Source organism: Polynucleobacter sp. UK-Gri1-W3 (genome assembly GCF_018881595.1).
Lineage (GTDB): Bacteria > Pseudomonadota > Gammaproteobacteria > Burkholderiales > Burkholderiaceae > Polynucleobacter.
Genome location: NZ_JACVQA010000007.1, coordinates 1 through 57,671, shown reverse-complemented (window position 1 = coordinate 57,671; position 57,671 = coordinate 1). Strand labels below are relative to the sequence as shown.

The window sequence follows — 57,671 nt, the reverse complement described above, 5'->3', positions numbered from 1 at the left end:
TTTAAATGATTCTGTATTTATGCGAGGAACTTATTAGCCGCCGCATCCACCTAGAGTCACTTTGATTTCCTTAACTGCCATCAACCACTTTCCATCCGCCTTTACTAATGCATAGACATTTGAGGTTTGGGCCATCTTAATTCGAGTGGTCACCATTGGCTCCGTGCCGGCAGGAATAAAAAATTGAGCGGCTAGTGGGCTTGGATTTTTCTCAACCAAGATTGCTAACTGAGCCCCCTTTAAGTTGGTGGTGATACCGACAGGAACTACTGCGCCGTTTTCCGCAATATCAGGCGCATTAATAACAACTGCACCTGACTTATCTGGAGTGCTGGTTCCCAAAGCCTTAAATACATCTTCAAGACTCTTACCCTCAAACGCTGCCTTATTCCACTCTTCCGCTTGTGCGGAGGTGATTAAGCCTGCAGAGGCCATAAGGCCAAATACCGTCGAATATTGCAATAAGTCGCGACGCTGCTGATTCATATCCATCCTTTTGAAAACCCTCATTCTGGGTCATTAAAAATTGCCACAAACCTCTACTTTAAAGGGGATTGCTCAATCTGTAGCAAACCAGAATCGCCAATAGTTTGATTTACTCCAAGATAGGTGAAAATGGGGGTAATTATTCACCTTAAGGCAACCTCAATAGATGTTTGATTTAGAGGCTCTATTCCTCTCGCTAAAGCTAGCCATTTGGACGCTGGTCCTGATACTCCCTTTTGGAGTCTTGGTGGCACATTCCCTTCAAAGCATGGGTAAAGGTCGGTCCTGGATTGAGGCTGTCTTGGCCTTGCCTCTAGTGCTCCCCCCCACCGTTCTGGGTTACTACCTTCTGGTTGGCCTAGGTGGAAAAAGCTTCTTTGGCATCCCATTGGTGTTTTCGTTTGCCGGAATTCTGATCGCCTCTCTTATTGTGAATTTGCCCTTTGCGATTCAACCCATCCAAAGAGCCTTTGAGGCGATTAATCCTGAAATCCTTGAGGCAGCCCAAGTAAGTGGTCTCTCTAAGTGGCAAATCTTTCGCTTAATTGAGCTACCGCTCGCTTGGCGTGGAATTACCAGTGCTGCTGTACTGACTTTTGCGCATACCTTGGGTGAGTTTGGAGTCATCCTGATGGTTGGTGGCGCCATTCCAGGTGAAACCAAAACAGTATCAATTTCGATCTACGACAAGGTGCAAAGTTTTGATAGCTCTGGAGCTGGCGCCCTATCGCTCTTCCTGCTAGGCACATCATTGGTTGCAATTGCACTGTCCTATGGCATATTTGGGCGCAATCCGGCGCACTCTAAAAAGTGGAGAGGCTAATGCTCAAAGTCAGACTCTCCCAAGTATCTCCAAATCCATTACAACTCAATATTGAATGTATTCCTGGGGAGTTGCATGCCTTGGTGGGCCCCTCTGGGAGCGGTAAGACAACTACTTTGCGTACTATTGCCGGCTTAAATAATGCCGAGATTGGAAAAATTGAGTGTGATGGCCAATTGTGGTTCGAAGCGAATGAAGTAAGTGGCATCACCACCGCTTTGGGGTCGGCAGAACGCTCATGCGGATTCCTATTTCAACAATATGCACTCTTTCCGCACTTAACTGCCCTTGAGAATGTATGCATACCGCTATACAACTCAGAACCATTAGTTACGGAGCGTAAGACTAAAGCACAGCAATGGTTAAATCGCATGGGCATTGGAGAGTTAGCCAACCGTATGCCAAACCAACTTTCCGGCGGACAACAACAACGAGTTGCCCTTGCCAGAGCGTTGGCGCGATCACCAAAAATACTATTGCTTGATGAGCCCTTCTCTGCAATTGATGCACCTACTCGCCAAAGCCTTTATAAGACCTTGGCTGATCTTCGCAAAGATTTAAATATACCCATCCTGTTGGTTACTCATGATTTACGAGAGGCGGATTTATTGGCTGATCGTATCACCGTAATAGATCAAGGCGTAGGACTTCAGACTGCTCCTCCACAAGTATTATTCGATAGGCCGAGAAACTCACGGGTTGCAGAACTGGTCGGCATTAGCAATAAGTTTGAAGGCGTCTTTACTGCAGGAAAGTTAAGCTGGGATGGCAGTCAACGCATCTTTGATGTAGCTGATAAAGGCAAGATCCCACCAAATACTCCTGTTGCTTGGGTTATTCCAGCGCAAGGGTTAAGCCTGCACCTCAGCTCCAGCACAGGCACTATCGCAGTGACTGTTGAACAAATAAGCGCCTTAGGTCAGATAGCTGTAATTCAGCTGCGTACGCTTGATGGTGGGCATGCGATTACTTGGGAGGCCTCGGTTGCAGAGGTTAAACGACTTTGCTTGGATGTGGGCAAAAATACAAATCTTGAAATTGATGGCAGCAAGATTCACATCATGCCATTGCGCCCAATCAATGATCCTCGTCGCTTTACAAAATAAGAAATCAATTACTTTCTAGCAACGAGTCCCAATATCGCAGACATACCGGTATGTCTTGGACCCTCAGAGAGTTCTTTCTCGTAAATAACGAGCTCAAGCACTTCAAAGTCTTTGACAAGATCTCTGATCAACTCTTCTGTATAGAGATGTTCAACGAGCGATGGCCCACCAGTTTTATATTGAAGTTGTTTGGGTGTGTAGCCCTGCAGAATAAAGAGGCCGCCCGACTTTAATGTTTTATAAGTCTGTTCAAAGATTCTGGCGCGCATTGCTGGATCAGCAAACTGAATAAAGATGCCAATGACAGCGTCATATGTATTTGCTTGCCAAGCATAGCTATCTGTATCCGAGAAAGAGTAATCAACCTCTACTTGATTGTCTTTGGCAAACTGCTTTGCCTTGGCCAGAGCGATATCCGAAGCATCAAATCCAACGACTTGCATGCCTTGCTTAGCCAGCCACACGCCATTGCGCCCCTCACCATCAGCAATACACAGGACCTTGTCTTTGGGTTTTAAGTATTGATGCGTCTTTTCAACGAGATATTCATTTGGCTCTTTGCCAAAGATGAACTCTTCCTTGTCGAAGCGTTCGTTCCAGAACTGGGTGGCATCCGCGAAACTCATTGACCTATCCTGATGAACTTGATTATTTTTTGAGTCCACCAACAAGATCATTCTTTAAGTCGTTGATGTTTTCAAGTCCAACTGCAATACGCACCAAGCCATCGGTAATGCCAGCAGCTTTACGAGCTTCAGGCGTCACGCGGCAATGTGTTGTTGTTGCAGGATGCGTAATCGTTGTGCGGGTATCGCCCAGGTTTGCTGTAATCGAACAAAGCTTAGTCTGATTAATGAGCTTGAACGCAGCCCTCTTGCCACCCTTTAAGGTGAAAGAGACAATCGCACCGCCTGCTTTTTGCTGACGCATTGCCAACGTATGTTGGGGATGTGATTTCAGGCCTGGATGATAAACGCGCTCCACTCCTGATTGCTTTTCTAACCACTGGGCTAAGTCAAGTGCATTTTGACTCTGCTGCTTCATGCGAAGCTCTAGAGTCTCTAAGCCTTTTAAGAATACCCAAGCATTAAATGCAGAGAGTGTTGGTCCTGCGGTACGTACATATGGGAATACTTTGCCCATGATGAAATCATTGCTACCAACAATTGCTCCACCAACCATTCTGCCCTGTCCATCTAAGTACTTAGTGGCCGAATGAATAACAACATCAGCACCAAGCGCCAATGGTTTTTGTAGTGCCGGTGTGCAGAAACAGTTATCAACTGCAAATAAGGCACCTGCCTTCTTTGCAATCTTTGAAATCGCTTTGATATCTGCAATCTCAGTTAAAGGATTCGAAGGTGTCTCTAAATAGAACAGCTTAGTATTTGGCTGAACAGCAGCCTTCCATGACTTGGTATCTGCCAAATCTGCATACGTTGTTGTGATTCCAAAACGTCCCAAGATATTAGTGAACAACTGAATCGTTGCCCCAAATACCGAACGCGAACAAATAACGTGATCGCCTGCTTGTAAATGCGCCATTGCCATTGTGAGAATCGCAGACATTCCAGAAGCAGTTGCGATACAAGCCTCACCGCCCTCTAAGGCAGCCAAGCGATCTTGGAACATGCTTACAGTAGGATTGGTAAAGCGTGAATAGATAAAGCCTTGATCAGCATGAGCAAAGCCATCTGCAGCCAGCTCTGCACTATCAAAGCAGAAGCTGGAAGTTAAGAACATCGCCTCTGAATGCTCTTGATACTCAGCTGTGCGACGAGTGCCGGCGCGGACAGCCAAGGTCTCAAGCGCTAGCTTAGAAAAATCCGGTTTTTTGCGAGTAGTTTTGCTCTTCATCCTGCTATTTTGACACCGAAATGTGAATTTGCCTCGGGTGAGGCAAATTCCTGTCGCTTTTTAGTCTTCGGTAGCCAAATGCAGGTGGAGCTGTGAACGAGCGAAGTCGCTCGAATCCTTTTGGCGATCTGCTTTAGCGGCTGAGGTATTTCTGGCAGCCTCCAGGGCATCGAGATATGACTCGGTGATATCACCGGTGATATAGAAGCCATCAAAGCAAGAAGCCTCAAAGTTCTTAATGTCAGGGTTTACGTCTCTGACTGCCTGCTTCATATCTTCAATACTTTGATAGATCAACTGATCGGCACCAATCATCTTGTTGATTTCTTCATCGGTACGACCATAGGCAACCAATTCACTACGCGTTGGCATGTCTATACCGTAGACATTCGGGAAGCGAACTGGCGGCGCAGCAGAAGCAAAAATCACTTTCTTAGCACCAGATTCGCGTGCCATCTGCACGATCTCAAAAGAGGTGGTGCCACGAACAATAGAGTCATCCACAATCAATACGGTCTTGTCTTTAAACTCAATACGCATGGCATTGAGTTTTTGGCGCACAGACTTCTTACGCACAGCCTGCCCTGGCATTATGAAGGTGCGACCGATGTAACGATTCTTAAAGAAACCTTCGCGGTAATCAACGCCTAACTTCTTTGCCACCTGCATTGCTGCCGGACGGCTTGAGTCTGGAATTGGCATTACTACATCGATCTCAGAAACATCAGTCTCCTTGCGGATCTTTTCAGCCAAATAATCGCCCATCCGCATACGAACGTTGTAGACAGTGACACCATCAATTGTGGAATCTGGTCTTGCCATGTAAACATATTCAAAAATACAAGGCGTTAATACTGCATTAGGCACACATTGACGTGAATAGAAATTACCATCCAAGTCAATATAGATTACCTCACCTGGGTTCACATCGCGCACGAATGTAAATCCGAGACCTTCAAGCGCTACAGACTCAGACGCAATCATCCATTCAGGGCCTTGAGGCGTATCGATACGTCCAATACAAAGAGGACGGATGCCGTACTGGTCACGGAAGGCCAATAAGCCATAACCTGCAATCAAAGAAACTACCGCATAAGAACCTTTAACCCGATTGGTTACGCCAGTAACAGCATTAAACATCGCACCCTCATCAAGAGCTGCGCTATTGGTTTCTTTTTGAAGCTCGTCAGCCAAAACGTTGAGTAATACTTCAGTGTCTGAGCTGGTATTAATATGGCGACGATCACGATAGGCCATTTCAACACGCAGACTTGGTGCGTTGGTCAGGTTACCGTTATGCGCCAAGATAATGCCGTAAGGTGCGCTGACATAAAACGGTTGCGCCTCTTCTTCGCTGCTTGCAGAGCCTGCAGTTGGATAGCGCACTTGGCCAATACCAGCGCTACCAACCAAGCTACGCATATTGCGAGTTCTAAAGACGTCTCTAACTAGGCCATTGGCTTTATGCATCGTGAACGAATTACCATTCATCGTTGCAATGCCTGCCGCATCCTGACCACGATGTTGCAAAAGCAACAAAGCATCATAGAGAAGTTGATTTACTGGTGAGTGAGAAACAGTTCCGACGACGCCGCACATATTTCTAGATTCCTATTGTTATTTTAGGAGTAATGGTAGGGGTAACCTTAGGCATAGCATCACCCAATTGCTTAGCCCAGTCGCTTGGCAACCAGCCTTTAATTAAACCGGTTGCCATATCAATTGCTGGTCTGGTAATAGCATTTTTCCAGGCCATACTTTCTGGGATAGGGGTGAGTGCAGCTAAGGTAGCAAGGACCACAACAATCAAGCCACCACGAATCACACCGAATACCAAACCCAAGAAACGGTCAGTCAAACTAAGACCAACTGACAAAATAATTTTTTGCACCACCCCACCAAATAAACCGCAGATGACGAGGGTTAAAACAAACAAAATGATGAAGCTCAAACCTAGACTGAGTAACTCATCCAGATGAAATGTCGACAACCACTCGACTGAAAGGTAATTGCTGTAGTGATAAGCAACCCATGCTGCTGCGAACCAAGAGGCCAAAGCAAGCACTTCCTTAAACAAGCCGCGCGAGATACCGACTAAAGCAGAAACCAAGAGCACAACTAGGGTGAAGTAATCCACCGATGTTAGCTTGAGGGTGGATAAAAACTCCATTACTGCTTACCGGTTTCGACGAGTCTTGGTGAAAGACCCATCGCCTTAATTTTCTTTTCCGCCGCTTCTGCGGTGTCTTTATCGGTGTATGGACCTGCACGTAATACATACAACTTTGCACCATCAGCACCAGTCTTATTTAAGACGTAGTTTGGAATCTTTTGATCTTTGAGCTTTGCAATCCAACCTTTAGCTCTGTCTTCAGAAGCAAAAGCACCTATCTGAATAACGTACTTACCTGATCCATTTGAGGCTGCAGGTTTGCTTACATCATCCGCTTTAGGTTTTGTCTCGGTCTTGGTACTTGCAGTAGCAACCACCTCTTCGCCCGCCGCCAATCCCAATGTTCCGGATTTATTTACTGCAGGTACTGTTGGCTTAGTTTCCGCCTTAGCGTCTGCTTTTGCCTCTGGCTTTACTTCGGGAGTAGCTGCAATCTTAGGAACTTCTTTTGCTGGCTCTGCAACAACTTCAGCCTTAGGTTTCTCATCAGGTTTTGCTTCAGTTCCTGGAATTGGCAAGCTCGTCACAATGTTGACGGCAATATCGTTAGGCGATAACTTTGGTTTGTTATCCAAAATACGGGGTAAGCCAACAACTGCAATCAACACCAAAACGGCTGCACCGATAAGGCGGTGACGCGCTCGTTGTTGTTCTGGATCTTCTGTGAGGGCAAGTTCTTCGGCTTCTGCTGCGCGCTGAAAACTTCGCGGGGCCGCTCTTTTGGCAGTGCGACCACCCCTTGAACCTAATTCAAGGTCATCAGACTGGGTTTTTCGCTTAAAAAAGCTTGGTAAACGAATCATGGATCAGTGGGCCTGGTTGTTTCGGTAAGTCATTACGCCTGCAACGGTAAAGAAGGATCCGAAGATAACAATTCTATCACCCTCACCCGCTAAAGATAGCGCTTTTTGATACGCTAAAGCGGGTTCTGAGAAGCATTCAATACCCCCATCCGTCCCATTTTTAGGCTTTACGCCCATAGCTTCAAGCTTCTCGGCCAAGACCTTAGCGCTGGCAGCCCTGGGAGTCGGTAAATCTGTGCAAAACCAGAAATCCACAATGTTTAAGAGGGGTTTAATCACCCCCTCGATGTCCTTGTCGGCCATAGCTCCAAAAATGGCATAGGTATAAGGGTGATAACCCATCTTATCGAGCCCTTGAGCCAAAGTAGCAGCGGCATGGGGATTGTGGGCAACATCCAGAACAACAGTAGGCTGACCAGGCAAGACCTGGAAACGGCCTGGCAACTCCACCAAAGCAAAGCCATTGCGAATATCTTGAGCGCTGACTGGTAGACGCTGGTGCAAAGCCATTAAGGCAGCAATAACAGCAGACGCATTCAGAATCTGATTAGCACCGCGCAGTGCTGGATATCCAAGCCCACTAAAGCGTTTTTTGCGCCCTGCCCAACCCCATTGCTGCTTATCACCTTGAAAGTTGTAATCACGCCCTTGCAACCAGAGATCGCAGCCGAGTTTTTCAGCATGCTCAATCAGTGATTGTGGTGGCACAGGATCACCGCAAACGGCAATATGTCCTGGACGGAAAATACCCGCCTTCTCTAAGCCAATCGCCTCGCGTGTCCCACCCAAAAACTCTGCATGATCGATATCGATGCTAGTCACGATGGCACAGTCTGCGTCCACGATGTTGACAGCATCTAATCGACCACCCATACCAACCTCTAGTACAACTGCATCTAGATTCGATTTAGAAAACAAATGCATGATGGCTAAGGTGGTGAACTCAAAGTAGGTTAAGGTCGGTGCATCCACCAAACTTACACGAGCATTTTCTACGGCAGCGAAATGTTCTAACAGGATGTTGTCATTTACATCCTGGCCATTGATACGAGCGCGCTCATTAAACTTAAGAAGGTGTGGAGAGGTGTGACAACCAACGCGGTAACCAGACGCTAAGAGAATACTCTCCAGAAAAGCGCAGGTAGATCCCTTACCGTTCGTACCAGCAACAGTAATCACTGGACAATCAAAATGTAGATCTAATGCCGCCTTCACGCGATTGATGCGCTCAAGCCCCATATCGATACCGACAGGGTGAGCAGTTTCGAGGTGGCTAAGCCAAGCCTCTAGGCTGGTAAATAATGAGGGGGATTGGTGGGCTGAGCTCAAGCGCTTAAACGACTGCGCTACCCGCTATTGCAGGCTCAGGAAGCTTCTGTAACAAAGCAAGTAGATGGGCAATTTCACTACGCATCTGACGACGATCCACAATCATGTCAATGCCGCCCTTTTGCATCAAGAACTCAGATCTTTGGAATCCCTCTGGCAATTTCTCGCGAACAGTTTGCTCAATCACGCGAGGACCTGCAAAACCAATTAAGGCTTTTGGCTCAGCCATCACTACATCACCCATAAATGCAAAGCTAGCAGAAATACCGCCCATTGTTGGGTCAGTGAGAACGCTGATGTATGGCAAACCTTTTTTAGCCAACAAGGTCAACATCGAGTTGGTTTTGGCCATCTGAAAAAGGGATAGCAAACTTTCTTGCATACGAGCACCGCCAGTAGCTGTGACGCAGATGAAAGCGCACTTCTTATGAATTGCTTCCTGAACACCGCGGGCAAAACGCTCGCCCACTACAGAGCCCATAGAGCCACCCATATATTGGAATTCAAAACAAGCGGCCACTACAGGAATGGCTTCAATTTTGCCAACCATCACAATCAAGGCTTCAGACTCACCAGAAGCATCGTTCGCTTCTTTAATGCGATCTGTATATTTTTTAGAGTCTTTAAATTTGAGAGGATCTATTGGATAGATATCGGCACCGATTTCGTAGCGACCTTTTTCATCTAACAAGCTGTCTAAGCGCAGACGTGCTCCGATACGCATGTGATGACTGCATTTTGGACATACAGATAAATTTGCTTCAATGTCAGTGCTGTATAGAACAGTTTCACAACTGGGGCACTTGACCCACAATCCCTCAGGTACTGACTTGCGATTTGCAGGATCAGTGTGTTGAATTTGGGGTGGGAGTAATTTATCTATCCAGCTCATTAGTTTCTAACTATCCAATGCGTCGCGAATCTCACGAATGAAGGTTTCCAGTGATTGTACTGCCTGCCCAGGGGGTGCATCTTCTAAAAGACGAATAATTCGGCTACCAATCACAACGGCATCAGCACTCACCGATACCGCCTTGGCGCTAGCTGCATCGCTGATTCCAAAGCCAACAGCGATAGGAATGTCGGTCTCTTCACGAATTTTCGGGATGATGCTGGCCACATCCTGAGTATTGAGATTAGAAGAACCAGTAACCCCTCTCATAGAGACGTAATATAGATAACCAGAAGCAATTTTGGCTGCTTCTTTAATGCGCTCATGTGATGAAGTCGGCGCTAACAAGAAAATCGGGTCAATACCAGCAGCGCGCATACGAGCTGCAAAGTCGACACACTCTTCTGGTGGGTAATCGACCACGAGAACACCATCAACGCCAGCAACCTTCGCTTCCGCTGCAAAATGCTCCGCCCCCATTTGTTCAACTGGGTTTGCATAGCCCATCAGAACAACCGGTGTATTGACGTCGCTCTTACGAAACTCTTTCACCATCTCTAAACAACCGCGCAAAGTGACGCCTTGAGTCAATGCGCGCTCCGATGATCTCTGGATCACTGGACCATCAGCCATTGGATCTGAAAATGGCACGCCTAATTCAATCACGCTTGAGCCGCCACGCACTAAAGCATGCATCAATTCAACGGTTTGCTTAGGATCTGGATCTCCAGCAGTAATAAAAGGAATCAATCCTTTTTTGCCTGTTGCTTTTAGCTCCTTAAAGAGCGTAGTTATTTTCGACATATCTAATTCTTAACCTTCTGATCCTGTTGCCTGTGCAACGGTATGCATATCTTTATCACCACGACCCGAGAGGTTTACCAAGATCGTCTTGTCTTTTGGCAAAGTCTTGGCCAACTTACAGGCATAGGCAATCGCATGCGAGGACTCTAGGGCTGGAATGATGCCTTCAATCTGACAGCAATCATGAAATGCTTGAAGCGCCTCTTCATCCGTAATCGCCACATAATCTGCACGACCAGAATCTTTCAACCAAGCATGCTCAGGCCCAACTCCTGGGTAGTCCATGCCAGCAGAAACCGAATGTGTCTCAGAAATTTGGCCATTCTTGTCTTGCAATAAATAAGTACGGTTGCCATGCAACACGCCGGGCGTACCAACGCAAAGTGCTGCCGAATGCAAACCACTTCCCAAACCATGTCCTGCAGCCTCAACACCAACGAGCTTCACTTCTGGAAAATCAATATACGGATAAAAAATACCCATGGCATTTGAACCACCGCCAACGCAAGCTAAAACATAGTCTGGTTGACGACCAGTCATCTCTGGCATCTGTACCTTGCACTCTTCACCAATCACGCTTTGGAAATCTCTCACCATCATTGGGTAAGGATGAGGGCCGGCAACAGTACCAATGATGTAGAAAGTGTTGTCTACGTTAGTAACCCAATCGCGCATTGCTTCGTTCAGCGCATCTTTTAAAGTCTTAGTGCCAGACTCGACTGGAACTACTTTGGCACCAAGTAATTTCATGCGAAATACATTTTGTGCCTGACGAGCCACATCAACAGATCCTTGATATACCGTGCAATCCAAGCCAAAACGGGCACAGATAGTTGCTGTAGCAACACCATGTTGACCAGCGCCTGTTTCAGCAATGATGCGGGGCTTGCCCATGCGTTTAGCCAACATTGCTTGGCCAATGACGTTATTAATTTTGTGTGCGCCAGTGTGATTTAAATCTTCACGCTTGAGGTAGATCTGCGCACCACCTAGCATTTCGCTCCAACGCTTAGCGTGATACACCGGCGAAGGTCTGCCTACAAAGTGTTTCAGCTCGTAATGAAACTCTTCAATGAATTCTGGATCGAATTGATATTTTGCATATGCTTCTTTGAGTTCATCTAAGGCAAACATCAATGTCTCAGAAACAAACACGCCACCGTATGGACCGAAGTGTCCTCGTGCATCTGGCTTGTCGTACATAGCTACCTCTTTTGATTTATTTACAGCAAATTATTGGGATGATGCTTTGGCATCTGCTGCGCGCACTGCTTTTACAAACTCAGTCATGAGCGCAGGGTCTTTAACACCCCTGCTGCTTTCTACGCCACTACTGACGTCAACCGCGCAAGGATGCAGACGAGCGATCGCCTCGCCCACGTTGTGCGTGTTCAATCCACCACTCAAAACGACCCGAGGCGCGTTTTCGCTTACCCATGTCTGTGGAATCCCTTGCCAATCAAAAGGAACGCCCCCACCACCGTATCCCTCGACGAGGGCATCCAGCAGAAAAGCGTTTGCATCCCCATATTGTAGGGAAAAATCATCGAAAGCGAAGTCATCACCTACACGGGCAGCTTTCATCCAAGGCTCCCCTGCAGCGAGCTCTGCACAACGCTCCGGGGTCTCATCACCATGAAATTGCCATAAAGTGATTGAAGCGGCAGCTCGAATAGCGGCAAATTCCTCATCTGTAGGGTTAACGACCAGCCCAACGGCATCTACCCCTGCTGGAAGCCTGGAAATGAGCTGGGCAGCGATATTAGGGCTTACAGCACGCACGCTTGGTGGGTAAAAGACAAAGCCAACCGCGTCCACCCCTGCAGAAACAGCAAAATCCACATCTGCTGCAGTCTTTAAACCACAGATTTTGACCCTAGTTCGGCCAGAAGAGTATGTTAATAAGCCCATAAATGAATGATAAGGCCTGGGGCCTATTATTTCTTTTGCTCTTTCTGTTGTTCTTGGCTTTCTTCTTGCTTTTGCTTCCCGATGACCCGGGCTGGCAGCCAGGAGTTTTCCAGCCAAGGTTGTGGGATAGCAAATTCATCTGGGTAAGTAATCTTGGCTAAATACAAGCCATCAGCCATAAAGGTGGGCGCAGCAATTTTCCTATTCTTGGCTGACAAGACTTCCGCCATCCATTCTGGCTTTTGTCTACCTTGGCCGATCTGCAAAAAGCAACCGACCACATTGCGAATCATGTGATGCAAAAAAGCATTGCCTCGAATCCGAAAATACAGCCATGGTTGCTCAGAAATAATCTCAATGGAGTAAATGGTTTTTACAGGGGTTTTGCTCTGACACTCAGATGATCTGAATGAACTGAAATCATGTTTGCCAATTAAATACTCGGCTGATTTTTTCATGGACTCAACATCAAGCCATTGATTTGGCGGCAGCATTAAATAACCTGCACGTGAATGCGACATCGGGGAGCGACAAGGGCCTGCTTGTAAGGCGTAAATATATTCACGCTCATATGCAGAAAAACGCGCACTGAACTCATCTGAAACTGTCTTTGCCCAATTAATGACAATCGAGGTAGGCAGGAATGTATTTACCCCCCTTACCCATGAAAAATCTTCGCGCTCTACATTAGTATCAAAGTGCACTACCTGCCCTAACGCATGAACTCCAGTATCGGTTCTGCCAGCTGTAATGGTATGGATGGGGCATTGCGCGATAGATTGCTCGCCAACAAAAGCAGAAATCGCTTTTTCTAATTCATCTTGTACTGTGTTGTGATTGACCTGGGTTTGCCAGCCGGAATAAGGACTACCATCGTACTGAAGACCAAGAGCTATGCGCATGATCTAGGTATTGCGATGCGAAATCTCTGCCAGCAAGCCCTGCGCTTCAATGGTAATTGCTGGATCAACAGAATTACTTACACGCAATACTTCTTCAATTGACTTTTTAGCTGCAGAAAAATCTTCAATCGTGATGTAAGCGCGCGCTAAATTCAATTTCACTCGCAAGGTATCTGCCAGGGGGTTTGATACCGGAGCAGTTGTGGTTGCGAGAACTTCTTTTACAGGCTTTGTAAGATCGAGGTCAATTCCTTCGAATAATGCCTTGGCACGTGCCGGCATTTCAAAAGGAGATCCAGGTGCAGTCTTTTCATCTTTGGGAGCTTGATGGGTATCCGCGTGAAAGCTTGGCATCTCTGAGCGTCGAGCATTGCGAGCCAATCCCCAGAGCAATACACCAGTCAAAGCAATCAAGGTGAGAGCAAGGATCGCTGGCCCAAAGCCACCTAGGCCAAAGTTGTTATCTACCGCTTTTTTCTCTTTGGATTTATCTAAAAGCTTTTGTAGATCAGCAATATTCTTTTCTAACTCAGCAACGCGAGCTTTTGTTTGCTCCAGCATTTTTTCTTGAGCCACCAACTCTTCTGTATAGCGTCGCTCTTGATCATTGCCTTCAGCGCTCGAACCAATCTTTAGGAGATCCTTAGGCGAAGCTTCGGTAGATTTAGCGTTGGCGGATTTAGAGGGTCCTGTAGCTCCATCCTTATCACCATGATCTTGGCGCCATTGTTCATTCGCATCTGCAACAAACTGATTTGCTTCTGCAGGGCTAATGGAGCGTAGGAGCGCCTGACTTGGTTTTGTTAATTCAGCGCCAGCAGCCAGACGATTAATACTGCCGCTTGCAAACGCATCAGGATTAGCTTTATATAAAGCCATCATGGTTTGATCTAAGGTCGCCCCCTCTAGCTGCGGAGCAATAATGGCGGCAATCTCAGATAAGCTTTGACCAGGCTTTACAGTGATTTTTTGCACATCGCCCAATAGCAATGTAAATGTCTTAGTAAGACTTCCACTCGACCAATGAAGATTCACCAGAATATCTATAAATGGATCATCGGTCATTGGGACAGAATTCACCGTCTCGACCAACACCATGAGTTGCTCTTGGCGATTGCGATAAACCATCGCTTGAGGATTGAGATCGAGAATCTTTTGAGAAATACCTAAGCGCTCGTAAGCTGCTTTATTTGGGATTGCCACATTAAGACTGGATAAATCACTACGCTCATCGGCACCGACTCGAATCGGGATCTCAACGCGTAGAGGTTCTCCGGGACGGGACTGCAGCTGAGGAGCGCCTAAAGTAATCGCTCCAGCGATAGTTGACCAGCCAAGCAAAACAACGCTCAGGAGCTTTAATAAGCTTAGCTGGCTAATGCGAGACATAAAAGTTGAATTACTTCTCAAGCAAGATGCGCAGCATGCGGCGCAATGGCTCAGCAGCACCCCACAAGAGTTGGTCGCCAACTGTGAAAGCACCTAAATATTCTGGGCCCATCGCCATCTTATGCAAGCGGCCAATCGGCACAGTCAATGTGCCACTTACCGCAGCGGGAGATAAATCACGCTCAGTAGTCTCACGATCATTTGGAACCACTTTGACCCACTGATTATCTGCGGCCAAAATCGCCTCGATCTCTTTAAGGGGAATGTCTTTTTTCAACTTAACAGTTAAGCCTTGTGAATGGCAGCGCATCGCACCTACGCGCACACATAAACCATCTACCGGAATGCTGCCAGGAGTACGAAATGCCGGACGACCCAAGATCTTGTTGAACTCAGCTCCACCCTTCCACTCCTCTTTAGTCTGACCGTTCTCAACCGGCACATCAATCCAAGGAATCAAGCTGCCTGCTAACGCTGTGTTGCGGAAATTCTTTTTCGGAAAATCGGCAGAGCGCAATGTCTCAGTCACTTTGCGATCAATATCCAAAATCCATGATGAAGGATCAGCTAATTCAGTTGCCACGCTGTCATGCAATGCACCCATTTGCAAAAGCAACTCGCGCATATTCTGTGCACCAGCACCTGAAGCCGCCTGGTAAGTCATCGCACTGATCCACTCAACCATATCAGCCTTTACTAAGCCACCCATAGCCATCATCATCAAGCTCACAGTGCAATTACTGCCAATCCAGTTCTTGCCACCTGCAGCCAAAGCTTTGTCGATCACCGGACGATTAACCGGATCGAGAATCAATACTGCGTCATCTTTCATGCGCAATGCACTGGCGGCATCAATCCAATGGCCATTCCACCCAGCTGCACGCAGCTTAGGAAAAATATCATTCGTGTAATCGCCACCTTGGCAAGTGAGAATAATGTCGCAGCGTGAGAGCGCCTTAATATCATTGGCGTCCTGCAAAATGCTTTCACTCTTAGTTACTTTTTGACCGTTCAAGAGCGGGACTTCTCCACCTGCTTGACTAGTACTAAAGAAAATGGGCTCGATAAAGTCGAAGTCTTTCTCTGCCAACATTCTCTCCATGAGAACGCTGCCAACCATACCGCGCCAGCCAACTAAACCAACCAAAGGTGTCTTTGAATTTGCCATGATCTTTAACTATCTAGTAAATGTGATTGTTTTGCTTTTGTTTGCTTCTGTTTAATTTCTTTGATTCTTTTTAATTTCTTACACAAGTGCTGCAACTACTGCATCACCCATTTCAACCGTTGATACTTTTTTCGTACCTTCGGTATAGATATCGGCCGTACGCAATCCTTGCGCCAGTACCTTCTGTACCGCCTTTTCAATACGATCCGCTTGCGCAGGCATACCCAATGAATAACGCAGCATCATTGCGGCCGACAAAATCGTTGCCAATGGATTAGCAATACCTTTGCCAGCAATATCGGGAGCTGAGCCATGACTTGGCTCGTACAGACCTTTATTGTTCTTATCTAATGATGCGGATGGCAACATACCAATAGAGCCTGTCAACATTGCAGCTTCATCAGACAAGATGTCACCAAACAAGTTGCCTGTGACCACTACGTCAAACGCCTTAGGCGCTTTAACCAACTGCATTGCAGCGTTATCCACATACATGTGAGACAACTCGACATCCGGATACTCTTTAGAAACTCGAATCATCACTTCACGCCAGAGCTGTGAAGTCTCCAGAACGTTTGCCTTATCAACGCTACAGACTTTTTTACCGCGCTTACGTGCAGCCTCAAAAGCAACGTGACCAATGCGCTCTACTTCAGGCTCGCTGTAGTGCATAGTGTCAAAACCTTCACGCGCACCTTTGAATAATGGCAACTCGGAAGTACGAATACCGCGTGGCTGACCAAAATAGATGTCACCATTGAGTTCACGAACAATCAGAATATCCAAGCCACCAATAATTTCTGGCTTAAGGCTGGATGCAGCAGTAAGTTCTGGATAGCAAATAGCAGGCCTAAAGTTAGCAAACAACTCAAGATGCTTACGTAAACCTAAGATGGCTTGTTCAGGACGCAGTTCACGTGCGAGCGTGTCGTATTTCCAATCGCCTACTGCACCAAACAAAATAGCATCTGCTTTTTTAGCGAGCTTTAAGGTGGCTGGTGGCAAAGGATGTCTAGCGACGTCATAAGCAGCTCCGCCTACGGGCGCTTCTTCTAAGTCGAACTGAGGTCCAAGCGCTTTGAGCACTCGAACGGCTTGAGCAACGATTTCCGGGCCGATACCATCGCCCGGTAGGACTGCAATTTTCATGAAAGGCCTTTAAATCAACGAAATTACGGCAATTGTGTAGCAAGCCAAGGCATTTTGAGAATGCGCTCGGCTTCATAAGCCTTGATTTTATCTGCATGTTGCAGAGTTAAGCCAATATCGTCTAAGCCGTTGAGCAGGCAATACTTCCTAAAGGGAGCCACTTCAAAGCTGTAACCGTTGCCATCAGGGGTAACTACCTGCTGAGCATCTAAATCAATTGTTAACTGATAACCGTTAAAAGCTTGGGTTTCATTAAAAAGATGGTCAACCTGCAATTCAGTCAAAACGATCGGCAAAACACCGTTTTTGAAGCAGTTGTTGTAGAAGATGTCGGCAAAGCTAGGTGCAATCACCGCTCTAAAGCCAAATTGATCCAAGGCCCAAGGAGCATGCTCACGAGAACTGCCGCAGCCAAAGTTTTTGCGTGCCAACAAAATCCCAGCGCCTTTATAGCGTGGCTGATTAAGAACAAAGTCTGGGTTAATAGGACGCTTGCTGCAGTCCTGTCCAGGTTCACCATGATCTAAATAGCGCCACTCATCAAAGAGATTCTGACCAAAACCGGTCTTCTTGATGGATTTAAGAAACTGCTTCGGAATAATGGCATCGGTATCCACGTTCTCACGATTAAGCGGAGCAACTAAACCTTTGTATACCGTAAATTTTTCCATGATTCGACTTTTACTCTATTTGCTCTAATTATTTACTTCACAGGGGTAACAACTACATCCTTACCCTTGGTTTGAGATTGATTATTTTGTTGTGTATTACTTGATCCACCCATGGAGGTTCCCATGTTCTGCAAGTCTTTACCAACACCTTCCATGGTGCTACTACAAGCAGAAATAATCATTCCGATAGCGCCAATAATTGCTAACCTTGAAATTAAAGAGAGTGAAGATAATTTCATGAATCTATTTCCTTATGAAATCTTGCGAACATCAACAAAGTGGCCTTCGATCGCTGCTGCAGCGGCCATAGCAGGACTAACCAAATGGGTCCGCCCACCATTGCCTTGACGACCTTCGAAATTACGATTCGACGTTGAAGCGCAGCGCTCACCCGGCTCAAGGCGATCAGCATTCATCGCTAAGCACATGGAGCAACCAGGCTCACGCCATTCAAAGCCTGCAGCCTTAAAAATACGATCTAAACCTTCACGTTCCGCTTGGGCTTTTACCAAACCAGAACCAGGCACCACTAAAGCTAACTTCACATTAGCGGCAACTTTTTTACCTAAACGATCTACCACCTTAGCAGCAGCGCGCATATCTTCAATGCGGCTGTTAGTACAAGAGCCGATAAATACTTTATCTATTGCAATGCTGCTCAAAGGCGTATTTGGTACGAGGTTCATGTACTCCAAAGCGCGCTCCATTGCTGAGCGCTTGTTTGGATCACGTTCTTTTTCTGGATCAGGAACACGCTCGCTAATGGCAAGCACCATTTCAGGTGAAGTACCCCAAGTCACTTGCGGAGCAATTTCTTCTGCACGTAACTCCACTACTGCATCGAACTTAGCATCAACATCTGAATGTAAGGTTCTCCAATATTGCAAAGCTTGCAACATCGCAGGACCCTTAGGCGCATATGGACGGCCTTGAATGTATTCAATCGTAGTTTCATCTACAGCAACCAAACCGGCACGTGCCCCAGCCTCAATCGCCATATTGCAAACTGTCATGCGACCTTCCATTGACAGGTTACGAATCGCTTCACCCGCAAACTCAATGGTGTAACCAGTGCCACCTGCAGTACCAATCTTGCCAATGACGGCAAGTACGATATCTTTAGCTGTGGAACCGGGCTGTAGACGACCATCTACACGCACCAACATGTTCTTGCTCTTTTTCATGAGCAAGGTTTGGGTTGCCAATACGTGCTCAACCTCAGACGTTCCGATACCAAATGCCAAAGCACCAAAGGCGCCATGTGTACTGGTATGTGAATCACCGCAAACTACAGTCATGCCTGGCAGGGTTGCGCCCTGCTCCGGCCCGATGACATGAACAATCCCTTGGCGGGTATCGTTCATTTTGTATTGGGTAATACCAAAGGCATCGCAGTTTTGATCTAAGGTATCGACTTGCAACTTAGAAATTGGATCAGCAATACCTTCAGAACGATCCGTTGTTGGCACGTTGTGATCAGAAACCGCTAAATTGGCGGAAATGCGCCAGACTGGACGGCCAGCCAAATTCAATCCTTCAAATGCTTGAGGGCTAGTTACCTCATGCAGCAACTGACGATCGATATAAATCGTGGCTGTGCCATCTTCTTCAGAGTAAACAACGTGGTCATCCCACAATTTGTCATAAAGCGTACGAGACATGAGAGACCTTAATTGCCTTATTTACGAACTGAGATGTTTGGTACTTTGCGAGTGGTTTCGCCTACGTACAACTGACGTGGACGACCAATCTTGTACTCAGGGTCAGTAATCATTTCTTCCCACTGAGCAATCCAACCTACTGTTCTTGCTAATGCAAAAATACAGGTGAACATTTCTGTTGGGACGCCAAGCGCACGTTGCACGATTCCTGAGTAGAAGTCTACGTTTGGATAGAGCTTACGGCTGACAAAGTATTCATCTTCCAAAGCGATCTTTTCAAGAGTCATTGCAAGCTTGAACAATGGATCATCCTGAAGACCAAGTTCATTCAATACTTCATAGCAAGTTTCACGCATCAATTTAGCTCTTGGGTCAAAGTTTTTGTAAACACGGTGACCAAAGCCCATCAAGCGAACGCTTGAGTTCTTGTCTTTTACTTGCGCAATGAATTCATGAATCTTGTCTACGCCGCCGTTAGCCTGGATCTCATTCAACATCTGCAAGCAGGCTTCGTTTGCACCGCCGTGAGCTGGGCCCCAGAGGCAAGCAATACCAGCCGAGATAGCGGCAAATGGATTAGTGCCCGATGAGCCGCACAAGCGTACTGTAGAAGTAGAAGCATTTTGCTCATGGTCTGCATGCAATGTGAAGATACGATCCAAAGCGCGAACCAATACTGGGTTTACTTTGTAGTCTTCACATGGAGTTGCAAACATCATGCGCATAAAGTTAGCGGTGTATGACAAAGAATTATCTGGATAGATAAATGGTTGTCCTACGGAATATTTATATGCCATCGCAACCAAAGTTGGCATCTTCGCAATTAAACGAATTTGCGCAATTTCGCGCGCCTTAGGCTGGCTGTAATCGATTGCATCATGGTAGAAGGCAGCCATTGCACCAACCAAACCAGTCAATACCGACATTGGATGCGCATCACGGCGGAATCCACGCAAGAAGAACTGCATTTGCTCATGAACCATGGTGTGGTGCATCACCATTTCATCAAATGATTTTTTCTCCGTGGCATTTGGTAATTCGCCATTAATCAGGAGGTAGCAAACTTCTAAGAAGTCGCAGTTGTTTGCCAAGTCTTCAATTGGATAACCACGATAGAGCAACTCCCCCTTATCGCCATCGATATAGGTAATTTTGCTATTGCATGACGCAGTAGATAAGAAGCCTGAATCGTAAGTGAACTTACCGGTCTGACCATAAAGCTTACGAATATCGATTACGTCAGGACCAACTGTCCCTTTGTAAATTGGCAGATCAATATCTGGTGTGCCATCCGAAAACGAGAGTTTTGCCTTGATGTCCGATTCAATCATTTCTAATCCTTAGTCATTCAAAATTATGATTACTGCACTATTCGTTCATACATCTCTACAGCCACAGCAATAGCTGAGTTATTTCTCTCTCAGCCTTTGTAAAATCATTTTGAAAGAGTCAGCCTGCATCTCTTTCTCTAAGCTTGCTACTGAGTCTTTGCGACCAATTAATAAATCCATTAAGTCGTTGTCATCTAAGGCCAATAACTGGCTCAAAACTCTTCCATCCTCTACACTTAACTGAGTGCCGTAACGCTCAAAGAAACGCTGCAGAATTAAATCGTTCTCTAGTAAGCCCCTGCGAGCATCACTCTTTAGACGATATAACTCTGCATTACCGAGGGTCATACTGCCCTGCGGACCATCAACTCCTTGATCTTGCCAATTGCCTTGGTTGGATTCAAGTGCTTAGGACATACGTCTACGCAATTCATGATGGTGTGGCAACGGAACAAACGGTATGGGTCTTCCAAGTTATCCAAACGCTGGTTGGTATCCTCATCGCGGCTATCAGCAATAAAGCGATAGGCCTGCAATAAGCCGGCTGGACCAACAAACTTATCTGGGTTCCACCAGAAAGATGGGCATGAAGTTGAGCATGAAGCGCACAAGATGCACTCATACAGACCATTCAACTCTTCACGTTCTTCAGGACTCTGGAGGCGCTCTTTTTCAGGCGGCGGGTTGTCGTTTACTAAGTAAGGCTTGATGGACAAGTATTGCTTGAAGAACAAAGTCATGTCAACGATCAAGTCGCGTACTACTGGCAAGCCAGGTAATGGGCGCAATGTGATGACCTTAGGCAAAGTCAACATATTGGTCAAACAAGCCAAACCATTTTTACCGTTAATGTTCATTGCATCTGAACCGCACACACCTTCACGGCATGAACGACGATAAGAAATCGATTCGTCTTGCTTCTTCAAAGAAATCAAAGCATCCAACAACATACGCTCACCAGTGAGCTCTAACTCATAGCGTTCCATGCGCGGAGTAGCATCGACATCTGGATCGTAGCGGTAAATTTCGAATATACGGATATCACTCATTTTCTATTTCTCTTCGCTTAGAAAGTACGTTCTTTAGGTGGGAAGGACTCGACAGTTAAAGGCTTCAACACAACTGGCTTGTAAGTCAGCCTATTTCCCTCGCTGTACCAAAGGGTATGCTTCATCCAATTCTCATCGTCACGCTCTTGATGATCATCATGCGAATGCGCACCACGACTCTCTTTACGAGCAGCCGCAGAAATCATGGTTGCATTTGCAGTCTCAACCAGGTTGGCCACTTCCAATGCCTCAATACGTGCTGTATTGAAAATCTCGGATTTATCTTTAAGCCACAAATTATTGGCGCGCTCTGTCAATTTAGCCATTTGACGAACACCTTCATCCATCAACTCTTGATTGCGGAATACACCAGCGTATTTCTGCATGCATTTACGAATATCGTTAGCCACATCTTGCGCGTACTCACCAGAAGTGGAGTTATCCAACTTAGCAATACGCTCCAAAGTTTGCTGACCAGCATTTGCAGGCAAAGGTTTGAATTCGCGATCCTTCAGATTCAAACCAACGATGTGATTACCTGCGGCGCGGCCGAATACCAAGAGGTCGAGTAACGAGTTAGTGCCCAAGCGGTTGGCACCATGGACAGACACACATGAACACTCACCAATGGCATACAAGCCATTGACGATTTCATTATGAATACCGTTCGCTGGCACAACTACTTGACCATTGATATTGGTAGGAATGCCACCCATCTGATAGTGAATAGTTGGTACAACTGGAATTGGTTCTTTGGTCACATCAACGTTTGCAAAGTTAATGCCGATTTCGTAAACAGATGGCAGACGCTTCATGATTGTCTCAGCGCCAATGTGCGTCAAATCGAGCACAACATAGTCACCGTTAGGCCCACAACCGCGCCCTTCTTTAATTTCTTGGTCCATACAGCGTGAAATGAAGTCTCTAGGCGCCAAATCCTTGTAGGTTGGCGCGTAGCGTTCCATAAAACGCTCGCCGTCTTTATTACGCAAAATAGCACCTTCACCACGACAACCCTCTGTCAACAACACACCCGCACCAGCTACGCCAGTTGGGTGGAATTGCCAGAATTCCATATCTTCCAATGGGATATTTGCGCGAGCCGCAAGACCCATACCGTCACCAGTATTAATGAACGCATTAGTAGATGCATCCCAAATACGGCCTGCACCACCAGTAGCCAACATCACAACCTTGGCTTCCAGGATATATACCTGACCTGTTTCCATTTCGAGGGCAGTTACCCCAACAACATCACCGTCATCATCGCGAATCAAATCGAGCGCTAACCACTCAACAAAGAAGTTGGTTTTCGCACGTACGTTACGTTGATACAAGGTATGCAACATTGCATGACCAGTACGGTCAGCAGCAGCACAAGCACGCTGCACTGGCTTTTCGCCATAGTTGGCTGTGTGACCGCCAAATGGACGCTGATAAATCGTGCCATCTGGGTTACGGTCGAACGGCATGCCATAGTGCTCTAGCTCATAAACAACTTTAGGAGCTTCACGACACATAAACTCGATCACATCTTGGTCGCCTAACCAGTCAGATCCTTTGATGGTGTCATAAAAGTGATAGTGCCAATTATCTTCACTCATATTGCCTAATGAAGCGCCGATACCGCCTTGCGCAGCAACGGTATGCGAGCGTGTTGGGAATACCTTAGTTAGCACGGCAACATTCAAGCCGGCTTCAGCCAACTGCAATGAAGCACGCATGCCTGAGCCACCCGCACCAATAATCACCGCATCAAAACGGCGGCGTGGCAATGATTTTTGTATTGCAGTCATCGAATTACACTTTCCACAAAATTTGAACGGCATAAGCCGCACAGGCTACGAGATACAAAACGGTTAACACTTGCAGTGTTAAACGAATGCTGACAGGCTTGATGTAATCCATCCAGATGTCACGGATTCCAATCCAAGCGTGATAGAACAAACTGATGAATGCCAGGAGCGTCAACAATTTCATGAATTGGTTGCTAAACAAAGCAGCCCAGCCTTCATAAGTAGCGCTACCAGTTATGCAGTAATCAACTAGCAAAACGATTGTGAAAACTACCATCACAATCGCAGTAGCGCGTTGGATGATCCATTCTTTAAGGCCGTAGTGGGCACCTACAACTAAGCGCTTTGGTCCAATTTGATAAATAGGCATGAGATTTCCTTAAATAATGTGTGCTTAGTACAAGCCGAATAGTTTGAGGCCAACGACCGCAGTCAAAGCCAGGCCCAAGCAAAATACAAAGATCGCCGAGCGATTTGCATCCACTTTTTCAACACCAATTTCTAAGTCCAATAGGAGATAACGAATACCAGCGCAGAAATGGTGCAAGAAACACCAAATCAATCCAAGGCAAACAATTTTCACCAGCACATGGCCAGTAATCGCTTGGAACGTTTGATAGCTGACCTCTGAGGCCAAGCTTTGATCTAAAAGATAAAGCAAGAAAGGCAGCATTAAAAATAGTACTGCTCCGCTAATACGATGAAGAATTGATACTTTACCGGCCCAAGGGAGGCGGTATTTAATCAATTGGGCAAGACCAATATTTTTATAAACCGGTCTATCTTTTTTTACGTTTTGCTGTGAATCAACCATGGGTAATCTCTATCTTTAGGTGGAGGTTCATTGTGGTTTTGTTGTATCGCAACATATTCTATTGGAAACCTTAGGGGTGGTGGGGATTTTTTAGCGTTTAAAGGGGTGAATTACTGGTTTTTACTGATTTAGCTCTTCTGTAGTTCTTCTGCAGTTCTGGTTTATCTTAGTTCAATTTGTTCTCGTAATGCTGCTCTAAAGTGTCGTACCTTGCATGCCGAATTTCTACTGGTTTATTCCCGTAGGTAAATGCCACACGCTCTACCGAAAGGAGCGGCGCGCCCTCCTTCAGATGCAAATGTTTAGCCAGCACCGCATCAGCAGCCACAGCCTTAATTTTTTCTTCTGCGCGCACCATATGTGTGGCGTAATGCCCCTCATAAAAAGCATACATCGGACCATGCCAAGTATTGAGAGCCTCAAGATCCAAACCCTTAAAACGGACTCCAGGCAGAAAAATCTCTTCAAAAACAATGGGTTTGCCCGCAAAACTCTGAACTCGGTCGATATGAATAATGGGGTCACCTGCCTTTAATTTAAGCAAATTGGCCACATAGACTGATGCTTTAGTCTTTTCGCAGGATAAAAATTGATTGGTGAGATGGAATTTTTCACCAGAATCAGGTGCTAAACGCAAAAAACGGTATTGCCATTCGTCTTCTTGGTGGGTGGCTACGAAGGTACCCTTACCCTGTCTTCGAACTAAGAGATTTTGAGCGGCAAGCTCATCAATGGCCTTGCGAACGGTGCCCTGGCTGACAGCATAACGGGCTGCAAGCTCCATTTCGCTGGGAATAGCCGCCCCTGGCAGCCACTCCGAGGCTTGCAAACTAGCCAAAATCATCGCTTTAATCTGCTCGTACAGAGGGCTAAATGAGGCAATGGGCAAAGTCACATCAGACAAATTAACTCCAAACCGCGTCAATTGGATAAAATTCAAGGCAATTCTAGTCTTATATAAGACATCATTGACAGTGTAAAGCTAAAGTCCCTACACTTGAATGGATAATAGAAAAGTTTTCTTTACTTAACCTACATAACCTTCATTTGGAGTTCTCAGTAATGGCAAAAGCCCCAATGCGTGTCGCCGTAACCGGTGCAGCCGGTCAAATCGGATATTCCCTTTTATTCCGTATCGCCAATGGCGACCTTTTGGGCAAAGATCAGCCCGTCATCCTGCAATTGCTTGAGATTCCTGATGAAAAAGCTCAAAAAGCCTTAACTGGCGTAATGATGGAGCTAGAAGACTGCGCATTCCCACTCTTGGCAGGTATGACAGCTCACTCTGACCCAATGACTGCTTTTAAAGATATCGATGTCGCCCTTTTGGTTGGCGCACGTCCACGTGGTCCTGGTATGGAGCGCAAGGATTTACTCTCCGCTAATGCACAAATTTTCACAGCTCAAGGCAAGGCATTAAATGCAGTTGCTAAGAAGACTGTAAAAGTATTGGTTGTTGGCAACCCAGCAAACACCAACGCTTACATCGCTATGAAATCTGCTCCAGATATTCCTGCGAAAAACTTCACTGCAATGTTGCGCCTCGATCACAACCGCGCTCTCTCACAATTAGCCAGCAAGTTGAATAAGCCTGTTGCCGATATTGAGAAATTAGTTGTTTGGGGTAACCATAGCCCAACAATGTACCCAGACTATCGCTTTGCAACCATCGATGGCAAATCAGTAAAAGATTCCATCAACGATGCAGCATGGAATAAAGATGTTTTCATCCCTACCGTTGGTAAGCGTGGTGCAGCCATCATCGAAGCTCGCGGCCTTTCTTCTGCAGCCTCTGCAGCGAATGCAGCCATTGATCATATTCATGATTGGGTTCTGGGCACAAATGGTAAGTGGGTAACTATGGGTATTCCGTCTAAGGGCGAATACGATATTCCTGCTGAAGTCATTTATGGCTTCCCAGTGGTATGCGAAAACGGCGAATACAAAATGATCGAAGGCCTAGAGATCGATGAATTCTCCCGTGAGCGCATGACACATACATTGAATGAATTACTCGAAGAGCAAGCTGGCGTTAAGCACTTGCTCTCATAAGGAAAAATTGATGAAGAAAAACCTTCTCGCAATTAGCATTGTGCTAGTAAGCCTCTTGGGTGCTACAAACGTGAGCGCTGATGAAGAAGCATTTACATGGACATGCCAAGAGGGCAAGCAATTCAAAACCTCTGGCATCAATGATAAGGTTCGCTTAATTTGGGAATCAAAATCATATGATTTAGAGCGCCAAACTTCCCTACCGGGTAGCTTGCGTTATAAAAATATGAACTCTGGTTTCGATCTAGTGGTGCTGGGTAACAAAGCAATGTTATTCAACATTAAAGCTGGTGTTCGACTTGCCGATTTCTGCCAAACAGCAGAGATGAAGTCAGGTAAGTTACCGCATTTGTTTGCTGGTACGGAGCCTTTTGTGCAGAATTAAGTTCTGGTATTGCGTTAAATAAAAAAGCCGAGAAATTCTCGGCTTTTTTATTGTTTGGCTCTTGAGCTACTTGTTCAGTAATTGCTTGTTTATTCGTTGCTTGTTTATTCGTTGTTTGTTTATTTTCTATCTAATGAAACAAGGGCTGTTGTGATGGTGCATCGTCTGGCATTTCAGCATGAACAGCTTCACCAGAACGATCTGGAAACAAAGGGGCGCCACAGTCATCACAGAGCTCTGGATCAAAAAGCATGGCATGACGGAACACATCCTCCACTCCTGCATCATGCAAGGCATCACAAATCTTCTTAATCGGACTTTCATCATCCGATAAATCATTCAAAGCATCGCTCGCCACGCTCTCGCGGTCATACAAGGGCCAAATGACCCCGTACATCACTTCAGAGGAACCCTTTGCGCTGAAAGAAATACGATATTCATCTGCCTGCTCTTCGCCAAAAGCACCGACTACACAAGACAAGCCCGCAGGCATTATTCCCAAAGTGCTTTCTAGAAAGTTGACTGCTGCACGAATGCTTAAGGGCCGCACATGCTTATCCGCTAAGCGGCAATTTGTGAAATACGCCTCAGGCAAAAGCAATTCGAACTCGCAACCGGGCAACAAAGATGCAATCGGATCTTGCATGGCATTTTGCCAACCAATCAAACTGACACCGCGCTCTTGACGTGCTGGTGGCTCTGCTTGCCAACGAAATATTGGCGAACCGCTCGGCGCACTCAAGGCGGCAATAATAAAACGGGGGTCTGCTAATACGGCAATAGTTTCCGACATATCACGCAACTCAAGCTTGACTTCTTTTCCAGAGATTGCGGCAGTTGCTAAGGCCTCAGTCAGAATACGAGTTTGGCAATGTGAATGCGGCATTTGATCAATGCTGTAAAGCCAGGGAACAATGGCTATGCGCGTATCCGTTGAGGCTATAGAACTATGTAAAGCCTGGGCGGTTGACTCAATAATATTGACTGGCAATGGTCCTGATGGAATCTGATAACGCGTATGGGCAACAATAGGCATGGCGAGTAACAGTACATCCCACTCTTGCCCCTCATGCTCAACCCTTAATGACTCGGCCAACGTTTCTGCGATGTCTGCAAGCACCTCAAAGGCGACCGTATTAATGCGAAAGGTCTGATCTAAAGCGGCATCAATGACATTTTGATTTTGACTTTTGAGTAAACGCATTAAACGCACGTTCAAACGCTCTTCCCAAAAACGATCCTCCACCTGACTTCCAGACGCCGCCAAAGAAATAGCATCAGCTACCAGCTTCTCAACTTCGGGAGAATTGCGTTGCGATGATTTGGTGCGATGCACTGCCATTATTTTCTTTCTGCCCTTCTAAATACTGGCTTGTCTACTGTAGATTCTGCAGCATAGTATTTATACCCATCTAAATTAAAGCCTTTTAAATCTGCTGGGTCAGTGATGCGATTTTCAACTACGAAGCGCGCCATTAAGCCACGCGCACGCTTGGCATAAAAAGAAATGATCTTGTACTTGCCGTCCTTGGCATCCTGAAACACTGGGGAGATCACTTGGCAGTCCAGCTCTTTGGGCTGGAGCACCTTGAAATACTCTTCCGAAGCCAAGTTCAAGAGTACAGGCTTCTTTTGCTTCTCCAAATCCTTCTTAATAGAATCCGTTACGCGGCTACCCCAAAAAGCATAGAGATCCTTACCTCTAGGATTCTTAAATGCAGTACCCATCTCTAGACGGTAGGGTTGCATCAAATCCAATGGCTTAAGTGCTCCATAAAGGCCCGACAAAATGCGAATATGGTCTTGAGCAAACGCTACCGCTTTGGCATTTAAGGTTTTGACATCAAATCCATCGTAGACATCCCCATTAAAAGCATAGATTGCTGGCTTACTATTCTCTGCGGTGAATTTCTTGGACCAATCCTGATAACGGCCAACATTCAAAATGGCCAACTGATCGGATAGACCCATCAATTTTGCGACATCCTGAGGTGCCAGCTTCTTGAGGTCTGCAATGAGTTTGGCTGATTCTGAGACAAACTCAGGCAAGGTTGGTGCTTTGACTGTAACGGGAGTCTTGTAATCCAGAGATTTAGCGGGAGAGAGGACGATCAGCATGGCACAATTTGTTAATGTATTTTTACCATTCTAGCGACTACCGGGTATATCTGCTTTAAAAGGCTGATCACCACCCCTTCATCCATGAACCCATTAGAGACCCCTTCTTTTCAGAGCCGCCTACCGCAGGTGGGAACCACGATCTTCACAGTGATGTCTGCCCTTGCTGCGGAGCATCAAGCCATTAATCTTGGACAGGGTTTCCCAGACTTTCCATGCGACAGAGGGCTGATTGCAGACGTAAACGCTGCGATGTTGGCAGATCAAAATCAATACCCACCCATGACTGGGGTTGCAGAGCTTCGCAATGGTGTTAGCAAGAAGATTAAAAATTTATATGGTCATCACTACAACCCTGACACGGAAATCACTATTACCGCGGGTGGTACGCAAGCCATTTTTACAGCCATACTCTCTTGCGTTGGCCCTGGCGATGAAGTCATCATCATTGAACCTGCATTTGACTGCTATCGCCCTGCAATTGATTTGGCTGGAGGCAAAACGATTGCGATTTCATTGCAAGTAGTCCGTGATGAATCAGGACAAGTTGCAGCCTATGAAATTCCATGGGACTTATTAGCAAACGCAATCAATCCCAAAACGCGACTTATTTTGATTAATACTCCCCATAATCCGACTGGCATGATTTGGGATAAGTCAGACCTAGATCATTTGGCAGCGCTCGTTCGCAATACTTCAGCATGCATTCTGAGCGATGAAGTCTATGAGCATATGGTCTATGACGGCGCCACGCATCACAGCGTTGCGTCCCATCCGGAGCTAGCGGCAAGGAGCTTTCTGGTTTCTAGCTTTGGGAAAACCTTTCACGTTACCGGCTGGAAAGTAGGCTACATAGCCGCACCACCCTCTTTGACCAAAGAGTTTCGTAAGGTGCATCAGTTCAATGTATTTGCGGTCAATACACCAATGCAATTCGGCTTAGCCAGTTATCTTTCAGAAGAAAAACATTACTTAGATCTGCCAGCTTTTTATCAAGCGAAACGAGATTTTTTTAGAGCAGGCTTAAACCAAACCAAGTTCAAATTGCTCCCTACTCTAGGTAGCTATTTTCAATGCGCCGATTATTCCGCGCTAGGCATCCCTCAAGCAAAATTAAATGAGGCTGATTTTTGTAAATGGCTCACTACTGAAATTGGAGTGGCTGCTATTCCAGTCTCGGCATTTTATGATCAACCTACTGAGTCAGGCGTTATTCGTTTTTGTTTTGCAAAGCAAGAGCGGACTCTTGCAAATGCGCTACTGCGCTTACAAACTTTATAAAGGTATATATGGCAAACCCAAAATCCAATAGCGTGATTGATGTTTATAGCTGGCCAACACCAAACGGCCATAAGGTACACATCATGCTCGAAGAATGTGGCTATCGCCTAGGTCGTGACTGGATCGCCCACCCAATAGATATTGGCGCCGGAGACCAATTTGCTGCCGAGTTCTTAAAGATCAGCCCCAATAACAAGATTCCTGCCATCGTTGACCCCAATGGTCCTGACGGCAAACCCATCAATATCTTTGAGTCTGGGGCTATTCTGATCTACCTCGCAGGCAAAACTGGGAAGTTTTTACCGCAAGATACGCGTGGCAAGTATGAGGTGTTGCAGTGGCTAATGTTCCAAATGGGTGGTCTTGGCCCCATGCTTGGACAAAACCACCACTTCCGCCTCTACGCCCCCGAGAAAATTGAGTACGCTATCAATCGTTACACCAATGAGGCCAAGCGTATTTATGGGGTATTGGATGGTCAACTGAAAGATAATCCTTACATTGCCGGCAAATCCTACTCTATTGCCGATATTGCGATTTATCCATGGACACGTAATTGGAAGAATCAAGGCATTGATATCAACGACTACCCGCATTTTAAAAAGTGGTTTGAAAAGATTGGTGCGCGACCAGCAGTAAAACGTGGTTGCGAAGTATTAACCGCATTACGCAAGCCCTTGCACGATGACAAGGCAGGAGAGCAGTTATTTGGTTCCACCCAGTATCAAAAGAGGAAATAATATGAGTATTCAATCAGTAGGCATCATTGGCGCCGGCACTATGGGCAATGGAATTGCACAAGTGTGTGCCGTTGCTGGCTTGGATGTAGTCATGGTTGATATTAATGAGGCAGCAGTGCAACGCGGTCTTGAGCAAATCATCAAGAGCCTTGATCGTCTCGTCAAAAAAGAAACACTTACCGTTGCAGCAAAGGAATCTGCCCTCAAATGCATTAAAGGCAGTACTTCTTATGCTGACCTTAAGGGTTTGGGTTTAGTGATTGAAGCGGCCACCGAGAATCAAGCAATTAAAGAAAAAATTCTTAAGCAAGTAGATGAGATTGTGAGCAAAGACACCATCATTGCTACTAACACCTCCTCACTGTCCATTACTAAACTCGCAGCGCTCGACTCCAACCCTGCACGGTTTATAGGTATGCACTTCTTTAACCCACCGCCCCTGATGGCTTTGGTGGAAGTGATACGCGGCTTGCAAACCAGTGATGCTACACACGCTGCCATTATTGATATGGCTAAGCGCGTTGGCAAAGAGCCCATCACCGTCAAAAACTCGCCAGGCTTTGTAGTCAATCGCATTTTGTTGCCAATGATTAACGAGGCATTCTTTGTTTTATCGGAAGGACTTGCAAGTCCAGAGGATATTGATGCCGGTATGAAGTTGGGTTGTAATCAACCGATTGGCCCACTCGCTTTGGCAGACTTGATTGGACTCGATACTTGCTTAGCGGTTATGGAAGTCTACTTTGAAAACTTCAGCGATTCCAAGTATCGCCCTTGCCCGCTATTGCGTGAAATGGTTGCCGCCGGATATCTTGGACGCAAAACAGGTCGCGGCGTTTATACCTACGACAAATAATTTGACTCACACTTCATTAACTTAGTTCTTTACTTAGCTCTTTACTTAGTTCATTAACTTAAATACCTCAATCGTGAACCCAATCCCATCAATAGTTCGTAAACTTGGCTATGCCGGCCTGATTCCATTTGTTGGACTGGCCTTAATGGTTCAGTTGGCCCCAACTCCATTAAATTACTTAAGCGCTGAATCTTTAGCGGGTTATGGCGCTGTGATTACTTCCTTTATGGGTGCTTTGCACTGGGGTGCCAATTTACATCTATTAGGTAAAGCGCCTGCTGGTGACCGCTGGGAAGACCGTAATGCCTGGATCTGGGGCGTCATTCCGGCCTTAGTTGCTTGGTTAGCGCTGCATATTTACATACCAGTGGGTTTACTGATCCTGGCTTCTACTTTGGTTATTCAGCGCAATATTGATCAGAACACCTATCAATATTATTTTTCTGATGAAGCAGCGCGCAACGCATTTATGACGATGCGCAATCGCTTAACCTATGTTGCTGCCGCATGCCTCACTTGGGCATCCCTAGTGATTCTCTTTACTCAAGCATGATGCAATGAGCAATCTTTTTGATAGCGCGCCCCCTCCACCCTTGGCCGAAGCATTGCGCCCAAAAACGATTGAAGAAGTCATTGGACAAGCCCATTTATTAGCAAGCGGTAAACCACTCAATCTTGCGTTTGCCTCTGGCAAGCCCCACTCGATGATTTTGTGGGGGCCTCCAGGTGTTGGCAAAACAACTCTAGCGCGTCTCTCTGCTAAAGCATTTGATCGAGAGTTTATTGCGATCTCCGCAGTTCTAGCTGGTGTAAAGGAAATTCGCGAAGCCATTGAGCAAGCCCAACAAAATATGGCGCAATACGGCAAACAGACCATTTTGTTTGTCGACGAGATCCATCGCTTTAATAAAAGCCAGCAAGATGCCCTACTGCCCCATGTAGAGTCAGGCCTTTTTACTTTCATCGGCGCTACTACTGAGAACCCATCATTTGAAGTCAACTCAGCACTGTTATCACGCGCTCAGGTCTACGTCTTAAAGTCACTGACCGCCGATGAGTTGAAATTACTATTTAAACGTGCGCATCAATATGCAATGCCCGATGTGCAATTTGAATCTACTGCAATTGATACGCTCATCTCAAATGCTGATGGCGATGCGCGGCGTCTACTCAACTTAGTAGAACAAGTGCGCAATGCAGTCCTCACACCAAATGCTGAAGTTAAGGTAGTTGATCAACAATTTATTGAAAATGCACTGAGTGCTCAAGCACGGCGCTTTGATAAAGGCGGCGATCACTTCTATGATCAGATCTCTGCTCTGCACAAATCCGTTCGAGGATCCAATCCAGATGCAGCCTTGTATTGGTTTTGTCGCATGCTTGATGGTGGTGCCGACCCCCGTTACTTAGCCAGACGCATCATTCGGATGGCCTGGGAAGATATTGGCCTAGCAGATCCAAGAGCCATGCAATTAGCCAACGATGCAGCGCAGACCTATGAAAGACTGGGCTCTCCTGAGGGAGAGCTTGCTCTAGGACAAGCGGTGGTTTACCTTGCGATCGCCTCCAAGAGCAATGCAAGCTATAACGCTTTTAATGCAGCCCGCGCTTATGTATCAAATGATCAGTCCAAAGGGGTTCCCAACCATCTGCGCAATGCACCTACCAAGTTGATGAAAGAGCTCGGTCATGGGAAAGCGTATCGCTACGCCCATGATGAGCCGCATGGCTATGCTGCTGGAGAAAGCTATCTGCCAGAAGGCATGAAAGAACCCCATTGGTATGAGCCAGTTGAACGTGGTCTTGAGATGCAGATCAAAGAAAAAATGGCTTTTTTGAAAAAGCTTGATGAAGAGTACAAGAAGAAATAAATAAATTGAGAAATAACAAGTAAGGCAATATGAGCACAAAGACAGCAGCCACTTTTTATTACGACATCGTCTCACCCTTTGCTTATATTTACGTTAAGCAAAGACAACGCCTTGAAGGTAAGCTAGATATCAAGCCAGTTCCTATTTTATTGGGTGGTCTACTGAGAGCCGCTGAGAACAAAGGCCCTGGGGAGGTAGCCGCTAAACGCCCACATACCTATCAGTTTTGCGTTTGGCAAGCGGAGAAGCTGGGCATTCCTTTTCGCTTTCCTGAGCACCATCCGTTTATGACCGTTGCAGCTCAACGCCTCCTAATAGAAAAAAATGCTGATTGGACTATGGTTGAGCGTGCGTTTGACTATGTTTGGGTAGAAGGCAAGGACCCCAACCTATCTTGGCCAGAATTTTGTACTTACTTAGGCTTATCGGCTGATACTCCTAAACCTGAAAGTCCAGAAGTAAAAGCTCAGTTGATTGCCAATACCAATCAAGCTAAAGCCCATGGTGCTTTTGGGGTACCTGCCCTAATCATCAACCAACACTGCTTTTGGGGTGTAGATACCATTGACTGGGTTCTAGATTACCTCGCTAGACCCGGCATGTTTGATGAGGCTTCTTATGTCTATGCTGGCAACGTTCCTAATGGGCTAATCTGATAGTCCCGAGCCTGTTTACCCCTGCCGCAGTATTGAGCAATACAATCAAATATCACCTATTTATATCTTGTTTAAGGAGTTCTTATGCGTAAGTTATTTGTTGCCCTTGCAGTTGCCGTTTCTTGTTTTGCTAGTCATGCAGCATTTGCAGGGCCAAAGGTGGAATTCAAAACCACGATGGGTAATTTCGTAGTGGAGCTCGATGATGTGAAGGCGCCTAAGACAACTGCCAACTTTTTAAATTACGTCAAAAGCGGTTTTTATAACGGCACTATCTTTCATCGCGTGATTGATGGCTTCATGATTCAGGGTGGTGGATTTACTGCTGACTTGAACCAGAAGCAAACAGATGCTCCAGTAGTGTCTGAAGCGCAGAATGGCCTTAAAAACAATGTTTATACGATTGCGATGGCTCGTACATCCGATCCAGATTCTGCAACTTCACAGTTCTTCATCAATGTAAAAGACAATGCTGCGCTGGACTACCCTAATGCTATGGGGAACGGATACACCGTGTTTGGCAAAGTAATCTCTGGCACACAGACTATTGATGCCATCCGCAAAGTACCAACCATGGTTGCGCCTACTCCTCGCATGGGCAGAATGGGCGATGTTCCAAGCAAGACAGTCACTATTGAATCCGCAACGATTCTGAAGTAATTAGAACTTATTAGTTCAGCCGCGATGATTTTGCTCGATGATGCGCAAAGTACCGCGGCCTCTCCTACTAGTCGTCTCTATGAAGATGCGCTACATTATTGGCGCGTACTTCCTACTGGCGATAACACTCAAGATTTAGCTGCAACTCAAGCCTGCTTAGAAGGAATATCAGCCGTCCTGGCTAGGGGTGAGTTTGTCGTTTCTGCTTTCGCTTATGAATTGGGCAGACAAATTCATAAACTGCCTCAGAGAATCAATCGATCGCATAGCCTGCACCCGCTGATCGAGGCCTGGTCCTTTGCAGACTTCACAAAATTATCAAAGCAAGATGTAGATCTTTGCATTAGCCAAAAACTGGTTTCCCTTGATCAATCCCAAAAAAATTCTGGGGTGATGGAGATTCAGGAAACTCTGAATAAAGAGCAATTTTCTAGTGATATTGCCGCAATTCAGGAATACATTCGTAATGGTGATACCTACCAGATCAATCACACCTACCGCATCAACGGTAAGGCTTATGGCGCTCCACTAGCCCTCTATAGCCGCTTGAGGGATCGCCAGCCCGGACGCTTTGGCGCTTTTATAGAGCACAGTGGAAGCTACCTTTTATCGCAATCGCCTGAGTTATTTATTGCGCGCGACGGTGATACTTTAAAAGCCATGCCAATGAAAGGTACTGCTAGCGCCTTATCTTCGGCGGCAAGTGCCCTATCCGAAGACCCTAAGAATCAAGCAGAGAATGTCATGATTGTGGATCTTTTACGCAATGATTTGAGTCGTATCTCCCTACCGGGCACAGTTGCTGTTCCGAACTTATTTGATGTGGCAAGACATGGTGATGTATTGCAAATGACTTCCACTGTACAGGGTCAGATCAAGCCTGAAACTTCTTTATTTGATATTTTCAAATCAGTATTTCCATGTGGGTCGGTTACGGGCGCGCCCAAAAAACGCAGTATGGAAATTATTCAAGAGTTAGAGCCTGAGGACCGTGGCTATTACTGTGGTGCCTTGGGCTGGCTTGACCCTAATGGCAATTTTGCCTTTAGCGTGCCGATTCGGACAGTGGAGATTCATCAGGATGAAGAGTCTCACGCATCTCATTTCACACTTGGAATTGGTGCTGGCATTACCAATGATTCTGATGCTAGCCAAGAGTGGCAAGAGTGCCGCATTAAAGCAGCATTCCTCATGGATCTGCCAAGTACTACAGGTTTATTTGAAACCATTGCAATCTTCAAGGGTGAGGCAATGCGACTTGAGGAACATCTGCATAGAATGCAAACCTCCGCTCACTCTCTGAGAATTGCCTTCAATTCAGAGGCTGCAAAGAATTTGATTAAGAGCACCTGTGCATCACTTGATAAAGAATTGTCATATAGACTAAGACTCGATCTTGCGGCCAATGGCGAGCTTTCTATTACAAGCGCTGTTATTGATCCAATAAATGAACCCGTCAAAATATTCTGGGCGAAAGATATTCTTCCTGGTGATGTAACCATGCTCTCTGGGGATGCTTTATTGCGCCATAAAATTAGCAATCGCACTCTTTATGATCAAGCTTGGCAAGAGGCTGTGAAGCAAAATGGATTTGACGCCCTATTTGTCAATGAACAAGGTTTTGTTACCGAGGGTGGCAGGACTAGCATTTTTATCAAACACGCTGGTAGCCCTGAATGGCTCACACCTCCAGTTTCAGCAGGTCTTCTGCCTGGGGTAATGCGTGCAGCATTGCTTGCTGAGCCCTCTATGAATGCCCGTGAAGCCAACCTGACTATTAAAGATGTTTCAATGGCAGAAGAGATTATTCTTAGCAATGCCCTACGTGGTGCCATAAAAGCCCACTTTTAGAAAGTCTGTATGAAGTATTGCCCTAACTGCGCCTCTGTATTAACCATCAAAATTCCAGCGGATGATTCTCGTGAACGTCATGTATGCGAAGCCTGTGGCAGCATTCATTATCAAAATCCCCGTAATGTAGTGGGCAGTATTCCGGTGTATGGCAAACAGATTCTTTTATGTCGCCGAGCGATTGAGCCACGTCATGGATTTTGGACCTTGCCTGCTGGGTTTATGGAATTAGGCGAAAGTACCAGTCAGGGTGCCGCACGTGAAACTCTCGAAGAAGCTGGTGCCGTTGTGGAAATTGGGCCGCTCTATTCATTACTCAATGTGCCTCATGCGGAACAAGTACATTTATTTTATTTAGCTACGATGCCAACGCCAGAGTTTTCTGCTGGCGAAGAGAGCTTAGAAGTAGCCCTATTTCATGAACACGAAATTCCCTGGGATGAATTGGCCTTTCCTACCATTCAGCAAACTCTTAAATGGTTTTTTGCTGATCGTGCTGCCGGCCTTTTAGATTCAGGGAAAGAATTTCATGTGCGTAGTCGCGATGTTTTACCATCCGAACGAATTTGAGTTGGCATGAGTCAGATTGCCTGGTTAGGTCCTCACGATCCCTTTCCAAATCCCCTTTTAGAGGCTGATCCTGACCCCAGCGTTCCTGGATTAATTGCAGTTAGTGAACAAATCTATCCGGGGCAACTTGCTCGCGCCTATCAACAAGGCATTTTTCCTTGGTACTCAGATAACCAGCCCATCCTGTGGTGGTCTCCTGATCCTAGAATGGTATTAAAGCCTCAGGAATTTAAATGCAGCGACTCACTAAGGAAAATTATTCGCTCCTTTTGTCAAAATGCCCAATCGCAGATAGTAGTAGATGGTGATTTTGGCGCAGTCATCCGCTCATGCGCCACTAGCTCACGCAAGAATCAAGATGGCACATGGATTACCCATGAAATTATTGACGCCTACACTGCGCTGCATGAACAAGGAAATGCCCATAGCATTGCTGTTATGGAAGATGGTCGGCTGACTGGTGGCCTGTATTGCGTATCCTTTGGGGGAATGGTATTTGGTGAATCAATGTTTAGCCATAAGACCAATGCCTCGAAGATTGCCTTGGCTGCCCTGAGCGCTTGGTGCCTTAGCAACGATATTCACATGATCGACTGCCAGCAAGAGACAGCTCATCTTCTTTCATTGGGGGCTGCCCCAATGCCAAGACAGGCTTTTTTAGAGCAACTGCAAATATCCATAAATCAAACTAAGATTGAGCAATCCTGGACTTTTAATAAAACCATCTTGCATCGCTGGCTATGACTCAGCTTAAAGAACTCCCCCTCACCGCACTGCAGTTCTATGCAACAGCGCCATACGAGTGTAGTTATCTTCCCAATAGGACTGCTCGCTCACAAGTAGCGACGCCTTCCCATCTGATTCATGCGGATGCTTACAACGATTTAATCAATGCTGGATTTCGACGCAGTGGTTTGTACACCTATCGCCCCTACTGTGATGAATGCAAGGCCTGTATCTCTACGCGTCTTTTAGTAAATCAGTTTGAACCCTCTCGCAGTCAACGCCGTGCCCAGAAAAAACATGCTGGCCTTGAAGCCTCCGTTCTCAATCTAGGTTATCAAGAAGAGCACTACCAACTCTATCAGCGCTATCAAACTGAACGACACGCAGGTGGTGATATGGATAGTGATGATCAAAATCAATACATGCAGTTTTTATTGCAAAGTCGAGTGAACTCACGCATTGTGGAATTTCGGGACGGTCCACATGATCCGCATCCCGGTCGATTGCGCATGGTGAGCATGATCGATATTTTGGAGCAAGGCATTTCCTCTGTTTATACCTTTTATGACACTTCAATCTCATCTGCGAGTTATGGCAGCTACAGCATTTTGTGGCAGCTTGAACAAGCTCGCATACTAGGCTTGCCTTACCTTTATCTTGGGTACTACATCAAGGAAAGCGACAAGATGTCATATAAGGTGAAATTTCAGCCGATGGAAGGCTTGATAGATGACCATTGGCAGGTACTGTCTGAGTCATAATATCTACCCATGATCGATCGTTACTCCCTTCTACGCCCTTGGCTTTTTTGTATAGACCCAGAAAAAGCGCATAACCTCACTCTGGACAATATGCATCGCTTGCAGCGCTGGGGATTATTAGAGCGCCTCGTTAGCAAGCCAATTAACGATCCCCAAACACTGTGCGGCATTGAATTTCCGAATCCTGTTGGATTAGCTGCAGGATTAGATAAAGACGGTAAACATATTGATGCACTCGCTGCGTTGGGTTTTGGATTCTTAGAAATTGGCACAGTAACGCCTCGACCACAACCTGGCAATCCTAAACCCCGCATGTTTCGCTTAACTGAAGCTCAGGCGATCATCAATCGCATGGGCTTTAATAATGATGGTGTTGATGCCTGTGTTGCCAGAGCTCGTCGCTCGAAGTTCTGGCAAAACGGTGGCGTACTTGGCTTGAATATTGGTAAGAATGCCAGCACTCCAATTGAAGAGGCGTCTCGTGACTATGTTTTGGCAATGGAAGCGGTCTACGAAATTTCTACTTACATTACCGTTAATATCTCTTCACCAAACACCCAAAATCTACGCGCCTTACAAGGCGAGGAAATGCTCCGCGAATTATTGGGAAGCCTGGATGACGCTAGAAAACGCCTGAGCGATCGCTATGGCGTCCGTAAGCCACTCTTTCTGAAGATTGCACCAGACTTAGACCCTAGCGATATCAACCTGATTGCCGATCTTTTAATGGAGTTTGGAATTGATGCGGTCATTGCAACCAACACAACCATCTCGCGAGAAGCAGTGCAAGGCATGGAATTTAGTACTGAAGCGGGTGGCCTATCAGGCGCCCCCGTGCGCAATGCGTCTAATGTAGTAATTAAAGCCTTAAAAGCCAGACTGGGTAATGAGCTACCGATCATTGGTGTTGGCGGCATCTTATCGGGCGCAGATGCCCGGGAGAAGATCATGGCGGGCGCTAGCCTAGTACAGCTCTATAGCGGACTCATCTATCGCGGTCCGGATCTTGTTAGTGAGTGTGCAAAGGCCTTAAGACAGCCTTAAGTCAAACTTAGGACGGCCCTAGAAATACCTCAATTTGCTGGGATAGCCTCCTAAAATAGGATTTCATATTATGCAATTTCATCTGAAATCGCTACAATGTGGGCTATGAACACCATCAAAACTCCTAGATCTACTGGCGAAGTTGGCAAAACTGCCATCCAGGTGGTGGAGCGCATGATGAATTTGCTCGACGCACTTGCCGATCAAGAGGACTCTAGCAGTCTGAAGAATCTGGCTGAGATTACGGGTCTTCACCCCTCTACTGCCCATAGAATTCTGAACGATATGGTTGCCTGCCGCTTAGTTGAGCGCGGCGATGGTGGCACTTATCGACTTGGCCTCAAGCTATTAGAGTTAGGCAACTTAGTCAAAGCACGTCTTTCAGTTCGTGAGGCTGCTCAACTACCGATGCGCACCCTTCATAAACTCACTGGTGAAACCGTAAACCTATCCGTCCGACAAGGTGATGAAATCGTCTACGTCGACCGCGCTTATAGCGAGCGCTCCGGTATGCAGGTTGTCCGCGCCATTGGTGGTCGTGCCCCGCTACACCTCACATCTGTTGGCAAACTCTTTTTAGCCAGTGATGATCCTGGGCAGGTGCGCGCGTACGTGACTCGTACTGGTTTATCAGGTCACACACGTAATAGCATTACCGATCTTGGTAAGCTCGAAACCGAACTCAATCACGTCCGTAAAGTTGGTAGCGCTCGTGATGATGAAGAATTAGAGTTGGGTGTGAGCTGCTTAGCTGCCGCTATCTTGGATGACACCGGAAAACTGGTTGCCGGCTTATCGCTGAGCGCTCCAACCGATCGTATTCAGGCGGATTGGCTACGCGCCTTACAAGAAACTGCCCTGCAGATATCTAAAGGAATGGGCTTTAAACCCAAGTCTGCCGAGCCAGGCTCAGCAGCTTAATAGACTAATCAGTTACATCAAGCGACGAATGGGTTGCGTGCCAGATGGCATGCGCTCATACCAATCGCGCACCCGTACTGCATCTGCAAAACGTGATTGCGTTCCTACGGAATCCAAGAAGACCAATAACAATGGCGTGTTGTTTACTCTTGCTTGCATTACTAAACATCTACCTGCGGCGTTAATAAAGCCCGTCTTCTGCAGTCCAATGTCCATATCCCCAGAGCGCACCAAACGATTTGTGTTCAAAAACTTTTGCGGGCGATTTGCGATCACCATAGTTAAATCTGGCCAAGTTGAGAACTCACGAATAGTCTTGTACTGATAGGCGGCATTTAGCATCCGCGTGAGATCTTCTGCCGAAGCAACATTCTCACTAGTCAGTCCAGTAGGATCCTCAAAATGAGAGTGCTCCATGCCGAGATCTTTTGCCTTACGGTTCATAGCAGCAACAAATGCGGGTAGGCCGCCGGGATAGTTTCTGGCTAAAGTATATGCAGCGCGGTTCTCAGAGGACATCAAAGCCAAATGCAGCGCATCTTCTCGAGTAAGTGAAGTGCCTTCAGCCAAACGAGAATGCCGATAAATATGCGCGTCTTCAGCATTAATGACAATGACGTCATCCATTGGCAATTTTGCATCGAGCGTCACCATGGCAGTCATGAGTTTGGTGATAGAAGCAATTGGCAAACTGACGGAAGGATTCTTCTCGTAATAGACTTCCTTCGTATCTTGATTGACCACCATCACTACAGTGGATTTAAGGTTGAGCTCATCGCGCTGACCACGTAAACCTAATGCAGTAGCCAATGATGGAGGTCCTGCAACTACAGGTGCAGATGATCTAGTAACAGTGACGCGGACAGTCTTGGCTCTTTTGGGTGACTTAGTCACCACTTTTGTCGATTTTGCTTGCTTCTGCTTATCTTTTGTTGCGGCCTGAACAGGTGCGTTACCCAATACTCCAAACGAAAAGAGTAATGCAATGACTAGGGGCCAAAATCGATTCAAACGCATCCCAAAATACCTTCCAAAACTTTCAACATACGGAATGATAATTAATTTCCTAAGGCAAGGCTGTTTTATTCGCCTCAACCTAGGTAATTCACCCCACTAAATAAGCGCCCTACTCGGCAATCGTCGCTACTGTATTGTTCTGACGGGCATTTACGAGTACCACGCCAGTCATCGTCAAACACAAGCCCACCGCCATTAATAAAGTGAATGGCTCATCAAACAACATCCAAGCCATTGCAGCCGTTGTCGGTGGCACTAAGTAGAGAAAGCTCGTGACTTTAGTTGCAGCCCCTTTTCGAATCATCATAAATAGCAAGCTAATTGATCCAATTGATAAGGGAAAGATTGCCCAAAGCAACGCGCCGGTGACGGGGAGGTTCCAAACCATCTCTCCTGACTCAAACAAATACATACAGATAAAGCACAGCACTGCCGAAACACCAAACTGAATAGAAGATCCAGCACGCAGATCAAATACGGGACAGAATTTCTTTTGATACAGCGTACCAAACGTAATGGATAAGAGTGCGATAAACGCTAATACGTAGCTAAGCAGAGGAATGTGCACAAAGCCAATCTTCTCTGCAACCACCAGGGCAACGCCTGCAAATCCAAAACCAAGCCCTATCCATTGACGCGGGGTGACCTTTTCAGAAATCCAAGCTGCAAACCAGGCAGTGACGATCGGCTGCAGTCCAACAATGATGGCCACCAAACCTGCTGTCATACCCAATCTGACTGCAAACCAAACCCCCAGTAAATAGCCAAACTGCAGCAAGATGCCAGCAAAGGCAATATGCTTGATTTGCGACCAACTGGGCCAGCTTATTCTCCAAACTAGGCTGAGTGCTGCCATCGCCGCTAGAACGCCTGCAAAACGCCAAAACAGGAAGGTAGCTGGCTCTACGTAAGGCATGGCCAGCCGTGCAATTACAAAGCCGGTACTCCAAATAAGGACAAATATCGGTGCAATAGCGTTATCAAGCGAAAGCTTCATAGGTAACTTACTGAAAATATTGAGATTTTTTACTAAGGCCTCAATTTTAGGCTCTTTTCATAAATAATCTTTTCAGTCAAACTCTGTGGAAATTATGCTGCAACGCAACATGTAGGCAATACAATGGTCAAAGAGAGTACATTTAGAAAAAGCCTAAAGTCAAAATACAAAAAACCAGTCAAACGGAAAGAGATATATATGAACTTAACGCCAGAACAAATTGCAGCAGCTCAAAAAGCAAACTTAGAAACCTTGAGCGGATTAACCAATCAAGCATTGCAAAGTATTGAAAAATTAGTTGAGCTCAATATGCATATAGCCAAACAAAGCTTGAGCGATAGCATGAACAACGCCAAGAAAGCCTTTGAAGTAAAAGACATTCAGCAATTACTCGCTCATCAGGCAGAAGCAGTTCAGCCGATGGCCGAAAAAATTATGGCCTATAGCCGTCACCTATATGAATTAGCCCATGAAACACAAAATAGTTTCACAGAGTCCGCCGAAAAAGAATTTCAAGTAGGTCAAAAGAAAATGAACTCTTTAGTTGAAGAGTGGACAAAGAATGCGCCAGCCGGTTCTGATGCTGCTGTGCAAGCTATGAAGCAAGCAATTGCTTCTGCGAACAATGTATTTGAAACGAGTCAAAAGGCTGTGAAACATGCAGTTGAAGTTGCGCAAACTAACCTTACAGGCGCTACAGAAACAGTATTAAAGACTGCTGGAGCAGCCAGCAAAACTTCTAAGAAGAAATAAGAAATGCAGTGAGTCCTGCAAAGTAAAAGCCCCGATTAGTCGGGGCTTTTACTTATGTTTTGAGAGTCTTGATTTATTCTTGGCTAAAGATCGACTTCAATCAGCACACTTTTATATCAATTTTTGAAATGACCAAAAGCATCAATAGAGAAGATCTGCTATCCCTCGCCATGTCTTTTGACTCAAAAGATAAATGCCCTGACTGTCTATCACTTAGCTGTGCAGGCTGGGAAACCATTCCTGGAGGTTTTATGACAAATTCTCTGGAGCGCATCGGAACACTTAGGATTGAAGACGCCCCTGAATGCTGGGAAGAAGGCCTCCCCAAAGGAATGACCATCTGGTCTAAGGAAGCTCCTATCTCAGTCTCTTTACATCCCTATAACAAGTCTGATGTATTTGATTGCAAGCACTGTGGATGCAAATACCTTCGATATACAGAGTGTGGAGGCTACTATGTCGATGAGCGTATTCGAGAACTCAAGGCAGAACTCATTTCATAAGAACTAAATTCATCCGCACTAAAACTTAAAAGCCCCAATCTCTCGGGGCTTTTTTCTCGGGGCTTTCTTAATACTCAAGAAATCAGTAAGACCTAAGACTTCTTTTTCACTGGCGGCAAGTCGGTGCAATGACCGTGCGCTGCCTCAGCCGCCAATCCAACCGACTCTCCCAGCGTAGGATGCGGATGAATCGTTTTACCGATATCCACTGCATCAGCACCCATCTCGATTGCCAAACACACTTCGCCAATTAAATCACCAGCGTGCGTGCCAACAATTCCACCACCAATAATGCGATGGGTAGTTGCATCAAAAATGAGTTTTGTGAAACCTTCATCACGTCCATTAGCGATTGCACGGCCACTAGCAGCCCATGGGAATAAACCCTTCTCATAAGCAATACCTTGAGCCTTACACTGCTCTTCTGTCAAACCAGCCCAGGCAACTTCAGGATCGGTGTAGGCAACCGATGGAATTTGCTTCGCATCAAAGTAAGATTTTTCACCTGCAGCAACTTCGGCTGCAACGTGACCTTCATGTACTGCTTTATGCGCCAACATGGGCTGACCAACCAAGTCACCAATGGCAAAAATATTCGGGACGTTGGTACGCATTTGTTTATCAACAGGAATAAAGCCACGTTCATTCACTTGAACACCCGCTTTGCCAGCATCAATTTTCTTACCATTCGGCGTGCGTCCAACTGCAACCAATACCAAGTCATAGGTTTGCGGTTCTGCTGGTGCATTTTCACCTTCAAAGCTCACCTGAATTCCATCAGGTTTTACTTCTGCTTTAGAGGCACGGGTCTTGAGCATGATTTTTTCAAAACGACCGGCATTGAACTTCTCCCAGACTTTTTCTAAATCACGGTCAGCGCCAGCCATGAGGCCATCCATCATCTCGGCAATATCAATGCGTGAACCTAGAGTGCTGTAAACAGTGGCCATCTCCAAACCAATAATGCCACCGCCAATGACGAGCATGCGCTTTGGAATGCTCTTAAGCAATAAAGCACCAGTACTATCCACAATGCGTGGGTCTTCCGGCAAGAAAGGCAACTTCACAGGCTGACTGCCAGCGGCAATAATGGCCTTCTGAAAACGCACCACTTCTTTTTTGCCAGTGAGATCCTGGCCAGTGCCATCGGTTAACTCTACCTCGACATGGTTTGCATCTAAGAACTTCCCAAGACCGCGTACCACCTTTACCTTACGCGCCTTTGCCATGCCGGCAAGACCGCCAGTTAATTTGGCAATGACAGATTCTTTGTACCCACGCAGTTGATCAATCTCAATCTTGGGTGCGCCAAAAGTAATGCCATGTTTAGCCATTGTTTTGACTTCATCCATTACTGAAGTTGTGTGCAGCAATGCCTTTGATGGAATGCAGCCGACGTTTAAGCAAACTCCGCCCAAAGTAGGATAGCGCTCTACTAAAATAGTGTTCATGCCTAGGTCGGCACTGCGAAATGCCGCACTATAACCACCAGGGCCAGCACCAAGTACCAACACTTCACACTCATGGTCTACCTTGCCGCTGTACTGCCCGGCTACTGGTGCAGGGGCAGCTGCCACTGTAGATACAGCAGGCGCTGCTGGTGCGGCAGGTTTTGCTGCTGGTTGAGGTGCAGGGGCTGCACTGCTAGCTTCAATCTCAGCAATCACAGCGCCCTTACTCACCTTGTCGCCTAACTTGACTGCAATACTAGTGACAGTACCAGCAGCATCAGCCGGCACTTCCATAGTGGCTTTATCTGATTCGAGCACTAATAGTGGCTGTTCTTTTTCAATGACATCACCTACTTTAACCAGTACTTCGATTACTGGTACATCTGCATAGTCCCCAATATCCGGAACAAGGATCATTTGCTTAGCCATAGATCCCCCTTACAGACTGGCACGACGGAAGTCGGCCAAGAGCTGAGCAATGTACACGTTAAAACGCGTCGCTAAGGCACCGTCAATCACGCGATGATCCGCAGAAAGGGACAATGGGCAAATCAGGCGTGGCACAAATTGCTTGCCATCCCAAGCTGGCTTCATAGCTGCCTTGCTCACACCCATAATCGCTACCTCTGGTGCATTAACGATTGGTGAGAAATATGTACCGCCGATTCCACCTAAAGAGGAGATCGTAAAACTAGCACCTTGCATTTGGTCTGGCTTTAATTTGCCATCGCGTGCAAGAGCGGCTAAGTCTGAAGTTTCTTTAGCCAATTCAAAGATGCCTTTTTTGTCCACATCTTTAATCACCGGTACAACCAATCCAGTTGGAGTATCTGCTGCAAAACCAATATTGAAGTATTTCTTCAGGATCAGATCATCGCCATCCAAAGAACTATTGAACTCTGGATATTTTTTCAACGCAGCTACTGCAGCTTTCATTAAGAAAGCCAGCATCGTGATCTTGACACCCTTCTTCTCATTCTCTTTATTGGTGAGAACGCGGAACGCTTCTAAGTCAGTAATGTCAGCATCTTCGTGATACGTCACGGCCGGGATCATCACCCAATTGCGACCCAAATTGGCTGCCGTGAGTTTCTTAATGCGGTTGAGTGGCTGACGCTCGATCTCACCAAACTTCGTGAAATCTACCTTCGGCCAAGGAATCAAATTCAAACCACCTAAACTACCGCCACTAGAAGCAGCTGCAGGACTACCTGCGCCACCACTCATTGCGGCCTTCACAAATGCCTGGACATCTTCTTGAGTAATACGACCTTTAGGACCGGATCCCTTGACCTGATTAATAGTGACACCTAGTTCACGCGCAAACTTACGCACAGATGGGCTTGCATGACTTGCTGCGGCATCTGCTGGTGGAGGTGTATTACTAATAGGAGGGGGTGCTGGAGCACGCGCAATTGGTGGTTCAACAGCTTTGGCTGCGGGAGCTACTGGAGTTGATATAGCTGCTGGTGCCGCAGATACGGATGCAGGAGCGGATACAGAACCTGAAGCGCCGCCTTCCAAGATCACAACTACTGATCCTTCAGAAAGGTTATCGCCTATCTTGACTTTGACTTCTTTGACAATGCCCGAGTGCGATGAAGGCACATCCATTGTGGCTTTATCAGACTCAAGCACAACGATAGATTGTTCTTTCTCCACTTTGTCACCAGCCTTAACCAAGACTTCGATGACTGGCACGTCTTTATAGTCACCGATATCCGGGACTTTGATTTCAATTGGAGCGCTGCCTGCACTCGCTACTACAGGGGCTTGTTCCGGAGCACTTGCTACTGGTGTTGCTGCTGGAGCTGAAGTTGAAGCACCCTCTTCCAAGGTAATTACCAAAGAACCTTCAGAAAGGTTATCACCTACTTTAACTTTGACTTCTTTGACAATACCCGAGTGTGACGAAGGCACATCCATTGTGGCTTTATCAGACTCAAGCACAACGATAGATTGTTCTTTCTCCACTTTGTCACCAGCCTTAACCAAGACTTCGATGACTGGCACGTCTTTATAGTCACCGATATCCGGGACTTTGATTTCAATTATTTGACTCATAGTATTTATCTCTTATCAAACCATCATTGGGTTTGGTTTAGTAGTATCGATGTCGTATTTCTTGATCGCCTCAACCAACTTAGAGCGGTCAAGCTGACCAGAGTCAACCAAAGATCTCAAAGCAGTTAGAACCACCCAACGACGATCTACTTCAAAGAAGTCGCGGAGTTTTTCACGAGTATCGGAACGACCAAAGCCGTCAGTGCCCAGAACTTCGTAGCGACGACCCATATGCTGAATCGCTGGACGAATCTGCTCGGCGAACAAACGGACATAGTCAGTTGCAGCAATCACAGGGCCAACGGTGTCTTTAAGGCATTTCTCGACGTGAGATAACGCAGGTGCAGTAGCTGGGTTTAACAGATTGCTACGGTGTACCGCAGTCCAATCACGACCAAGCTCAGTAAAGCTTGGACAGCCCCACAAGTCAGAAGCAATGCCCCAGTCTTTATGAAGAATCTCTGCAGCCTCGATCACTTCGCGGAAGATGGTGCCTGAACCCAAAAGTTGTACACGCAAGTTTGCCTTGTCATCACCAACTGACTTGAGCTTATACATACCCTTGATGATGTCTTTCTCCGCACCCTTAGGCATTGCTGGATGTGAATAATTTTCATTCATCAAAGTAACGTAGTAGTAAACGTCTTCCTGAACTTCTAACATACGACGCATACCATCCTGAATCACTACTGCCAATTCAAATGAAAAGGTTGGGTCATAGCTAATGCAGTTTGGAACCGCACCACTCCACAAATGACTATGGCCATCTTCGTGTTGCAAGCCTTCGCCGTTCAGAGTAGTTCTACCTGCTGTACCCCCGAGCAAGAAACCGCGGCTACGCATATCACCGGCTGCCCAAGCTAAGTCACCAATACGCTGGAAACCAAACATGGAGTAAAAGATGTAGAAAGGCAACATCGGTACGCCATGCGTAGAGTATGAAGTTGCTGCAGCGATCCAGTCACACATACCGCCAGCTTCGTTAATACCCTCTTGCAGAATTTGGCCCGTCTTATCCTCTTTATAGAACATCAATTGATCGTGATCTTCTGGTGTGTAAAGCTGACCTAATTGATTCCAAATACCGAGTTGACGGAACATGCCTTCCATACCAAAGGTACGGGACTCATCTGGAACAATCGGAACTACACGTTTACCTAAAACCTTATCGCGCACTACCGTATTGAGAATGCGCACAAATGCCATGGTGGTTGAAATCTCACGGCCCTCACTAGTTGCCTCAAGCAATGGTGTAAATACATCCAATGCTGGTACCGGCAAGCTCTCGGCTTTTGTGCGACGTTGTGGCAAATAACCGCCCAACTCTTGACGGCGCGCCTTCATGTATTCCAATTCAGGGCTACCTTCGGCAAACTTCACCAAAGGCATTTCTTCTAATTGTTCATCTTTTACTGGGATCTCAAAACGATCACGGAAACGACGTACATCGTCATCATTCATCTTCTTCGCCTGGTGAGCAATGTTCATTGCCTCACCTGAGCCACCCATGCCATAGCCTTTAATGGTGTGGGCTAGGATCACAGTAGGTTGCTTCTTGTGATTTACCGCCGCATGGAATGCTGCGTAAACTTTATGTGGATCATGACCGCCGCGGTTCAGTTGCCAGATCTCATCATCACTCCAATCACTCACCAAAGCTTTTAACTCTGGAGTGTTAAAAACTGTCTCACGAACATAGCTGCCGTTCTTAGATTTCATAGTCTGATACTGGCCATCGACGATCTCGCCAAGGCGTTGCATCAAGATGCCCTTCTTGTCACGCGCAAACAGGGCATCCCATTGACCACCCCACACTACTTTGATCACATTCCAGCCTGCACCGCGGAATTCACTCTCGAGCTCTTGAATAATGCTACCGTTACCGCGTACTGGTCCATCCAAGCGCTGCAAGTTACAGTTAATAACAAAGATGAGGTTGTCGAGTTTTTCGCGACCAGCCATGCCAATCGCACCCAATGATTCTGGTTCGTCGGTTTCGCCATCACCCAGGAAAGCCCAAACCTTACGACCCTGCTCTTGAATAAATCCACGATCAGTGAGGTACTTCATAAAGCGAGCTTGATAAATCGCCATGATGGGACCCAGACCCATCGACACTGTTGGGAACTGCCAGAAGTCTGGCATCAACCAAGGATGTGGATAACTAGAAATGCCTTTACCGCCCACTTCTTGGCGGAAGTTATTGAGTTGACCCTCTTCGAGGCGGCCCAGCATAAAAGCGCGTGCATATACACCAGGCGCTGAGTGACCTTGAACAAAAATCAAATCCCCGCCATGCTCAGGAGATGGTGCATGCCAGAAATGATTAAAGCCTACGTCATACAAAGTGGCCGCTGATTGGAATGAAGAAATGTGTCCACCAACGTTAGTGTCTTTGTTTGCACGCAGAACCATCGCCATGGCATTCCAACGAGTGTAAGAACGAATGCGGTGCTCTACGTTTTGATCACCAGGCAAACGTGCTTGGTTTTCAACAGGGATAGTGTTGATGTAAGGAGTCTCAGCATGGAAAGGCTGCACCACTCCATTTACACGCGCATGAGAAATTTGTTGATCGATTAGATAGGCAGCTCTCTCGGGACCCTCGTTGCGAATAACGCCATCTAGCGCTTGCAACCATTCTTGAGTTTCTCCTGGATCAGCGTCCTGGACATTCTGTTTACCTAATATTTGGTCTGGAACTGCTGCCATCTTTTGTCTCCATTAAATAGTGCTTAATTTGTCATCAACTTTATAGGCAATATTCTAGGAAGGTATATGAGTGTAAACAAGCAATTTTCCACATAATGATAATATTTCTCATAATGTGGTAATTTATTGCACTGCAAATAAGCAGCTCTCCAAGCCATAGAATTGCATTCCAGGGTGAATAAGTAGGGCAAAATCGTCACATTCATGAAAAAAACAGCCTATTCCGGACTAATCCTTGGCCCCATCAGATGGCTCCGCAAAATACGCGGATTTAGGATTGTTTACACCCCGCTACTTGCGATCGTTCTGTTTACAGCAGTGATGGGCATTATTTTGGGTACGCTGCATCTTCAGGAAAAGACCCAGCAAGAGGCTGCCTTATTTAGGGAGCTCTCTTTTGCAAAGCAACGCATTCAAACTCGCTTTACTAGCAACCTCGATACATTGACTACGATCAATCGAGAAGTTGCAGCTAGTGCAGACCAGTTCAAGTTAAAGCAAATTGCTCGCGAGCAAGCAGAAGACCTAGTTGTCAACAATCATGAAATTATCAAAATCATTTGGTTAAACAATGATCAACAGCGTGAATGGGTTGTTCCAGCTGAAAGTGGTAAATCCGATTGGATTAGTAAAACCCAAAATGAACAGCTCATTAATTCAAGCCTTGCATCAACAATCGAGCTTAGCCGCGTAACGAGTCGAGCGGCTTTTAGTCAATTTGTTTCCTTAAACCTCCAGGGTGATGAACCAATCTCCGCAGAGAGAAGAATCGTTTTATGGCAAGTAGTTCCCAATATTGTCAGCGGGGAAATTGTCGGATTCTTAGCAGCTCTCTACACCACCCAAGGCATATTAGATGTCATTCCAGCGGAGCTAAAATCGAATTATCGCTTCACTCTACTCACTGATGATGAAAGAGTATTGGGCATCTCTTCAGATAAAAATACTCCCAAAAGAGCGTTTAGCAATCAGACTAGTTTAGATATTGGGGTTTTAAGCCCCAACCTCACTTTGCGGATTGACACCTATCCGCCACCAACCAATCTCACCTTCAGAATGTTAATTGGCGTTGTACTCGGTTTGAGTGCATTCGTGGTTTGGAGTCTTTGGTCTGTTCTGAAACAGATGCAAGTTCGTCAAGAGGCCGAAGCGAGTCTACGTGCAGAAACAAGATTTCGTAATGCTATGGAAAACTCCACTCCAGTGGGTATTCGTGCGCACGATATGCAAAAGCGTATTACCTATGTGAATCGAGCCTTCTGTGAAATGACGGGCTGGAGCGCGGATGAGCTTATTGGCCTAACGCCACCGTTTCCATTTTGGCCTGACAGCAGAAAGGATGAGCTTGTTGAAAAAATGAATCTGGCGATGAAATCCGATGTCAACCTCATTATGAGAGTCGGCATTGAGGGTGCGATCTTAAAACGAGATGGCACCTTAATGCAGACGCGTACATTTATCTCTCCACTGATTAATGAAAAAGATAAGCAGACTGGTTGGGTTACATCCCTGATTGATATTTCAGAGCCTAAAAAGATTCGTGAAGAATTGGCCGCATCTCAAGAACGCTTCACTACTGTTTTAGAAAGTCTTGATGCCGCTGTGTCGGTAGTCTCTCTAGAAACCAACGCCCTACTTTTTGCTAACCGTTTTTATCGAGAGCGCTTTGGAGACGACTCTAAAGGACACTACCAGTTGGCCGGCAGCGACTCCAATAACACGACAATGCGAGATATTGCAGAAGATTTAGAAGAATTTACCCCCGGAATTCCAAGCTCATTCCTGTATCAAGAATCCGAATCAGAAGAAGTTCAGTTAAGCGATGAAAGCAATCAATGGTTTGAAGTTAGGCGTCGCTTTATCCCATGGGTAGACGGACATCTTGCGCAATTATTAATCGCTACCGACATTACTACGCGCAAGGAGGCAGATGATCTAGCGCTTCAACAACAAGAGCGTATGCAGTTCACTAGCCGTCTCACCACGATGGGTGAAATGGCATCCTCTTTAGCACATGAACTAAACCAACCCCTCTCAGCTATTTCAAACTACTGCATGGGTGTTGCGAAACGCTTAGAAGGCAACTTAGACCCTGCACTAAATAAAGAAATTTTGCCCGCTCTCGAGAAGGCAGCTGAACAGGCGCATCGAGCAGGTACTATCATTCAACGCATTCGAGGCTTTGTGAAACGCAGTGAGCCACAACGCAAAGAATCCAATATTGCTGAGATCATTAATGATGCCGTTGGCTTGGTGGAAATTGAAGCGCATCGACACCGCTTAACCATCTCCTCCGAAATTACCGAAAATCTGCCCGTCGTTAATCTCGACCCCGTATTAATCTTGCAAGTAGTAGTTAATCTGCTCAAAAATGCCCTGGACAGCGTGCGAGAGGCATACCCCCTCTCCTCCCGTTGGTCGGCGCCACCAGTTCGGATTAGAGCAGATTTAGACACCAGCATTTTCCCAGCCATGCTCAGAATCCAAGTCACCGATACCGGGGGTGGTATCTCTGAAAACGTACTGGAACGCATGTTTGAACCATTTTTCAGCACAAAATCGGATGGAATGGGCATGGGACTCAATATTTGCCGCTCTATTATTGAATCTCACCATGGCAGGCTATGGGCTACCAATGTCCAAGACTCAGAACAGACGAAGCTGGCTGGCTGCACCTTTACAATACTTTTACCCTTGGAATCAACGCAATCCAAGGTTAATATTTAACAGATTTACCTCACGAGAGCTGATATGAACTTAAGCGCTGCTGCAAAACCAAACCAAGCCGAAGTGGTCTATGTAGTTGATGATGATGAAGCAGTCAGAGACTCGCTTACTTGGCTCTTAGAAAGCAATGGTTATGTTGTGCGTTGCCATGCAAGCGCAGAACGCTTCTTGCAGTCTTTGCAAAGCACCGATAAAACTACTATCTCTTGTGCCATTTTGGATGTGCGCATGCCTGGTATGTCTGGCCTCGAATTACAAGAGCGCCTCACCAGCGAAAACTTGCCAATGCCAGTTGCCTTCATCACTGGTCATGGTGATGTCTCAATGGCAGTCTCCACCATGAAACGTGGTGCAGTAGATTTCATTGAAAAGCCCTTTAAAGAAAATGATCTTTGTGGTTTAGTAGATCGCATGCTTGCCAAAGCACGCATCGACTATTCACAAGCTAGTCAGCGAAAAATTACCCAAAGCTTACTCAGCAAGCTAACAGGTCGTGAGCGCCAAGTTCTAGAGCGTATTGTTGCTGGTCGACTAAATAAACAAATTGCCGATGATCTGGGTATCTCCATTAAGACTGTTGAGGCGCATCGCGCCAACATCATGGAAAAGCTCAATGTCAATACGGTTGCAGACCTGCTCCGCTTGGCTTTATCCGACCCCCAGCCCAATTAAATACAGGGTTTTCAATGCCAGCACAATTATTAGACGGAAACGCCCTTTCTAAAAAACTGCGCACTGAAATTGCTGCGCGCGGCGCTATTGTTACTGCCAAAGGCACAAGACCTGGTTTAGCAGTCATTGTGGTTGGCGACAACCCTGCCAGTGCGGTGTATGTCCGCAATAAAGTGAAAGCCTGTGAAGAGGTTGGCTTTCATTCTGTTTTAGAGCGCTACTCTGCTGAACTTGGCGAAGAAGAATTACTTGCTCGTATTGCTACCCTCAATGCAGATCCTGCAATACATGGGATCTTGGTACAACTTCCTTTGCCAGAACACATTGCTTCTGAGCGGGTTCTTGAGGCAATTGCCCCAGAAAAAGATGTGGATGGCTTTCACGTTGCGAATGCTGGAGCCTTGATGGTCGGTCAACCAGAGTTCAAACCCTGCACGCCCTATGGATGCATGAAGATTCTGGAAAGTATTGAATATCCGATTCGCGGCGCTCGTGCAGTGATTGTTGGTGCATCCAATATCGTAGGTAAGCCAATGGCAATGCTGCTATTGCAAGCCGGGGCAACTGTCACCATTTGCAATAGCAAGACACGCGACTTGGCCCACCATACAAAAGATGCAGATATTTTGGTGGTTGCTACCGGCAAACCCAAAATGATCACCGGGGATATGGTGAAGAGCGGAGCTGTTGTCATTGACGTTGGCATCAATCGCATGCCTGATGGCAAGCTTTGTGGTGACGTAGATTTTGATACCGCTAAGTACGTAGCTGACTGGATTACCCCGGTTCCTGGTGGTGTCGGCCCAATGACCATCACTATGCTGCTCATGAATACCCTGGAAGCCGCTGAAAAGGCCGCAAAGCATTAACTAACTGGGCACCAAGGATTTAACTGGGACTTTTGGCAAAATTGCTCCCAGTCCATTAAGCTAGAGGGATGACTACATCCCTCACAAATAGCCTCCCCGCTGAACTACAAAACAACCCTCTGACCACTTTTGGGCGCGGTATCGCCGCCTATTCAGAGGTCAAGCCTGAGCACATTGCACCTGCGATTGAATATCTCCTCAAGCATGCGCAAGACGCTGTTGATTTGGCCGTTAATCCAAATACTCCATCTACCTGGAATTGCTTGGCCGAACCCCTGGAGGATGCTACAGAATCTTTAGGCAGATCTTGGGGTGTGATCTCTCACCTCAATAGTGTTGCAGACACACCAGAGTTGCGTGTTGCGTATGGCGAGATGTTGCCTAAGGTCACCGCTTTCTTTTCGAGCCTTGGGCAAAATTTAGAGCTCTACAAAAAGTTTAAAGAACTAAGCAAAGCATCTGACTTTTCAAAGTTGAGTTCAGCACAGAAAAAAGTGATCGAGAACTCCTTACGGGATTTTCGTCTGGGTGGTGCAGAACTCAGCGATGCTGATAAGCCACGCTTTTCTCAAATTCAGGATGAACAAGCAACATTGGGTAAAGCCTTTTCGGATCATGTTTTAGACGCTACTGATGGCTTTGTTCATCTCGTAACTGATCAAGCAGACTTAATCGGCCTGCCTGAGGATGCCATTGCTGCTGCCGCAGATACCGCCCAGCAGAAGAAATTGCAAGGCTGGGCATTTACACTTCACTTCCCTTCCTATTATCCAGTCATGCAGTATTCAGAAAACCGGGTTTTACGTCGCCTGATGTATGAGGCCTATGTAACTCGTGCCTCTGAACTGGCGCCCGAGTTTGCTAAGGGCAAATTAGATTGGGACAATACTCAAAATATGTTGGAGCAGTTAAGGCTGCGGGATGAAGAAGCACGCATGCTGGGCTTTAAAAACTATGCCGCTCTGAGCTTGGCACCAAAGATGGCAAGCAGCGTTGAAGAGGTTGATTCTTTTTTAACCAATTTCGCCCAAAAGGCCAAGCCATTTGCATTAAAGGATTGGCAAGAGTTATCTGAATTTGCTAAGACTGAACTATCCATTGTTGATGGATTAGAACCATGGGATGTTGCCTTTGCATCAGAAAGATTGAAGCAAGAGCGCTACTCCTTTTCTGAAAATGAACTCAAACAATACTTTCCATTACCTAAAGTATTGGATGGTCTCTTCCAAGTCATTCAGACTTTATTTGGCGTCAAGATAGAGGCGGCAGATTTACCTATATGGCATTCGGACGTGCAATCTTTCTCAGTCAAGAATGCCAAAGACAATATCGTGGCTTATTTTTACTTAGACCCTTATGCCCGCCCTGGTAAGCGTGGTGGGGCTTGGATGGATGATGCTCGGGGCCGCAGAGTATTGCCTAATGGGGAGATTCAGGTCCCTGTAGCCTACTTAGTATGCAACTTTGCACCGCCAGTTAAGGTGGATGGTGTTTTACGCCAGCCCACCATTACTCATGATGATGTGATTACCCTCTTCCATGAAAGTGGCCACGGTTTACATCACCTCTTGACTCAAGTTAGTGCCTTAGGCGTATCCGGTATCAATGGTGTTGAGTGGGATGCCGTAGAGTTGCCAAGTCAGTTTATGGAAAACTTCTGCTGGGAATGGGAAGTCTTAGAAAAAATGACAGCACATGCCGAAACAGGCAAACCACTCCCTCGCGAATTGTTTGACAAGATTCTCGCAGCCAAGAACTTCCAAAATGGCTATATGACCTTACGTCAAATTGTGATGTCATTAACAGATTGGCGTTTGCACGCCAGCTTTGATGCAAAGAATGCCCAAGGCCAAGCGGTGTTGGAACTCTCTAGATCCATTGCAGATCAATTTAATGTTATTGCGCAACCGAAGATCTCGCGCTGGATTAATACCTTTAGCCATATCTTTGCAGGTGGTTATGCAGCTGGTTACTACAGTTATAAGTGGGCCGAAGTGCTATCTGCCGATGTCTACTCTGCCTTTGAAGAGGCGGCAAAAATTACTGGTAGCGTCTTGGATGAAAAAACAGGCACTCGTTATCGCGAAGAGATTTTAGAGGTTGGTGGCAGCCGCCCTGCTGCTGAATCCTTTAGAGCCTTTAGAGGCAGAGAGCCCAGTATTGATGCTTTGCTACGTCATGGCGGGCTCACCTAACAACAAGATGAGTGGTTTCAAGCCTTAAACAACTGATCTATACATACTCAATGAGCCTCTTCACTACCGAATTACTAATGTTGATTGTCGCAGTAACACTGATAACTGCTGGTGTTGCTTATGCGATTTACTGGGCGCTCAATGACTCGCCAATAGCTCGATGGCTTCATGATTCAGATGCGGTTGTGCCATCATTTCTATCAATCACTTCCTTTATCTTTGGCCTTGCGATTTCAACTTTAGCGGGCTATTCATTTGATCATCATCAGTCAGCCATTTCGAACTTAATCACTGAATCAAATGCGATCGAAACCATTATTAGCACGGCAACTATCCTCCCTAAGGAAGATCAAATAGAGATCCACTCAGGACTTAAAAATTATTTATCTGCAGTCATTGAAAAAGAATGGCCTGCTATTGAGAGTAGAGATGTTAGTAAACGTGAAATTGCGACCCCTGAATTTCTGGCCTTAAATAAAATTATTAGTGATATCGCCTATCAACCCAATCAACGAAGCAGCGTCGAGAATCAGCTACTGTCAGCCATCGGAACCATGCGCCATGACAGACAAATTAGGCAATCACTGGCATATGACAACGATAGCTTAAAAAAATGGCCATCAATACCAGTCTTCTCATTCTTGCTGCTGTTGTCGGTCGGCATAGTCCACCTGGGAAGCATGAAGGCAATGAAAGTATCTTTATCGATCGCCTCATTGTGTATTGTGACGGCAGTCATCTTTCTATTTATCGGCGTGTCACCATACCGCGGCTGGAATCCAGTGGAGCCCCTTAAACTCTAAGAATCTTTGCGCATGTTTGATAGTCTGAAGACTAATTAAGCAATTGATACTCGGTGCGGTTTTCATAACGGCAGTAACTTAAGAGTTGATAACAAAGAAAAGGCCACTCATTGAGTGGCCTTTTCTTGAAACGCATTTTTACTTAAATGGGAATTAATCTGCCATTAAACACGGTGGATTCAACTACGAAGTGCAACTTTGAACAACTAGTTAAGGAGGCTAAGGATGTTTTAGTATCCAAAGCTTCTAGACCTGCAAGTCAAAGTAGCCATGACCTATCAACACCTTAGCCAAACTGAACG

General features: G+C 46.2%; 56 protein-coding genes. 24 read left to right on the top strand and 32 right to left on the bottom strand.

What is annotated here, in order from left to right; genetic code table 11:
* Positions 1–33: 33 nt before the first annotated feature.
* Positions 34–486, bottom strand: a complete 453-nt coding sequence (gene soxY / locus ICN36_RS07465) for a thiosulfate oxidation carrier protein SoxY (RefSeq protein ID WP_216227783.1) — start codon at positions 484–486, stop codon at positions 34–36.
* A 166-nt stretch (positions 487–652) separates the two neighbouring features.
* Between soxY and modB the strand changes: the two genes are divergently transcribed.
* Both modB and ICN36_RS07455 read left to right on the top strand, forming a co-directional pair.
* Positions 653–1,309, top strand: a complete 657-nt coding sequence (gene modB / locus ICN36_RS07460; RefSeq protein ID WP_216227782.1) for a molybdate ABC transporter permease subunit — start codon at positions 653–655, stop codon at positions 1,307–1,309.
* Positions 1,309–2,415: an ABC transporter ATP-binding protein gene (locus tag ICN36_RS07455; RefSeq protein WP_216227781.1), complete on the top strand. Its 1,107-nt coding sequence runs from the start codon at positions 1,309–1,311 to the stop codon at positions 2,413–2,415. The genes modB and ICN36_RS07455 overlap by 1 nt, the downstream gene beginning before the upstream one ends.
* A gap of 8 nt (positions 2,416–2,423) precedes the next feature.
* Here ICN36_RS07455 and ICN36_RS07450 read toward each other — a convergent pair whose 3' ends face one another.
* The 24 genes from ICN36_RS07450 to ICN36_RS07335 form a co-directional block, all read right to left on the bottom strand.
* Positions 2,424–3,041 (bottom strand): bifunctional 2-polyprenyl-6-hydroxyphenol methylase/3-demethylubiquinol 3-O-methyltransferase UbiG, encoded by a 618-nt coding sequence (locus ICN36_RS07450; protein WP_216227780.1) that lies wholly within the window; start codon positions 3,039–3,041, stop codon positions 2,424–2,426.
* Between the two features lie 22 nt (positions 3,042–3,063).
* Positions 3,064–4,272 (bottom strand): O-succinylhomoserine sulfhydrylase, encoded by a 1,209-nt coding sequence (locus ICN36_RS07445; RefSeq protein ID WP_216227779.1) that lies wholly within the window; start codon positions 4,270–4,272, stop codon positions 3,064–3,066.
* A gap of 60 nt (positions 4,273–4,332) precedes the next feature.
* Positions 4,333–5,871 (bottom strand): amidophosphoribosyltransferase, encoded by a 1,539-nt coding sequence (gene purF / locus ICN36_RS07440; RefSeq protein WP_216227778.1) that lies wholly within the window; start codon positions 5,869–5,871, stop codon positions 4,333–4,335.
* Positions 5,872–5,875: 4 nt separating this feature from the next.
* Complete coding sequence (locus tag ICN36_RS07435; protein WP_216227777.1) at positions 5,876–6,442, bottom strand: CvpA family protein; 567 nt, start codon at positions 6,440–6,442, stop codon at positions 5,876–5,878.
* On the bottom strand, positions 6,442–7,248 hold the full coding sequence (locus ICN36_RS07430; RefSeq protein WP_216227776.1) for an SPOR domain-containing protein: 807 nt from the start codon (positions 7,246–7,248) through the stop codon (positions 6,442–6,444). The genes ICN36_RS07435 and ICN36_RS07430 overlap by 1 nt, the downstream gene beginning before the upstream one ends.
* A 3-nt stretch (positions 7,249–7,251) precedes the next feature.
* Positions 7,252–8,577: a bifunctional tetrahydrofolate synthase/dihydrofolate synthase gene (folC, locus tag ICN36_RS07425; RefSeq protein WP_216227775.1), complete on the bottom strand. Its 1,326-nt coding sequence runs from the start codon at positions 8,575–8,577 to the stop codon at positions 7,252–7,254.
* A 4-nt stretch (positions 8,578–8,581) separates the two neighbouring features.
* Positions 8,582–9,469 carry an acetyl-CoA carboxylase, carboxyltransferase subunit beta gene (gene accD, locus ICN36_RS07420; RefSeq protein WP_216227774.1) on the bottom strand — a complete coding sequence of 296 codons (888 nt, stop codon included), beginning with the start codon at positions 9,467–9,469 and terminating at the stop codon, positions 8,582–8,584.
* Between the two features lie 6 nt (positions 9,470–9,475).
* Positions 9,476–10,273 (bottom strand): tryptophan synthase subunit alpha, encoded by a 798-nt coding sequence (gene trpA, locus ICN36_RS07415; protein ID WP_216227773.1) that lies wholly within the window; start codon positions 10,271–10,273, stop codon positions 9,476–9,478.
* Positions 10,274–10,282: 9 nt separating this feature from the next.
* Positions 10,283–11,476, bottom strand: a complete 1,194-nt coding sequence (trpB, locus tag ICN36_RS07410; protein WP_216227772.1) for a tryptophan synthase subunit beta — start codon at positions 11,474–11,476, stop codon at positions 10,283–10,285.
* A 30-nt stretch (positions 11,477–11,506) separates the two neighbouring features.
* On the bottom strand, positions 11,507–12,184 hold the full coding sequence (locus ICN36_RS07405) for a phosphoribosylanthranilate isomerase (protein ID WP_216227771.1): 678 nt from the start codon (positions 12,182–12,184) through the stop codon (positions 11,507–11,509).
* 26 nt (positions 12,185–12,210) lie between these two features.
* On the bottom strand, positions 12,211–13,089 hold the full coding sequence (gene truA / locus ICN36_RS07400) for a tRNA pseudouridine(38-40) synthase TruA (RefSeq protein ID WP_216227845.1): 879 nt from the start codon (positions 13,087–13,089) through the stop codon (positions 12,211–12,213).
* Positions 13,090–14,475, bottom strand: coding sequence for a FimV/HubP family polar landmark protein (locus ICN36_RS07395; protein WP_216227770.1), 1,386 nt, complete (start codon positions 14,473–14,475; stop codon positions 13,090–13,092). It abuts the gene before it with no gap.
* 10 nt (positions 14,476–14,485) lie between these two features.
* The gene (gene asd / locus ICN36_RS07390; RefSeq protein ID WP_216227769.1) at positions 14,486–15,643 is read right to left on the bottom strand and encodes an aspartate-semialdehyde dehydrogenase; all 1,158 of its coding nucleotides are present in this window, start codon (positions 15,641–15,643) and stop codon (positions 14,486–14,488) included.
* Between the two features lie 78 nt (positions 15,644–15,721).
* Positions 15,722–16,792, bottom strand: coding sequence for a 3-isopropylmalate dehydrogenase (gene leuB / locus ICN36_RS07385; protein ID WP_216227768.1), 1,071 nt, complete (start codon positions 16,790–16,792; stop codon positions 15,722–15,724).
* Positions 16,793–16,815: 23 nt separating this feature from the next.
* Entirely contained in the window at positions 16,816–17,463 is a 648-nt protein-coding gene (gene leuD, locus ICN36_RS07380; RefSeq protein ID WP_216227767.1) for a 3-isopropylmalate dehydratase small subunit, read from the bottom strand.
* Between the two features lie 32 nt (positions 17,464–17,495).
* Entirely contained in the window at positions 17,496–17,702 is a 207-nt protein-coding gene (locus tag ICN36_RS07375) for a hypothetical protein (protein WP_216227766.1), read from the bottom strand.
* 12 nt (positions 17,703–17,714) lie between these two features.
* Complete coding sequence (gene leuC / locus ICN36_RS07370; RefSeq protein ID WP_216227765.1) at positions 17,715–19,124, bottom strand: 3-isopropylmalate dehydratase large subunit; 1,410 nt, start codon at positions 19,122–19,124, stop codon at positions 17,715–17,717.
* Positions 19,125–19,141: 17 nt separating this feature from the next.
* Positions 19,142–20,455 (bottom strand): citrate synthase, encoded by a 1,314-nt coding sequence (gene gltA / locus ICN36_RS07365; RefSeq protein ID WP_216227764.1) that lies wholly within the window; start codon positions 20,453–20,455, stop codon positions 19,142–19,144.
* Between the two features lie 78 nt (positions 20,456–20,533).
* Complete coding sequence (locus tag ICN36_RS07360) at positions 20,534–20,803, bottom strand: succinate dehydrogenase assembly factor 2 (protein ID WP_216227763.1); 270 nt, start codon at positions 20,801–20,803, stop codon at positions 20,534–20,536.
* Positions 20,800–21,504, bottom strand: coding sequence for a succinate dehydrogenase iron-sulfur subunit (locus ICN36_RS07355; RefSeq protein WP_216227762.1), 705 nt, complete (start codon positions 21,502–21,504; stop codon positions 20,800–20,802). Before ICN36_RS07355 ends, ICN36_RS07360 begins: the two co-directional genes overlap by 4 nt.
* A 17-nt stretch (positions 21,505–21,521) precedes the next feature.
* The gene (gene sdhA / locus ICN36_RS07350) at positions 21,522–23,300 is read right to left on the bottom strand and encodes a succinate dehydrogenase flavoprotein subunit (protein WP_216227761.1); all 1,779 of its coding nucleotides are present in this window, start codon (positions 23,298–23,300) and stop codon (positions 21,522–21,524) included.
* 4 nt (positions 23,301–23,304) lie between these two features.
* Entirely contained in the window at positions 23,305–23,670 is a 366-nt protein-coding gene (gene sdhD / locus ICN36_RS07345) for a succinate dehydrogenase, hydrophobic membrane anchor protein (protein WP_216227760.1), read from the bottom strand.
* Positions 23,671–23,694: 24 nt separating this feature from the next.
* Complete coding sequence (gene sdhC, locus ICN36_RS07340) at positions 23,695–24,114, bottom strand: succinate dehydrogenase, cytochrome b556 subunit (protein WP_216227759.1); 420 nt, start codon at positions 24,112–24,114, stop codon at positions 23,695–23,697.
* Between the two features lie 166 nt (positions 24,115–24,280).
* On the bottom strand, positions 24,281–25,054 hold the full coding sequence (locus tag ICN36_RS07335; RefSeq protein WP_255531273.1) for a GntR family transcriptional regulator: 774 nt from the start codon (positions 25,052–25,054) through the stop codon (positions 24,281–24,283).
* 122 nt (positions 25,055–25,176) lie between these two features.
* On the opposite strand from ICN36_RS07335, the gene ICN36_RS07330 reads away from it, so the two are divergent.
* Positions 25,177–26,166 (top strand): malate dehydrogenase, encoded by a 990-nt coding sequence (locus ICN36_RS07330; protein ID WP_216196154.1) that lies wholly within the window; start codon positions 25,177–25,179, stop codon positions 26,164–26,166.
* Between the two features lie 10 nt (positions 26,167–26,176).
* The gene (locus tag ICN36_RS07325) at positions 26,177–26,551 is read left to right on the top strand and encodes a hypothetical protein (protein ID WP_216227758.1); all 375 of its coding nucleotides are present in this window, start codon (positions 26,177–26,179) and stop codon (positions 26,549–26,551) included.
* Between the two features lie 130 nt (positions 26,552–26,681).
* Here ICN36_RS07325 and ICN36_RS07320 read toward each other — a convergent pair whose 3' ends face one another.
* Both ICN36_RS07320 and yaaA read right to left on the bottom strand, forming a co-directional pair.
* Positions 26,682–27,893 carry a DUF2863 family protein gene (locus ICN36_RS07320; RefSeq protein ID WP_216227757.1) on the bottom strand — a complete coding sequence of 404 codons (1,212 nt, stop codon included), beginning with the start codon at positions 27,891–27,893 and terminating at the stop codon, positions 26,682–26,684.
* The gene (yaaA, locus tag ICN36_RS07315) at positions 27,893–28,669 is read right to left on the bottom strand and encodes a peroxide stress protein YaaA (RefSeq protein WP_216227756.1); all 777 of its coding nucleotides are present in this window, start codon (positions 28,667–28,669) and stop codon (positions 27,893–27,895) included. The genes ICN36_RS07320 and yaaA overlap by 1 nt, the downstream gene beginning before the upstream one ends.
* A gap of 84 nt (positions 28,670–28,753) precedes the next feature.
* On the opposite strand from yaaA, the gene ICN36_RS07310 reads away from it, so the two are divergent.
* The 13 genes from ICN36_RS07310 to ICN36_RS07250 all read left to right on the top strand — a co-directional run bounded on the left by ICN36_RS07310 (position 28,754) and on the right by ICN36_RS07250 (position 40,606).
* Entirely contained in the window at positions 28,754–29,950 is a 1,197-nt protein-coding gene (locus ICN36_RS07310) for a methionine aminotransferase (protein ID WP_216227755.1), read from the top strand.
* A 32-nt stretch (positions 29,951–29,982) separates the two neighbouring features.
* A complete protein-coding gene (locus ICN36_RS07305) occupies positions 29,983–30,690 on the top strand; it encodes a glutathione binding-like protein (RefSeq protein WP_216227843.1) in 708 nt (235 codons plus the stop codon).
* Position 30,691: 1 nt separating this feature from the next.
* On the top strand, positions 30,692–31,546 hold the full coding sequence (locus tag ICN36_RS07300; RefSeq protein WP_216227754.1) for a 3-hydroxybutyryl-CoA dehydrogenase: 855 nt from the start codon (positions 30,692–30,694) through the stop codon (positions 31,544–31,546).
* A gap of 73 nt (positions 31,547–31,619) precedes the next feature.
* Positions 31,620–32,099, top strand: a complete 480-nt coding sequence (locus ICN36_RS07295) for a DUF3429 domain-containing protein (protein WP_370623453.1) — start codon at positions 31,620–31,622, stop codon at positions 32,097–32,099.
* Positions 32,100–32,103: 4 nt separating this feature from the next.
* Positions 32,104–33,417 carry a replication-associated recombination protein A gene (locus ICN36_RS07290; protein ID WP_216227753.1) on the top strand — a complete coding sequence of 438 codons (1,314 nt, stop codon included), beginning with the start codon at positions 32,104–32,106 and terminating at the stop codon, positions 33,415–33,417.
* Positions 33,418–33,446: 29 nt separating this feature from the next.
* Positions 33,447–34,073: a 2-hydroxychromene-2-carboxylate isomerase gene (locus ICN36_RS07285; protein WP_216227752.1), complete on the top strand. Its 627-nt coding sequence runs from the start codon at positions 33,447–33,449 to the stop codon at positions 34,071–34,073.
* An 84-nt stretch (positions 34,074–34,157) separates the two neighbouring features.
* A complete protein-coding gene (locus tag ICN36_RS07280; RefSeq protein WP_216227751.1) occupies positions 34,158–34,733 on the top strand; it encodes a peptidylprolyl isomerase in 576 nt (191 codons plus the stop codon).
* Positions 34,734–34,757: 24 nt separating this feature from the next.
* Positions 34,758–36,584 (top strand): bifunctional anthranilate synthase component I family protein/class IV aminotransferase, encoded by a 1,827-nt coding sequence (locus ICN36_RS07275; RefSeq protein WP_216227750.1) that lies wholly within the window; start codon positions 34,758–34,760, stop codon positions 36,582–36,584.
* A 9-nt stretch (positions 36,585–36,593) separates the two neighbouring features.
* A complete protein-coding gene (locus tag ICN36_RS07270; RefSeq protein WP_216227749.1) occupies positions 36,594–37,154 on the top strand; it encodes an NUDIX hydrolase in 561 nt (186 codons plus the stop codon).
* A 6-nt stretch (positions 37,155–37,160) separates the two neighbouring features.
* Complete coding sequence (aat, locus tag ICN36_RS07265; protein ID WP_216227748.1) at positions 37,161–37,898, top strand: leucyl/phenylalanyl-tRNA--protein transferase; 738 nt, start codon at positions 37,161–37,163, stop codon at positions 37,896–37,898.
* Complete coding sequence (locus tag ICN36_RS07260; RefSeq protein ID WP_216227747.1) at positions 37,895–38,641, top strand: arginyltransferase; 747 nt, start codon at positions 37,895–37,897, stop codon at positions 38,639–38,641. Before aat ends, ICN36_RS07260 begins: the two co-directional genes overlap by 4 nt.
* 9 nt (positions 38,642–38,650) lie before the next feature.
* Entirely contained in the window at positions 38,651–39,685 is a 1,035-nt protein-coding gene (locus ICN36_RS07255) for a quinone-dependent dihydroorotate dehydrogenase (protein WP_216227746.1), read from the top strand.
* A gap of 105 nt (positions 39,686–39,790) precedes the next feature.
* Positions 39,791–40,606 carry an IclR family transcriptional regulator gene (locus ICN36_RS07250; RefSeq protein ID WP_370623451.1) on the top strand — a complete coding sequence of 272 codons (816 nt, stop codon included), beginning with the start codon at positions 39,791–39,793 and terminating at the stop codon, positions 40,604–40,606.
* Between the two features lie 12 nt (positions 40,607–40,618).
* Here the strand turns inward: ICN36_RS07250 and ICN36_RS07245 are convergent, their stop codons facing one another.
* Both ICN36_RS07245 and ICN36_RS07240 read right to left on the bottom strand, forming a co-directional pair.
* Positions 40,619–41,623, bottom strand: coding sequence for a serine hydrolase (locus ICN36_RS07245; RefSeq protein ID WP_216227744.1), 1,005 nt, complete (start codon positions 41,621–41,623; stop codon positions 40,619–40,621).
* A 109-nt stretch (positions 41,624–41,732) separates the two neighbouring features.
* The gene (locus ICN36_RS07240; RefSeq protein WP_216227743.1) at positions 41,733–42,620 is read right to left on the bottom strand and encodes a DMT family transporter; all 888 of its coding nucleotides are present in this window, start codon (positions 42,618–42,620) and stop codon (positions 41,733–41,735) included.
* Positions 42,621–42,818: 198 nt separating this feature from the next.
* On the opposite strand from ICN36_RS07240, the gene ICN36_RS07235 reads away from it, so the two are divergent.
* Both ICN36_RS07235 and ICN36_RS07230 read left to right on the top strand, forming a co-directional pair.
* Positions 42,819–43,373 carry a phasin family protein gene (locus ICN36_RS07235; RefSeq protein WP_216227742.1) on the top strand — a complete coding sequence of 185 codons (555 nt, stop codon included), beginning with the start codon at positions 42,819–42,821 and terminating at the stop codon, positions 43,371–43,373.
* 128 nt (positions 43,374–43,501) lie between these two features.
* On the top strand, positions 43,502–43,876 hold the full coding sequence (locus ICN36_RS07230) for a hypothetical protein (protein ID WP_216227741.1): 375 nt from the start codon (positions 43,502–43,504) through the stop codon (positions 43,874–43,876).
* A gap of 92 nt (positions 43,877–43,968) precedes the next feature.
* Here the strand turns inward: ICN36_RS07230 and lpdA are convergent, their stop codons facing one another.
* From lpdA to aceE, 3 genes are read right to left on the bottom strand one after another with little or no spacing between them, the layout of a single operon-like run.
* Positions 43,969–45,756, bottom strand: a complete 1,788-nt coding sequence (lpdA, locus tag ICN36_RS07225; RefSeq protein ID WP_216227740.1) for a dihydrolipoyl dehydrogenase — start codon at positions 45,754–45,756, stop codon at positions 43,969–43,971.
* A 9-nt stretch (positions 45,757–45,765) separates the two neighbouring features.
* Positions 45,766–47,391 carry a dihydrolipoyllysine-residue acetyltransferase gene (aceF, locus tag ICN36_RS07220; RefSeq protein ID WP_216227739.1) on the bottom strand — a complete coding sequence of 542 codons (1,626 nt, stop codon included), beginning with the start codon at positions 47,389–47,391 and terminating at the stop codon, positions 45,766–45,768.
* A 15-nt stretch (positions 47,392–47,406) separates the two neighbouring features.
* The gene (gene aceE / locus ICN36_RS07215) at positions 47,407–50,103 is read right to left on the bottom strand and encodes a pyruvate dehydrogenase (acetyl-transferring), homodimeric type (protein WP_216227738.1); all 2,697 of its coding nucleotides are present in this window, start codon (positions 50,101–50,103) and stop codon (positions 47,407–47,409) included.
* 204 nt (positions 50,104–50,307) lie between these two features.
* On the opposite strand from aceE, the gene ICN36_RS07210 reads away from it, so the two are divergent.
* The 5 genes from ICN36_RS07210 (at position 50,308) to ICN36_RS07190 (ending at position 57,369) form a co-directional block, all read left to right on the top strand.
* Positions 50,308–52,830 carry a PAS domain S-box protein gene (locus ICN36_RS07210; protein WP_216227737.1) on the top strand — a complete coding sequence of 841 codons (2,523 nt, stop codon included), beginning with the start codon at positions 50,308–50,310 and terminating at the stop codon, positions 52,828–52,830.
* A 24-nt stretch (positions 52,831–52,854) separates the two neighbouring features.
* Positions 52,855–53,502 (top strand): response regulator transcription factor, encoded by a 648-nt coding sequence (locus ICN36_RS07205; RefSeq protein ID WP_216227736.1) that lies wholly within the window; start codon positions 52,855–52,857, stop codon positions 53,500–53,502.
* A 14-nt stretch (positions 53,503–53,516) separates the two neighbouring features.
* Positions 53,517–54,371, top strand: a complete 855-nt coding sequence (gene folD, locus ICN36_RS07200) for a bifunctional methylenetetrahydrofolate dehydrogenase/methenyltetrahydrofolate cyclohydrolase FolD (protein ID WP_216227735.1) — start codon at positions 53,517–53,519, stop codon at positions 54,369–54,371.
* Positions 54,372–54,439: 68 nt separating this feature from the next.
* Entirely contained in the window at positions 54,440–56,566 is a 2,127-nt protein-coding gene (locus tag ICN36_RS07195; RefSeq protein ID WP_216227734.1) for a M3 family metallopeptidase, read from the top strand.
* A 50-nt stretch (positions 56,567–56,616) separates the two neighbouring features.
* Positions 56,617–57,369, top strand: a complete 753-nt coding sequence (locus ICN36_RS07190; protein WP_216227733.1) for a hypothetical protein — start codon at positions 56,617–56,619, stop codon at positions 57,367–57,369.
* Positions 57,370–57,671: the final 302 nt, after the last annotated feature.

Bases quoted from the DNA above. Each gene is read 5' to 3' on its own strand.
- ICN36_RS07405 (WP_216227771.1), bottom strand. From the start codon at position 12,184: ATGGGCTTATTAACATACTCTTCTGGCCGAACTAGGGTCAAAATCTGT.
- trpA (WP_216227773.1), bottom strand. From the start codon at position 10,273: ATGTCGAAAATAACTACGCTCTTTAAGGAGCTAAAAGCAACAGGCAAA.
- ICN36_RS07445 (WP_216227779.1), bottom strand. From the start codon at position 4,272: ATGAAGAGCAAAACTACTCGCAAAAAACCGGATTTTTCTAAGCTAGCG.
- purF (WP_216227778.1), bottom strand. From the start codon at position 5,871: ATGTGCGGCGTCGTCGGAACTGTTTCTCACTCACCAGTAAATCAACTT.
- yaaA (WP_216227756.1), bottom strand. From the start codon at position 28,669: ATGCTGATCGTCCTCTCTCCCGCTAAATCTCTGGATTACAAGACTCCC.
- leuB (WP_216227768.1), bottom strand. From the start codon at position 16,792: ATGAAAATTGCAGTCCTACCGGGCGATGGTATCGGCCCGGAAATCGTT.
- gltA (WP_216227764.1), bottom strand. From the start codon at position 20,455: ATGATTGAATCGGACATCAAGGCAAAACTCTCGTTTTCGGATGGCACA.
- ICN36_RS07285 (WP_216227752.1), top strand. From the start codon at position 33,447: ATGAGCACAAAGACAGCAGCCACTTTTTATTACGACATCGTCTCACCC.
- lpdA (WP_216227740.1), bottom strand. From the start codon at position 45,756: ATGGCTAAGCAAATGATCCTTGTTCCGGATATTGGGGACTATGCAGAT.
- ICN36_RS07310 (WP_216227755.1), top strand. From the start codon at position 28,754: ATGAACCCATTAGAGACCCCTTCTTTTCAGAGCCGCCTACCGCAGGTG.
- ICN36_RS07325 (WP_216227758.1), top strand. From the start codon at position 26,177: ATGAAGAAAAACCTTCTCGCAATTAGCATTGTGCTAGTAAGCCTCTTG.
- ICN36_RS07330 (WP_216196154.1), top strand. From the start codon at position 25,177: ATGGCAAAAGCCCCAATGCGTGTCGCCGTAACCGGTGCAGCCGGTCAA.
- ICN36_RS07210 (WP_216227737.1), top strand. From the start codon at position 50,308: ATGAAAAAAACAGCCTATTCCGGACTAATCCTTGGCCCCATCAGATGG.
- aceE (WP_216227738.1), bottom strand. From the start codon at position 50,103: ATGGCAGCAGTTCCAGACCAAATATTAGGTAAACAGAATGTCCAGGAC.
- ICN36_RS07290 (WP_216227753.1), top strand. From the start codon at position 32,104: ATGAGCAATCTTTTTGATAGCGCGCCCCCTCCACCCTTGGCCGAAGCA.
- asd (WP_216227769.1), bottom strand. From the start codon at position 15,643: ATGGCAAATTCAAAGACACCTTTGGTTGGTTTAGTTGGCTGGCGCGGT.
- sdhA (WP_216227761.1), bottom strand. From the start codon at position 23,300: ATGACTGCAATACAAAAATCATTGCCACGCCGCCGTTTTGATGCGGTG.
- modB (WP_216227782.1), top strand. From the start codon at position 653: ATGTTTGATTTAGAGGCTCTATTCCTCTCGCTAAAGCTAGCCATTTGG.
- ICN36_RS07205 (WP_216227736.1), top strand. From the start codon at position 52,855: ATGAACTTAAGCGCTGCTGCAAAACCAAACCAAGCCGAAGTGGTCTAT.
- ICN36_RS07360 (WP_216227763.1), bottom strand. From the start codon at position 20,803: ATGACCCTCGGTAATGCAGAGTTATATCGTCTAAAGAGTGATGCTCGC.
- ICN36_RS07435 (WP_216227777.1), bottom strand. From the start codon at position 6,442: ATGGAGTTTTTATCCACCCTCAAGCTAACATCGGTGGATTACTTCACC.
- ICN36_RS07270 (WP_216227749.1), top strand. From the start codon at position 36,594: ATGAAGTATTGCCCTAACTGCGCCTCTGTATTAACCATCAAAATTCCA.
- accD (WP_216227774.1), bottom strand. From the start codon at position 9,469: ATGAGCTGGATAGATAAATTACTCCCACCCCAAATTCAACACACTGAT.
- ICN36_RS07195 (WP_216227734.1), top strand. From the start codon at position 54,440: ATGACTACATCCCTCACAAATAGCCTCCCCGCTGAACTACAAAACAAC.
- ICN36_RS07245 (WP_216227744.1), bottom strand. From the start codon at position 41,623: ATGCGTTTGAATCGATTTTGGCCCCTAGTCATTGCATTACTCTTTTCG.
- trpB (WP_216227772.1), bottom strand. From the start codon at position 11,476: ATGTACGACAAGCCAGATGCACGAGGACACTTCGGTCCATACGGTGGC.
- ICN36_RS07455 (WP_216227781.1), top strand. From the start codon at position 1,309: ATGCTCAAAGTCAGACTCTCCCAAGTATCTCCAAATCCATTACAACTC.
- ICN36_RS07355 (WP_216227762.1), bottom strand. From the start codon at position 21,504: ATGAGTGATATCCGTATATTCGAAATTTACCGCTACGATCCAGATGTC.
- ICN36_RS07260 (WP_216227747.1), top strand. From the start codon at position 37,895: ATGACTCAGCTTAAAGAACTCCCCCTCACCGCACTGCAGTTCTATGCA.
- ICN36_RS07190 (WP_216227733.1), top strand. From the start codon at position 56,617: ATGAGCCTCTTCACTACCGAATTACTAATGTTGATTGTCGCAGTAACA.
- ICN36_RS07320 (WP_216227757.1), bottom strand. From the start codon at position 27,893: ATGGCAGTGCATCGCACCAAATCATCGCAACGCAATTCTCCCGAAGTT.
- ICN36_RS07300 (WP_216227754.1), top strand. From the start codon at position 30,692: ATGAGTATTCAATCAGTAGGCATCATTGGCGCCGGCACTATGGGCAAT.
- ICN36_RS07375 (WP_216227766.1), bottom strand. From the start codon at position 17,702: ATGAAATTATCTTCACTCTCTTTAATTTCAAGGTTAGCAATTATTGGC.
- ICN36_RS07430 (WP_216227776.1), bottom strand. From the start codon at position 7,248: ATGATTCGTTTACCAAGCTTTTTTAAGCGAAAAACCCAGTCTGATGAC.
- ICN36_RS07280 (WP_216227751.1), top strand. From the start codon at position 34,158: ATGCGTAAGTTATTTGTTGCCCTTGCAGTTGCCGTTTCTTGTTTTGCT.
- ICN36_RS07230 (WP_216227741.1), top strand. From the start codon at position 43,502: ATGACCAAAAGCATCAATAGAGAAGATCTGCTATCCCTCGCCATGTCT.
- ICN36_RS07450 (WP_216227780.1), bottom strand. From the start codon at position 3,041: ATGAGTTTCGCGGATGCCACCCAGTTCTGGAACGAACGCTTCGACAAG.
- ICN36_RS07255 (WP_216227746.1), top strand. From the start codon at position 38,651: ATGATCGATCGTTACTCCCTTCTACGCCCTTGGCTTTTTTGTATAGAC.
- ICN36_RS07235 (WP_216227742.1), top strand. From the start codon at position 42,819: ATGAACTTAACGCCAGAACAAATTGCAGCAGCTCAAAAAGCAAACTTA.
- sdhC (WP_216227759.1), bottom strand. From the start codon at position 24,114: ATGGTTGATTCACAGCAAAACGTAAAAAAAGATAGACCGGTTTATAAA.
- leuD (WP_216227767.1), bottom strand. From the start codon at position 17,463: ATGGAAAAATTTACGGTATACAAAGGTTTAGTTGCTCCGCTTAATCGT.
- sdhD (WP_216227760.1), bottom strand. From the start codon at position 23,670: ATGCCTATTTATCAAATTGGACCAAAGCGCTTAGTTGTAGGTGCCCAC.
- ICN36_RS07275 (WP_216227750.1), top strand. From the start codon at position 34,758: ATGATTTTGCTCGATGATGCGCAAAGTACCGCGGCCTCTCCTACTAGT.
- aat (WP_216227748.1), top strand. From the start codon at position 37,161: ATGAGTCAGATTGCCTGGTTAGGTCCTCACGATCCCTTTCCAAATCCC.
- folD (WP_216227735.1), top strand. From the start codon at position 53,517: ATGCCAGCACAATTATTAGACGGAAACGCCCTTTCTAAAAAACTGCGC.
- aceF (WP_216227739.1), bottom strand. From the start codon at position 47,391: ATGAGTCAAATAATTGAAATCAAAGTCCCGGATATCGGTGACTATAAA.
- ICN36_RS07240 (WP_216227743.1), bottom strand. From the start codon at position 42,620: ATGAAGCTTTCGCTTGATAACGCTATTGCACCGATATTTGTCCTTATT.
- ICN36_RS07395 (WP_216227770.1), bottom strand. From the start codon at position 14,475: ATGTCTCGCATTAGCCAGCTAAGCTTATTAAAGCTCCTGAGCGTTGTT.
- leuC (WP_216227765.1), bottom strand. From the start codon at position 19,124: ATGTCTCGTACGCTTTATGACAAATTGTGGGATGACCACGTTGTTTAC.
- ICN36_RS07250 (WP_370623451.1), top strand. From the start codon at position 39,791: ATGAACACCATCAAAACTCCTAGATCTACTGGCGAAGTTGGCAAAACT.
- soxY (WP_216227783.1), bottom strand. From the start codon at position 486: ATGAATCAGCAGCGTCGCGACTTATTGCAATATTCGACGGTATTTGGC.